Origin of the sequence: Amycolatopsis sp. NPDC051071 (genome assembly GCF_040682875.1) — a bacterium.
Taxonomy (GTDB): Bacteria; Actinomycetota; Actinomycetes; order Mycobacteriales; family Pseudonocardiaceae; genus Amycolatopsis.
Genome location: NZ_JBFBBY010000042.1, coordinates 1 through 55,607 on the forward strand (window position 1 = coordinate 1; position 55,607 = coordinate 55,607).

Consider the following 55,607-nt stretch of genomic DNA (forward strand, 5'->3'; position numbering starts at 1 on the left):
TGTGAAGGTCGAGTTTCCTCGGCTGAGCCGCGTGAAGGCCCCCTTCCCTCGGCTCAGCCGAGGGAAGGGGGCCTTCACGCGCTGTCGTCGTGACTGGTGGGGCGGCAAGCCGGAGAGCTTGCCGGTGGGCACACAACGTGAAACGCCACGGGCACGACGAACGACTTACTCGGTACGCAAGTACGGAAAGTTGTGGTCGATGAGCGCTGATCGCGCGGTCCAGCTGCACTGGGAGTCCCGGCATGTCACCGGCGACGGTCGCTGCGCGCTGTCCTATCCGGGCATCGCCGTGGTCCGCCACCATGACGGCGAGGTCGTCGGCCAGGCCTGGGTGCCGATCGGCGACGAACCCACCTTCGACGACGACGAAGCCCTCATCGCCGCCTTGCACGCCGCGTGGCGGTGGAGCAAGAGCGCCGCCTGACCGCGCGGCTACTCGCCGCCCTTGTACTTGCGCTGATGTTCCTCGGCTTGCTCGCGCGGCGACTTGTCCACGTAGCGCCCGTGGACCAGGTCGTTCTCCGTGTAGTCCGCCCGCCGCGACGACCAGCCCGGCAGCATGAACTTGCGGGTCCCGCCCCGTCCCCGATCACGCAGATCGGTGATTATGGCGATGCCGATGACCAGGACGAGAACGCCCAGCCCGATCCAGATTCCGACCATGTCTGCTCCCCCCACAGATGAAGTCCCAAGGCGAGGGTAGCGCGGGGAAAGTCCTCGGACGTTGCTCTTTTCGGGCGCGGGCATGACGGTGCCCCGGTCTCCGCGAGGGTTCGCGGACACCGGGGACCGGGAGCGGTCAGCCCCGGGTGTTCGGGTCGATCACGCCACCCGCGAGGCCGGTGGCGGCGTCTCCGATGGCGCCGGTGGAGTCGACGACACCCTGACCGGCGGCGGTGGCCGAGTCGACGGCGCCCTGACCCGCCGCGGTGGCGTTCTCGGCGAGGCCCTGTCCCGTCTCGGCCAAGCCACCGGCGGCCTGACTCGCCTGGTCAGCGGCACCGGACAGATCGACACCGGTCAGCTCGCCGACCTTGTCGCCGGCACCGCCCAGCAGTTCGGCGGCCTTCTCCTTGAGCGAGTCGAACAGGCTCATCTGGGGTACTCCTCGGATCGGTCGGGCGGGTGCGGCTGCAAGTTCACCGTACAGGACAAATCGGGCACGGTGCGCGACGACCGCACCGCGTCCACAATGGACGGTTCACTCCGAGGTACCCGGGACCGGCGATGAGCGTGCGCTCAGCGACAGGGCGGCTGATAGCGATCGATGGCGAGGCCGCGGAAGTCGAGCTTGTTCGGGGTCTTGCCGACGAAGACCAGGCCGCGTGCCTCGGCCAGCGCCGAAACGAACGAGTATGTGGGTTTACCCAACTCCGGCAGCGTCGTCCACGCGTCGGGCGCGAAGCTGAAGAACTTCTTCACGAGCTTCCCGCCGGTCGACGGCACCTTCGTGAGCCATTTGTCGCCGCCGCTCCAGTGCGACGCCGGGCGCAGCTGGACGTAGAGATCGTCGGTCGCGCTGTAGGTCATCCAGAAACCGGCGGATTTCGTGAGATCGGCCTGCGCTTCGAACTGATTCCCGAGCCAGACGACGACCACGTGCCACTCGGCTTTGAGGAACGCCACCTTGGCCGCGTACCCGCCGCCTTCGCGGACCAGCAGGCTGCCGGTCGGCGGAACGGTCGTACCCTCGCCGGACGCGATCCAGTGCTGCAATCGGTCGATCGACGGGGTCGCGCATTCGCATTCGCGCCGTGGCGGATGCCAGCCGGACGCGTCGGCGATCGCCCCGGGGCCGATCAGCGGGACGAGGAGCATGGACGCGAGTACCGCGAGCGTCCTGCAGAAGCGAACCCTGGATCCTCCGCGCATTCCGGGAAACTAGCACGGAATTCCCTCCCACAGCGGGAAAGCCGGTGAAGTGCCCCACTGAGCGGAACTGTCCTTTGTGGACATCAGTCCGCGAGGAGGCCGTCCAGCTCGGCTGCGAAGAGCAGGGAAGGGTCGAAGCCCATCCCGGCGAAGTGTCCGGCGACCTCCAGCGACAGGACGCCGTGGATCCGGGTCCAGAAGGTCAGGGCGCGGCGAAGGGTCGCGGACGGCGCGCGATGGCCGCCGTCCCAGTGGCGATGGTCGTCGAGATGGGCATCGAACGGCGTCGCGTGGTCATCCGCGGGACGCGTGGCGTGGACGTCGAGCAGGACCGCCATGATCTCATTGGAGATCTCGGTGGTGTCGTCCGGCGCGTGGTAGCCGGGAATGGGCGTGCCATAGATCAGCAGGTACCGCTGCGGGTCCTTCAGGGCCCATTCCCTTATCGCGTAGGCGACTTCGGCCACTCCGCCACCCGACTCGGCGGACGCCTTGACGGCGTCGGCGAGGCTTCGGTATGCGTCGCGAATGAGGTCCGTGAGCAGCTCGTCGCGACTGGCGAAGTACCGATACAGCGCGGGACCGCTCATGCCGACGTGTTTGGCGATCGCGTTGAGGGAAAGCGCCGAGACCCCCGTCGTGGCCAGCTGCTCCCACGCGTACTGCTTGATCTCCGCGCGCACTTGCGCCCGGTAGCGCTCCCGCGAGCTCTTGCCGCCTGCGTCCATCGGTCACCTCCAGCGTCTAGTTAGAGGCTATCACTTTCCCTATTGACACTCAGCCTGGCGTGGTTATAGCTTCTAACTATCGCGAGTGCAGCTAACCAAACAGGGAGAAACCCGATGCCGAAGACCCTCACCCGTACCGGAGCACGCGCCGCACTGCTCGCCCTCCCGCTGGCCATCGGCCTGCTGGGCGCAACCGTGACGCCCGCACAGGCCGCCACCACCGCTGCCCCGGCTCCGCTGACCTGCCAAGGGAAGACCATCGACACGCAGGCCCCGATCCACTACCGGACCGAGACCCTCATCAAGGCTCCGCTGAGCAAGATCTGGCGGCTGCAGACCGACGTCGAGAACTGGCCGTCCTGGCAGGAGCCGGTCCTCAGCACCCAACGCCTCGACTGGGGTCCGCTGCGGAAGAACTCGCGGTTCCGCTGGACCACCCCGACGCCGGCCACCGCGACGACCCCCGCCACCACGCTGTCGATCACCTCGACCGTGCACCAGCTCCAGCGCGGCAAATGCCTCCGCTGGAGCGGACCCGCCGTCGGCGAGGGACTCGGCATCGACAATGGCGTCCACGTCTGGAACTTCACCGAGGTCAAGGGCGGCGTACTCGTCCGCACCGAAGAGAACTGGGCCGGCGCCCAGGTGGAAGCCGACGTGCCCACCTCGACCCAGTTCCTCGGCATGGGTCTCGAAGCCTGGCTGAAGGACCTCAAGGCCACCGCCGAAGCCCACTGCTGACCCGCTCACCGCGGCCTACGCCACACCTCGTGCTCTCCAGAAGTACAGGAAGGCCCCCTTCCTTGCGTCTAGGTACAGGAAGGGGGCCTTCATGTACTTGGAGAAGGAGACGTACGCACTCACGACCCCTGGACCGACCCGCCGTCCGTGAAAGACGGAATGGCGCCGTAGGAGGCCTTTCGCGAAGCCCGCCGCAAAGTCGCCAGCACCGCGGGCCCCAGCGCCAGGATCGCCACCGTATTCGTGATCGCCCGCCCGGTGTCCCATCCGGCCGTCGACGTCAGCAGGGTGAAAACCGCGAACCGGTGCAGGTTTTCCAGCAGCGGAGCACCGGAGGCGTACGAAATGTGGCCGTCGTGGTACGGCACTTCGGCGTCGGTGATGAACGGCCAGAACCACAGGTTCATCAGGAACCCGAACACGTACGCGACGAAGATGCCGTAGCCAACCAGCATCGCGATCTCGGCCTTGCCGGTGACCCGGCGCGGCAGCAGTCCCGCGCCCATCCCGATCCACGCCGAGCACATCATCTGGAACGGCAGCCAAGGTCCCACTCCGGCGGTCAGCAGCGCCGAAGCGAACAGCGACGTACAGCCCAGCACGAAACCAAAGCCGGGCCCGAGCACCCGCCCGGCCAGCACCAGCAGGAAGAACACCGTCTCGATCCCCGCGGTCCCCGCGCCGAGCGGGCGCAACGCCGCGTTCACCGCCGAGAGGACGCCGAGCATCGCGAGTGCCTTGGAATCCATCCCCCCTTCGGACAGCTCGGCCAGCACGATGACGATCAGGATCGGCAGGATCCCGATGAACACGAACGGCGCGTCCGGGCCGTGCTGCATCGACTGCGGTTCGACGCGGACCAGCAGCGGCCAGATGAACATCATCAGGCCCGCCAGCGACGCGAGGCCGAGCACCAGTGCCGAGCGCGGGCCCAGCCGGACCGCGGGCGCCGTGGTCACCGGACCTCCTGCGGCAGCGCCGAACGGACGTCGTCGACGGTGAGCCACGGTTCGCCAAGGATCTTGGCGACCTGCGTGGCGAACGCCGGGGAACCACCCAGCACCTCGCCGGTCGGGCCGTCCGAAACGACCTCCCCTTCCGCCATCACGAGCACGCGATGCGCGATGGTCGCGACGAATTCGACGTCGTGGGTGGCCACGACGACCGCCTTGCCCTCGGCCGTCAGCGACGCGATCATCTGCGCCAGCGCGGCCTTCGCGGTGTAGTCGAGGCCTCGGGTGGGTTCGTCCAGCAGCATGATCCGGGGCGCGGCCGACAACTGCACCGCGAGTACGAGTGCGAGACGCTGTCCCTCGGACAGGTCACGCGGATGCGACGCCGGATCGATGCCCGGTGCGAGCCTGTCGAGCAAGCCTCGGCAAGATCCCGGCTCCGCACCCGATTCCGCGTCGGCCGCGTCGCATTCGGCGGCGACGGTCTGCAGGTACAGCAGATCGCTCGCGGTCTGCGGCACCATCCCGACCAGTTCGCGTGCCTCGGCGCTGCTCAGCGTTTTCGGATCCTTGCCGCCGACGGTGACCTTCCCGCCCTGCCGGGGACCGGAGCCCTGCACCGCCCACAGCAGGGAGGACTTGCCGGAACCGTTGCGGCCCATCATCGCCAGGACCTCACCGGCACGCAGGGCGAGATCGACCTCCCGCACCGCGACCTTCGGCCCGTACCGCACGACGACACCGGACGCGGTCAGCAACTCCTCGCCCGCGGTCGTGGTCCGGACCGGCGGCGCTCCCAGCGTCAGCGAAGAAGCGCGGCGGCGGGCGTCGCGTACGGACATCGGCAACGGATCCCACGACGCCAGCCGTCCTAAATGGACGATGGGCGGCGCGATGGGCATATCCTTCAGCACCTCGGGTGGCGTGCCGTCCACCACCGCACCGGTACCCGGCACGTAGATCATCCGGTCCGCGAACGGGATCACGCGTTCCATGCGGTGCTCGGCCATCAGCACCGTCGTACCGAGGTCTTCCACCAGCCTCGCCAGCGTCGCCAGCACCTCTTCGGCCGCCGTCGGGTCCAGCGCCGACGTCGGTTCGTCCAGCACGAGCACCTTCGGATGCGTGGTCAGCACCGAGCCGATCGCCACCCGTTGCTGCTGCCCGCCGGACAACGTCCGCAGTGCGCGGCGACGCAGTTCCGCGATGCCGAGGAGATCCAGAGTTTCCTCGACGCGGCGGCGCATCACCTGCGGGTTGAGGCCGAGTTGTTCCATGCCGTAGGCGAGTTCGTCCTCGACGGTGTCCGTGACGAAACCCGCCAGCGGGTCCTGGCCGACGACGCCGACCAGATGCGCGAACTCACGCGGCGGCCGGGACCTCGTCGTGATGCCGTCGACCGACACCGTCCCTTCGAGGTGGCCGCCGGTGAAATGCGGGACGAGACCGTTGATCGTGCCGAGCAGCGTCGACTTGCCCGCACCCGTCTGGCCCGCGAACAGCACGAGTTCGCCTTCGCCGATGGACAACGTCACGTCGGACAGCACCGGCTCGGTGCGGCCGTGGTAGGTGAAGGAAACCTGATTCAGTTCGATCATGCGTGCGCTTCTTTTTCGTGCGCTTCTTTTTCGTGCGCGGCGTACGGGGGTTCGGGAACCGGGGTCAGGAAGGCGGGCAGCACGCCGATCAGCACGCCGAGCAACGGCCCCCACGACAGCAACGGCCAGGACAGGTTGATCAGCGACGGGTTCATGTTCATCGGGTTCACGTTGGATGTCGTGAACAGGATCGCCGCGACGCCGATGCCGCTCGCGGCGGCGACGACCTCCGCCAGATGCCAGCGATCCGGCCGGTAGCGGGTGCGCTGGACCCGCTTGCCAGCGGACCAGAACCCGGCGAGCCCGACCAGCACACCCGCGGAAAGCACCGGCGCGGCGAGATACCGGGGCGTCGAACCGTCCAATGTGGCGTAAACGCCGACGCAGACGCCGATCAGGCCGATGATCATCAGTGTTCCGGTGATCAGCCGGGCGCGGGCCGCGACCATCCCCGCGCGGCCGTAACCCCGGGAGTCCATGGACGCCGCGAGTTGCAGTGACCGCGAAAGCGCGTCCTCCAGCACCGGGATGAGGATGGCGTGCAGCGCCTTCACCTTCTTGCCCGAGCCACCCCGCAGCTTGCGGGCCCGCCGCACCCGCAGCACGCTTTCGGCGAGCTGCGGGAACACCGACAGCGCGACGATCACCGCCGTACCCACCTCGTACAACGCGGGCGGCATCGCCTTGAGCAGCCGTTTCGGGTTCGCGAGCGCGTTGGCCGCGCCGAGGCAGATCACCATCGTCGCCAGCCGCATCCCGTCGTAAAGCCCGCCCAGCAACGATTCCGCGGACACGTCGCCGAACAGCCGGATCCCCGCCGCCCATTCGGGCAGCGGGATCTCGGGCAGCCGCAGGATGATCGTGGAGCCTTCGGCACCGCCGAACACCAGCCGGAAGAACACTCGGACCGCGACGATGAACGCGCCGAGGTACAGGTAGAGCCGGAACGCCAGTGCCCATGGCGCCTCACTGCGCCGGGCCACGACGACGTATCCCGCGACGGCCACGATGGTCAGCAGCAGCCACGGGTTCGTCGTGCGGGTCGCCGCGACGGCGAGCCCCAGCGCCCACACCCACCAGGCGGCCGGATGCAGGTCGCGCGGCAGGAAGTACGACGTCATCCGGCTCCCTGCGCGTGTTTACGTCTGCGTGCCACCAGGAATCCGGCCACGCACAAGGCCAGCACCGCGCCACCGGCCACCCACGGCGCCCAGTCGCTCGCGCCGGACTCGCGCTGGATCACCGCGTTGACGTCTTCGGCGTTCTCGCCGCCGGTGAACGCGACGTTCATCGACGGGTCTTTCGCCTGCGGCCGCGCCGAAGCGCTCGGACGCGGTTTGGGTGGCGGCAGCGCACCGGAACCCGGGCCCGCCGCCGGACCTTCTCCTTGGCTCGCGCCGGGTTCCGCTCCCGCCCTCGGCTGCTGCTCGCCGCCCTGCTGCCCGCTGCCCGCCTGAGGCTGTGGCCGCTGCCTCTCGTTGGGATCGTCGGTGACCGGCTTGGCTTCCTCGCGCGGTACACAGGGCAGGCTCTCGGTTCCCGGCCGCACCGCGGACACCCGCGGCACCGGGTTGTTCTCCGCGGTGGCGTTGAGCGAGAACGACCAGCCTTCGAACCCGCCGGGGATGAAGTCGCGGTTCTTCACACCCCATTGGCTGTAGTCCCACGCGCAGTTGTTCGAGGCGTGCCAGTACGACCAGTAGGCCTGCGCCGGTGGCGTGTCGATGCACAGCTCGCGGTACTTCTCACGGCCGGCGATCGGGACGTCCTCCGCCGCCGACGGCCGGTTCTCGACCCGGCAGATGAACGCCTCGCCCCAGCGCTGCGCCCCCGCGATCTGAAACCCCGCGCCCTTGAGCGCGTCCAGCCCGGTACCGCGACCGGCCTGGGGGTCACAGCGCACGATGGTCGTGCCGCCGAGCTGCTGGAAGTCGACGACCACGGTGACACCGGTGGCGTCCTTGCAGAACCCCGGATAGCCCTTGCCCTGATCGACCGCGTGCGCGACAGGTGACGAGGCTGCGATCAGGAAGATCACCGCCAGTACGCCGAAGACCTTCCTCATTGGACGGTCGGCGTGACACCGGGCGGCGGGTTGGTCGTCGCCGACTTGTTCAGCGAGTACGACCAGCCTTCGAAGCCACCGGGGACGACCTTGCGATTGAGCGCGCCATAACTGCTGTAGATCCAGGGAGACCCGGAACCATTGGCGTACCAGTAACCCCAGTACGCGCCGGCGGGCGGGGTGTTGACGCACGCTTCCTTGTAGTTCGGGTTGCCCGACAGCGGAATGGTCTCCGCCGCGGACGGGCGGCCACCCAGACGGCAGACGAATCCGAGGCCCCATCGCGCGGTGCCCGCGACCGGGATCCCGGCGTCCTGCAACGCCTTGATGCCGGTGCGGTCGGTACCCGGGTTCGCATTGGGTGAGCAGCGGGTGATTGTCGGTGCGGCGGTGCCGCCGTTGCCGTCCAGCTCCTGAAAGTCGACGACGACGGTGACCCCGGTCAAGGCGTCGTTGCCGGTACAGACCCCGTTGTAGCCCGCGGCGTTGGCCGGCGCGGCCACCGCGGTGGTCAGTCCGGTCAGTCCGATGAGGACGGACGCGACGGTGAGCAGTTTTCTCATGATGAGACCCCCTTGGTCTTGATGAAGCGGCGAAGCAGGAGAAGAAGGGCGACCGCGGCGGCCAGCAGGATCCCGGCCAGCCCGACGAGCCCCCAGGTCATCCAGGTGGGCTGGGCGGAGGACTGCGACTGAGAACTGGCCACGGCGGCGTTGATGTCGGAAAGCGGCAACCGGATGGCGGGTGACAGCGGCGAATCCGCGGCGGTGAGCCACGACCGGCCCGCGACCCCCTGCGCGGCGGCAAGGCTCGTCGGGAAGTCGGTCTTCCCGTCGCTCGCCGCGACCGATCCCTTCGCGAAGCCGCCGTCGGCGAGCACCAGCTTGCCCAGCGAACGCGAGGTTCCGCTCGCGTCGAGTCCGGCGACCTGCCGTGCGGCGGCGACGGCGGCGCTGAGCGCGACGTCCGGCTCCCCGGCCTCACCGGTCACCATGCCCTCGCCGGTCGGCCGGACGCCGAGCGCGCTCACCGCGGAGACAAACGCGGCCACCCGCCGCTCGGACCAGCCGTCCGGGCGTTTCGTCGCCGGTGCCGCGTCGGTATGCGGACGGGCACCCAGCGCGGTGACCGCCGCGGCCGTCGCGGCGAGATCGCCGGATCCACACTCCGTGGTGTCGAGGTGTCTCGGGAACGTTCCGTCGGCGCACTGGCGCGAGAGCAGCAGTTCGACCGCGGGACCGGGGTCGGCGGTGGTCGCGAGCAGGGCCCACGCGTGCCGTTCGACGGTCTCGTCGGCGTCGGCGAAGGATCCGATGTCGGTGAACTTGCCGTCCTGCCCCCGGAGTTTCACCAGGTCGTCACGCAGCTGATCGACGACGTCCGACTTCGCGAACTCGGCGACGAGCACGAGTTTCGCGAGCGGTTCGGCGTAGGAGGCACCGGTCTGCTCATACGGCGCGCCGTGGGCGTAGGCCTGCACGGCTTCCGGCGTGAGCAGGAACTTCGTCGCGCGCGCGACCGCGTCCGGCTGCTCGTCCAGCGCCCGCAGCGCGAGCACCAGCTCCGCGGTGGCGTCGTAGTCGACGTAGGTCTTGCCGTCCTCGGTGACCTCGACGTGGTCGCCGCCGACCAGCCGGTTCGTCAAGTACGCGCCAAGACGGGACGCCGGGGTCGCCGTGTCCGGGATCGCGACCGGGGCCGCGATCGTCGACGGCGGCGGGACGTGGGCGCCCGTGGACGCCCGTGGCGCGGTGGCCTTCTTGGGTTTCGGCGTGGTGGTCTTCGGCGCGGGCTTGACCGCGGGCGGGCTGGTCGGCGGCCCGGTGCTCTTCGTCAGTGTGGAGAAGGGGATCTGGGAAAGCCCGAGCGAGGCCTGTGCGCCCGCGCGGATCCACGTGTCGAGCCCGCCGATGCCGTTGACCCGAGCCGCCACGTAGGAGTCCGGGTTGTAGGCGATCGCGCCGATGTCACCGGCGAGCCGGTTCCCGGAGTCGGCGGCGGCGCTCGCCTGCGCGGCCTTGAGGAACCGGACGCCGCGGTCCACCGCCACGTCCGCGCCGCCCGCGTCGGCGAGTGCCTGGACGATCATCCCGGTGCTGTTGGTGTTCGGGGCTTCGGTGCCGACACCGCCACCCCAGCCACCGCCCGGGGTCTGGTTCCCGATGAGCCAGGAGACGGTCTTGGCGATCGGCACGTCGAGTCCGGCGGCACCCGCCTTCTTCGCGGCCAGCAACGCCGAAAGTGCGAGGCCGGTGGCGTCGCCGTCCGACGCGGACAGGTCGAACGGCTTGCCTTCGTCACAGGTCGAGACCTTCTCGCCGTTCGGCTTGACGTGGTCGCCGGTCTCGGTCGTCTTGATGTAGCCGAAGAAGATCCGGAAGTAACCCTCGGAACACTGCTGGGTCAGCAACTTGTCGATGGCGAGCCGGTCGTTCTCACCCACCGCGGCGAGCCCGATCACGCCGAGTGCCTGGCCGAACATGTTCGCGTTGTTGATCACCGCATCGGCGAGGGCGGGATCCTTCGAATAGTCGCTGATCCGGCCGATGTCGGGACCTTCGCGCATGATCGCGCCCTTGGTCTCGGCGACCATGTCGTATCCGTCGAAGTTCCGGGGGTTCCGGCCGGAGACCTCGGCGGCGACCAGTGTCTTGGCGACGGCGCCGCCGACGATGAGCTTGTCGTAGCCTGCGCCAGGGACGAGGCCGTCCCAGGTGAAGTAGTCGGTGGCGTGTCCCTGCTCGTCGAGGAACTTCACGATCGGTTCGGCGCTCGCCCCGTTGCCCGAGGCGTACATCGCGAACAGCGCGTCAAGCATCAGGCCGTGATCGGGCAGTTCGCCACCGTTGGGGTTTTCGAAAGTGCCGTCCGGCTTCAGCTTGCTCGCGAGCCAGCGGGAGTTCGCCTGCGCCGCGTCGCGGTCGCTCGCGGCTGCCGCCGTGCCCGTGAGCAGCGCGGCGACCACGCCGGTACTGACGGCGAAGGCCAGGGCTGCCAGGTACCCGCGGCGCATGTACTCCTCCTTGCGGCCGTGAAGGAGACAGGCGCGGGACGCCGTAGTCACCCCTGCTTATCGCGACAGTGGTTCGGACTTCTGGTTCGTGCATCCACTCGTGCGGCACCCGGCTCGCCCTGGTGAGGGCCCACGGTTGCGCGACAGCGCCGGATTTCGACCGGCTTTCCCGTCACGAGCGGCGATGTGAAGTTGTCGAGCCCGCCGAGGTTAACACCCGATAACCCGAGGCAGACACCGCCGAGCAGGTCGGTTGCCAGAATCACACCGTCACTCGGGGCATGGCGGTACCGCGGGGCCGACCGGGATGAGACTCTTCGGTTCGTCCGATTCAACGCGGTCGTGGGGGAAGTCCGGTGAGAGTCCGGCGCTGTCCCGCAACGGTATGCCTTCCAGGCGAGCCCGGTCACCCACGTCGCGCGGTGTCACACCGAGTCCTGTCGAGGAAATGCGGGAAAGGGTTCTCATGAGACGTTGGGTTTTCGCTGTCGCCCTGCTGTGCGGTATCGGGCTGGTCGCCGCTCCGGCGGCGAGCGCGACCACCGCGAACAAAGCGGACGCGGCCGCGGGCTGGCTCGCCAGGCAGATGACCGATGGCGAACGATTCGAGGCCGACTTCGGCGGCCAGAAGTTCCCCGACCAGGGGCTGACGATCGACGCCGTCTTCGCGTTCGCCGCCGCCGGGGTGTCGGACACCAACGCGGGCAAGGCGATCACGTGGCTGGCCAAGCCGGAGATCACCACGGGTTACGTCGGCAGCGGCAACGAGGCCTACGCGGGTGCGCACGCCAAGCTGATGCTGGCCGCGCAGATCCGGGGCAAGAACCCGGCGTCGTTCGGCGGCGTCGACCTGAAGGCGGGACTGCTCTCGCTGCTGACGCCGTCCGGCCGGTTCTCCGACCGCTCCGATTTCGGTGACTACTCCAACGCTCTCACGCAGTCGCTCGCCCTGCTGGCGCTGGACCGCACGTCGTCGGGCGCTCCCGCGTCGGCCGTGACGTTCTTGGCGGGTACCCAGTGCGCGGACGGCGGTTTCCCGCTGAACTTCGGCGAGGCGACGTGCAGTAGCGACGTCGACTCGACCGCGTTCGTCGTACAGGCGCTGCGTGCCACCGGTGACGCGGTGAACGCCGGCGAGGGCACCTCGTGGCTGGTCACCAAGCAGCACGCGAACGGTGGCTTCGGCGTCGGCACGAACGCTCCGAACGCCAACAGCACCGGCCTCGCCGCCGAAGCGCTGGCAGGTCACCGTCCCGCCGCCGCGGTCAAGGCACGCGAATTCCTGCGGTCGCTGCAGACCGGTTGCGCCGGTGCGACGGCGGACCGCGGCGCGATCGCCTACGACGCCACCGGCCTGAACCCGTCGACCGCTCCGCGTGCGACCGCGCAGGCGATCCTCGGCCTGGCAAGGGTTCCGTTGAGCGACCTGCAGGGCGGAGGCCGTCCGCAGGCCCCGGTGCTCGCCTGCCCGTGACGTCACCTCGTGAGTGGTAAGGGTCTCGGGCTTGTCTATGAAGGAATTGGGACACTCAACGTCCCAATTCCTTCATAGACTCCGGCAGCGACCCGCATAACCGTCTTTATCACTCACGAGCGCGAAGGGGCTCGACGACATTGGCCAGCTCGTCGAGGCGTTCCAGGGTCTCGGCCTCGGGCAACGTCGGCAGGATGAGCGAGACTTCGTCGACCCCCGCCTCGGCGAGGCGCTTGAGCAGCTCAGGATCGGCCGGTGCGCCGAACACACTGATCCAGACGTCGGTGCGGCCTTGGTCGGCGAGCCAGGACCGGACCCGGCGCAGTTCCTCCGGCGGGGTCACGGAATGCGGCAGCCAGCCGTCGGCGTGCTCGGCGAGCCGCTTGAGTCCCGCGGGGCCCTGACCGGCGACGTAGATCGGCACGTGCTTCCGCACCGGCTTCGGCCAGGCGTAGACCGGGTCGAAGTCGACGTGCTTCCCGTGGAACTCCGCCTCGTCCTTCGCCCAGATCTCCTTGAGTGCCTGCAACTGCTCGGTCAGCAAGGCACCCCGCGTCCGCGGATCGACGCCGTGGTTGCGCATCTCCTCGATGTTCCAGCCCGCGCCGACGCCGAACACGACCCGGCCGTCCGAGAGCAGGTCCAGACTGGCGATCTCCTTGGCCGTGTAGAGCAGATCACGCTGGATCATCAGCGCGACCGCGGTGCCGAGCCGGAGGTTCGAGGTGGCTGTCGCGGCAGCGGTCAGCGCCACGAACGGGTCGAGGTTGCGCAGGGCGCCCCGTGGCAGCTCACCGCCGGGATACGGCGTTTCCCTGCTCACCGGGATATGCGAATGCTCGGGGAGGTAAAGGGAATCGAATCCCTTCTCCTCCATGGCCGCGCCCAGCACCTGCGGGCGGATTCCTTCGTCGGTCACTGATGCCGCGATACCGAAGTCCATACAGTGCACGACCCCTCGGGACACCCGGGTATTCCCGGCGGGGAGCGCGGGTCGCCTGGACGCGCCCCTCCGGGTCGGCAAGAAGGACTCGTGAGTGATTTGGGTCGTTCTAACGACCCAAATCACTCACAAGCTTTTGCTCAGCCCGCCGAACGCCCCAGGGCGACCGTCAGGTCCGGTTCAAGCGCGCGGACTTCCGGATCAGAGTGCCAACGCCGCACGAGAGTGGCCAGGCGACGCAAATCGATGCGTACCGTGGCGGACCCCAGTTGAGCGACCTGGCCGAGGAGCGGCCGAACGAGCCGGCAGGCCCGCTCCAGCTCGCCGGACGCCGCGTAAGCCAGGCAGAGCCGCACACCGAATCGCGCGCGAGCCCGAACCGCGCTACCGGGAATCCGGGCGAGCTCCCGGCTGAGAACCTCCGCGGCCTCCGCAGGCCGCCCCAGATCGTAGAGACACCAGCCGGTCGCGACCGCTACGGGATTGGAGACGTGCGAAGTACCGATCACCGGTCCTTCAGGCGCCCCGTCAGGCTCCGACAGCAAAGCCTGCGCACGGTCCAAGGCAGCGAGGCATGCGTCACGGTCCCCTTCCAGCGCGTGCCCTTGTGCCTCACGCTGCACCGCGAGCCCGAGAATCCGCGCCGGCAGGTTCTTTTGCTCCTGGGCCCGTCGCGCCAGCGATACCGTCGCGGCGCCGTCACCCTGATACATCGTGATCAGGGCCTGTCGCACCAGTGCGTAGCCGCCCAAGAAGTCGTCGCCCGCCACCTTCGCGACCTGCACCGCCCGTTCCGTCCACCACGCTGCCGCCGTGTCGTCACCGGACTCCTGTGCCATCCAGCCCGCGTACTCCGCCGTACGTGCGGCCAAGGAGGCCACACCGGGCAAGGTACGGCCGTCCACCTGCGTCGCGAGTGTCCGCAAGGCCTGCGCCTGTCCGACCACCATCGGCAGCACGACGTCAGGGGACGAGAACTGCCCCAGCTCCCGCGCCGAGTCGAACAGCCGACGGTGATACAGCAGTTGCGCCTCCGCGTTGGCCGATACAACACCGGTACCGGACACTTTGAGTCCGGCGATCACGGCCATCCCGCCAAGCAGGACGTCCCGTCGCGCCACAGGACTGAACGCAGCACCACCATCAGGCGTCATCGTCATCACCCACACCTCTTCTTCAGCCGATTCGGACACAACGGTGCGCGCGGTCCGCGCCGTCCCACCCGCCAACGCGATCAGCTCGCCCTCGGCGCGCAACGCGGCATCGCACTTGCGCACAAACTCGGGCGACGGGGACTGCGCGCCGGTTTCGATCCGACTCACATGTCCCTTGCTGTAGTAGAGACGACGTGCGAACTCGCTGAGAGAAACCCCTTCGGCCACTCGCAACGCCCGCAACCTCGCCCCGAAAGTCTCCGACAGGGAAGACATCCGCGCACCGCCCTTCTCCGCTGACCATCTTCCGCACTCTTGTGCCGACCGGCATGGGGGTTCGTGTTCTGTCCTGGACCGGAAACAGGAAACAGGAAGTCGAACCTCCCGGGTATTAAACAGTAAGGGTGCCTCGACGCGTCCTGCCTGCGCCCACGTCGACAAACGGACACGAAAGATCCTTGTCAAAAACGTGACAAATTCTGGTCAGCGCCAGAACGGAAACAGGAAACGCTCCCCCTACTCCCAAGTAGGGCTTGTCAAGCGGCCGACCGGATGCCAAGGATTACTCCCTGTCATCCGTCCGGCAAGTACCTGCGATGCCGCCTGCCGAACCGGCGACACCCACCCGGCGAGCACGAAAGGTCCATCGTTGAACCAGATCTTCCTCAACTACCGCACAGCCGACGAACGTTTCGGAGTGGCAATGCTCGACCGTGAGCTGTCCCGGGCGTTCGGCCCGGAGACCGTCTTCTTCGCTTCGAAATCAATCGAACTTGGCGCCGATTGGGAGAAGAGCATGTTCGACGCGGTCGCGGCGTCGTCGGCGCTGCTGGTGGTAATGGGCCGCCATTGGATCGACGCCAAGAACGCCGACGGCCTGCGCCTGATAGACGATCCGGAAGATTTCGTCCGCCGGGAGATCCTGACCGCTTTCGAACTCGGGAAGCGAGTCATTCCCGTCCGAATGGACGTGCCGGAAAGGGTGCCCGCCGAGGAGTTGCCGGAGGTTCTTCGCTCGCTTCCCACGCTCCAGGACATCTCGATCCACTTCCGTAGCGCCGGCCCCGACATAGACAGGCTCGCGGCCAGGCTGCGACAGCTGATTCCCGGATTGCCGACGCCGTCGTCTTCGTCATCATCGGCATCGGCCGGGAAGTTCACGGCCTACGCCCATGAAGGCGGGGTGGTCAATCAGTACGACCAGGTCACCGTCCGGGGCGATCTCCATGCCGGCCCCAGATTCGGCTGACCTGCCCCTTTCCCCGCCCAGAAATCCGAGAAACCCACACGGAGCTGAACCGTGAGCGAGGACAAGCCGGCCGAACCGGCGCCCCAGGAACCGGCGACCCCGCCCAAGGAGGAATCCTCATCACCGCCCAAGGACAATCCGGCACCATCCAGCAGGGAGGAGGCGGTCAAGAGCCTGCGCGGTGAGGCATCGGAACTGTCGAACGTCCGGTTCACCAAGATCATCTCGGAGGCCGGCGGAAGACTGGAGGGCGCTGGGACACTCAACCTTTTCCAAGGCGACATCATCGTGGACGGCGACTTTGTGGCCGGCCCAGGTGGCCGGAGCACCTCTCGCCGGTCGACGAGAGCTCGGACCGAACCGCAGGACGTCGTCAAGGCCACGGAATACTTCGTGGCACCACCGGACTTCACCGATGGCGTCGGCCGGTTGCAGAGCACCAGCCTGCTGATCATGGCCGACGCCGCGGGCACCGGTCGCTTCACCCGGGCCCTGGCGACCCTCCGCGACGCGGCCGGTGAAGACGCGGACATCTATCGCGTCAACAGCGCGATGCTGGGGAACCCCGGCTGGCGAATCCCTCACTCGCGCAGCGGGTACATCGTCGTGGACTCAGCGGGCGGAGACGGCAAGTTCGCGGCGGGGAAACTCACCGACGACTGGCTCGCGAAGATCTCTGATCGGCTTCTGATCGAGGAAAGTCACCTCGTGGTGGTGACCGGTCCGGTCACCGGCCTTCTCGCCACCGCCTCAAGGCGCACAGAGTTCGTCGTCGAGGAGTTCGAACTCCCCGACCCCACCGAGATCGTGCGGCGACGAGTGGCAGGTGAGCTGCCGTGGCTGGACCCTGCCGAACTCGATGCGCAGCTGGCCGCCACGGGCCTCGCCGAACTACTGGAAGAACGCGACGACCCTCGCTTCGCCACCCGGGTGGCGGGCACCATGATCGAAGCCTGGCGTGCGGGAGAGGACGTCGGGAAGGTCGTCGGCAAGCTCAGCAATCCCGAGGACCAGGTCCGCGAATGGCTCAGCCGGGCCCCCGACACCGCCGACATGGCGTTGGTCCTTGCCACCGCGGTGCTCGAAGACGCCGGATACCTTCACGTCGCGGATGCCGCGATCGCGCTCTACCGACAGCTGAGCACGAACTCGGCGACCCTCACCCTGCGATATCTCAGGCGGATCCTCGCGGAACGCGGATGGCTCGAGCTCGTGCCGGCTCCCGAAGGGGACGACGGTGCTCCCCGATTGAGGTTCAAGTCGGCTCGTTTGAGGGTCGCGGTGCTCGGCGTGACATGGTTCGAGCTCGATGGCGCCAGAGCGAAGATCCTGGAATGGCTCAAGAGTCTCGCCGAGCACAACGACGTGGAAGTCCGTGCCCGGACCGCACAGGCGGCGGGCATTCTCGCGAACAACGACTTCGAGCACGGCCTGCACAAGTACCTGCTGCCCTGGGGCGCCTCCAAATCAGCCGCCCTCCGCCAGAGCGCGGCACACGGGCTCAACGTGGCGGGCACGCTCGGGACGAACGCGGAAGCGGCCTGGTCCTACATCGAACAGTGGGCAGAACAGGCACGCACAGCGAGGACCCCGAACCTGCCGATAACCGCGGGCCTTGCCGTCGGCGGCCAGCTCGGCCTCGAGAATCCTCGCCGCGCGCTGCGAGTACTGCGCACACTCGTCCACGACGACGACTGGGATCTACTGGAACCGGTCGCGATCAGCACACAAGCCCTGCTCGAGTCCGGGCGCGCCGCCGAGGTCCTGCAGGCGCTGCTCGACTGGACGGACCGGTCGGACGACGACGAAGCCGTGGTCAAGGCCCTGATGATGTTCGCGTTCGCGGTCCTGCCGGAAGACGGCGCGCGGGAACGCCCGCTGCTCATGCGGGAGGAATCCGAGCATCGGGTCGTACTCCCCGAGTTATGGGGCAGGGCGCTTGGCAATTCGTCGGCCCGAGAGCTCGCTCACGACGCACTGCGCTCCTGGGTCCGGTTCGCCGACCGTGACGAGGAGGTCTCGGGCTCCGTCCTCGATGTTCTCGCCGGCATCGCGGACCGCGGGAAGACCGACCTCGACCGGATCCTCCATCTGCTTCAAGGCTGGGCGGAAGACCGCCACGACCCATCCGACAAGGCCGCCGAGTTTCACGACACCCTCGTCGAGCTCGAGAAAGAGGCGTCATGAACCAAACCTACAACCCCATCATCCATCGCCTCGAACTCCGGCGGATGCGTTTGGGCTCCCCTCTGCGCGCCCCTGAGCTGGGCACCGCGATGGTTCTCGAACGAGCGGTGGGCGAACCGGTGGTGGTCAACCACGGCGATCGCGTTCCCGACGCGCGGTTCGGTAACTACCGCCGGATGTATCTGATCGACGTCGCCAACCGAGGCCTGGCCTTCACCATCAACACGGCCAGTGCCGATCCGGCCTTCCCGTTCAATGTCACCGTGCGGTTCGCGTGCCGGATCACCGACCCGGTCGCCGTGGCCAGGGACAACATCACGGACGTGACCGGCGCGTTGATGTCGTCCATGACGGGGATCGTCCGAGAGACGGCGGCCCGTTTCGACGTGCTCTCCCCTGCCGGTGCGCAGACCGCCATCTCGGCGCGGCTCAACTCCGCCTACATCCCGCCGATCACGCAGATCAGCAGCTTCTCCGTATCGGTCACGATGGTCGACACAGAGGACTTCGTGACCGAGCAACGCAAGATCCGGGTACGCAAACTGACCTTCGATTCGATGCGGCCCATCGCCGGCGGCAGCCGCGAGGACATGCTCGCTCACATCATGTCGATCGACGACGGCGACCCGATGGCACTTCTGGACCGGGAACGGGCCGACCGTGCGTCCGAGACCCAGGCGAAGATCGACGTGCTGCGCGCCCTCACCGGCAGTGACATGGAGGATTTCAGCGCCTCCGATGTACGCGACCAAGTCCTCGGCGAGTTCTTCGATCGAAGCAAGTCCGTGCCCGGTAAGAGGCGCAAGCTCCGCGATGGCCTCGAGTCCCGGGCCAAAGCCGCCATCGAGGAGGGCAAGGTGGTCGAAGGAAACGTCCCCCAGCCCGGCAAGACCGGCGACGAGCAGCCGGCGTCGCCTCCTGTTCCGGAGAACAAGAACGGATCCAGCCGCGTGCGAGGCACCATGCGCCCATCGGAACCGGAAAGCGGAAGCTGAGGCAGGCCGATGGACATTCATCCTGGAACCCGGGGAAGCGCACGCCTCTGGCACCACGTCGAGGACGGTTTCGTCTCGGTCGCGGTCTGGACGGAGAAGGTCGCGGGCGAAGGGGAGGACGCCGACCCTCTCATGCTGTATCACCGCCCGAGCGCGTCGGGGCTGCTCGCCGTGTTCGACGGAGTGGGTGGTGCTGGCCGTCCTCTCGCGGGCCGCACACCGTCGGGACGGGCGCGGACCCACGCATGGCTGGCCTCCCGTCGTGTGCGCGGTCTCGTCGAGGAGTGGTACACAGACCGCTCAACGGGCTTCTCACCGGAGGCGCTTGTGGCGCACATCGACGGCAGGCTGGCGACGGGGGTCCTGCAGCGCCGCAGAACGCGGGGCCGATTACAACGTGAGCTTCCCAGTACCTTTGCCGGCCTTGCCTTCGAACCCAATGCCGGACAGGTCTCGTGGCACGTACTTTGGGCAGGTGACTCTCGTTGCTACGTTGCCGAACCCAGCATCGGGCTTCAGCAGCTGAGCGTCGACGACACCGAGGCCGCCGACGCGCTGGCTCTCTTGCTCCAGGACCCGCCGATGACCAACATGGTCCACGCGAGTGGCGGTTTCGCGGTCAACCGGTGGCGGGGGTCCGCGCACGTCCCGTGTGTCCTCATCACCGCCACCGACGGTTTCTTCGGCTATGTCGACACACCTGCCGAGTTCGAGCATCTCCTGTGGCAGACCTTGCTGGGTTCGCAGGACGCCTTGCACTGGTCCGTCTTGCTCGCGGAACGAGTCGAGTCGTACACGAAGGACGATGCGTCCATCGCGATCGCCGCACTCGGCTTCGATGATTTCTCCGCGCTGCGCGCGAGTTTTCGTTGGCGTTTCGACAACTTGCAGGAGGAACACGCCACACCGATGCGCCGGGCCGCGTCGATGGGAAGGACGGCCTTGGTCGAGACGAGGGAGCGTTCCTGGCTCGCCTATCGCGATGGGTACGAACGACGGCTGCCCCGGTATGAAGGGATCGACTCGTGAAGCTGGGCGAGGTGGTCAAAGGCTACGAGATCATCACGCGTCCTTCGAACGCCAACGCCGGCAAGTGCCTGTGGGCGTTCGCACGCAAGGAAGGCGCGGACTTCTTCGTGAAGGAGTATCTGGATCCCAAACGTCCCCGCCCCGACTCGATGGGCACCGTTTCGGACAAGAAACGCAGACTCGCCGAGTGCCGACGCTTCGAACTCCACCACGAGAAGTTGTCCCGGCTACTGCGCGCGGACCACCTTCACGCCGGAAACATCGTACTGGCAAAGGATTTCTTCGCTCATGGGACTCGATACTACAAAGTGACGGACCGGATCGACGCGGCCGACGCGACCCCGGCGGAGTTGTCACCCGAGGACAGGAACGTCCTTCTGCACACCCTCTGCGAGAGCATCGCCCTGTTACACGAGTGCGGAATGGTCCACGGGGACCTCAAACCGGAGAACGTACTGCTTCACCGTCCCGAGGGAAGCGACCTGCACATCGCGAAACTCATCGACTTCGACGACGCCTACCTGTCCGGAGAGCCACCTGCCGCCGACACCATCGGGGGGAATCCCTACTACGGCGCGCCGGAATGGCTCAGCTATCTCCGTGGCGACAACGGAATCCGGGGTGAACAGCTCACGACGGCCGTCGACCTCTTCGCGCTGGGATTGTTGATCCACAGTTATCTCATCGGCACCGCACCGGGCTTCCCGGTCCGATTCGACTCACCCGCCGCTGCCGTCCTCGCGGGTGAAGCTCTGGAACTCGATCCCAAGCTCACGTCCGACTGGACGGCCCTGCTGGCGTCGTTGATCCAGGTCGATCCCGCCAAGCGACCCCGGATCGGCGAAGTCCTGTCGCTGCTCAACTCGGCGCGTCCCCCTGTCCGACGGGCCGCACGCAGCCGTGTCCGCATCAACCTCACCGGCCGTGTCCCGGTGTAAGGAGACCCATGCCCTCCGATCAGCAGAACCGAACCGATCTCGACTACGCGGTCGACATCGTCTTGTGCGTCGACGCCACCTTGAGCATGAAACCGACGCTCGACAACGTGAAGCACAGTGCACTCTCCTTCCCCGGCAGGCTTGTGCAGGAGATGGCGACCAAGGGCAGGGGGATCCGCAGCCTGCGCCTCAAGGTGATCGCGTTCCGCGATTTCGGAGACCGGGCCGAGGACGCCTTGGTCGAGAGTCAGTTCCTCCGGATACCGGCGCAGGTCGACGAATTCGAGCGCACCGTCAGCGCACTCGGCCCAGACGGTGGTGGTGACGCACCCGAGTCCGGGCTCGAGGCTCTCGCGGTCGCGATGCACTCCGACTGGGAGACCGGACTCGACCGCCGCCGCCATGTGATCGTGATGTTCACCGACGCTCCCGCCCATCGTCTGGGAGACCCTCGCCAGACCCGTGCGCGCACCTACCCGCAATCCGTCCCCGGCTCGCTCGACGAACTCTTCGCCTTGTGGGGGCACGCACAGAACCGTGGGTCACTCATGGAGAACTCGGCCAAACGACTACTGATCTTCGCACCCGAGGAGTACCCGTGGGCGGATATCGCCGACGATTGGAACAACACCCTCTTCTTCCCCTCCACGGCCGGAGAAGGACTCGAGGAGTGGGAGATGGACGAGATCATCGCGACCATCGCGAGCAGTCTTTGAGCCGACGTTTTCGTTTGCGGTTCCGGCGCAAACCCAGCGGGCCCAAGACCGGCGTACTACCCGGGCCGGAACCACCGGCACCCTGCCCTCCGGCGATCTTCGGACTGGACTTGATGCTCGTCCGGGATCGCGCGCTGCTTGTCATCACTGAGCAGAGTCAGCCGGGTGACCTGCCCACGATGCTCCGGATTCCCGTCGCGAGATGCGTCGCGGCCCGGATCACGACCGAGCCTGGGGTTCCCGGCACGGCACTGCTGCGACTCACCTTGACCGTGCGGCTGGGCCCGATCGCCTTGGTCGACCTGCCGCTCTGGTTCCCGGCGCAATGCCGGGTCGCTTTGCAGCGCCTGGTCGATGAAGTGACACCTCCACCCGGCGTCCACGATCGCACGAAGCCCTCCGATCCTCCCAGAGCGAACGCGGCCGCGGTCCCGGTGCTCGAACCGCTGACGGTTCGGCGCACGCCCGACAACCATGATTGGATCGCCTTCCGTGCCGGTGACGACGAGGAAGTGCTGCGAATCCGCCGTGACGAAGAGACGGTGAGCAATGAAGAACAAGGCTGATTGGTCGTGCGATTCGTGCCATACCAACAACTACGCGCAGCAAACGAGTTGCCGGGTATGTCTGCGGGAGCCCGGTAGCGCGACCGCCGTGGTGGTGCTCTCAGCGCACAAGCCGCTCAAGGTCCCCCACGACGAGACCGTCGACTTTGTCGAGTCCCGGCACAAGGAACTTCCTCGGCCGACCATCACCTTGGCACCGGTACCGCCATCACGACCTGCACCGGCCAAACCGTCGGATGTACCCAAGCGACCCGCGCCGGCGATCCCGCGACCGGTCCCGGCTGCTCCCCGGCCGCCGGTTTCCGGCTCCACAGTGTGGCGAGTGGTGCGCTTTCTTCTCATCCCCGTCCTCGCCATCGTCGTGATCACCAATCTCGGCCGCATCGGCGAGTTGCTCGGTTCTTTGGGGACGAACGGCGCAGGCCGCATCACCACGCCTTGTCCGGTCGAAGCGGCACGCTGGCTGCCGGGCAACGGCAGGGACGCCGAGCTGGTAGCCAGGTACGACACGGGCAGGCACACCGTGACGATCTGCCTCGACTCGGCGGGTTCCTACCACTACGACGGGCAGCTCAAAGGAAAACCCACCACCAAGGACAATCACATCTCTCTGCCCGCGGTACGAACTGCCACCGGCTTCACCGCGGTCAACGGTGAGTATCGCTATGAAATATCCGGACAGGATCTGACCGTCAGCAAGAAGGGCAAGATCGAAACCCGACTGCGCCTGGTGCCGTTGCCTTCGTGAATTGCGGCTATCGAAGGGAAGGACCGGTGTAGTGACCCTGTCCGAGACTCGACTGCACAGCGACACGCCGATCGGACATCGCCGGCCGTCCGTCGCCGGCGCTGTCCGCGCCGACGACGAAACCGAACACGATGACGATCGCCACGAGCCAGAACAAGAACTTGGCCAAGCCGGACGCGCTGACTATGAGTTTCACGTGTGTCCGCCTTCAGAGAGTGAGGCCGGGAGGTCCGGCTCATCCAGGATCTCGTCCGAAGGCTGTGCCACGACAGTGGTTTCCTGTTGCGGTCGCGGACCGCAACAGCAACACTGCCGGGGAAGTCCGTCTACCGGGCTCAGCCCGCCGGGAGCACGCGGCCCCGCACCTCGCCGAAGCCGATCCGCTCGCCGCCCGCACCGGGCGCGGAGCCGGTGATCACGACCTCGTCCCCGTCCAGCAGGAAGGTGCGCTCCTCCCCCTTGACCGTGAGCGGTTCCTTGCCGCCCCACGACAATTCGAGGAAGGCGCCGCGCTGATGCTTCTCCGGGCCGGAGATGGTGCCGGAGCCGTAGAGGTCACCGGTGCGCGACGACGCGCCGTTGATCGTCAGATGCGCCAGCATCTGCGCCGGGGACCAGTACATCTCGCGGAACGGCGGGCGGCTGACCTCCTCGCCGTTCCATTCGACGACCAGGTCGATGTCGAGGCCCCACGGCTTGCTCTCCTTGAGATACGGCAGCGGAAGCGGGTTGTCCTGGCCGGGCAGCGGGACCCGCGCGGCCTCCAGTGCCAGGATCGGCACGACCCACGGGGAGATCGACGTCGCGAAGCTCTTGCCGAGGTGCGGTCCCAGCGGAACGTATTCCCACGCCTGGATGTCGCGGGCCGACCAGTCGTTGAGCAGGACAGCGCCGAACACATGGCGGGGGAAGTCGTCCGGGCTGATCGGGGTGTTCAGCGGGGTGCCCGCACCGACGACGAACCCGAGTTCCGCTTCGATGTCGAGCCGCGTACTCGGCCCGAACACCGGCGCGGCGTCGGCCGGGGTCTTGCGCTGGCCGCTCGGGCGCACGATGTCCGTACCGGAGACCAGCACCGTGCCGGACCGGCCGTGGTAGCCCACCGGGAGATGCTTCCAGTTGGGCAGCAACGGTTCCGCGTCCGGACGGAACAGCCTGCCGACATTCGAGGCGTGGTGCTCGGAGGCGTAGAAGTCGACGTAGTCCGCGACCTCGATCGGCAGCTGCGTCCTCACCCGGCCGACGGGATGCACCGCGCCGTCGGGGATCTCGCCGGAGACCAGCTCGCGGATCCGCTCCCTGACCGCCACCCAGCGGTCGTATCCCTGCGCCATGAACGGGTTCAGCGACGGCGCGGCGAATACGGCGTCGCCGAGCGCGGCGGCCAGGTCGAGGACCGAGTCGCCGACGCGGACGCCGACACGCGGCGAGCCGCCGTCGACGGAGAACACGCCGTAGGGCAGGTTTTCAACGCCGAACAACGAACCGGCGGGGATGTCGATCGTGGTCATGCCTCTCCTCGGGGAGCTTCGAGCAGGCCGAGTCCGGCCAGCTCGGTCAGGGGGTCGGTGATGCTGCACGTACCGAACGAGGTGAAGGCCGCCCGTGCGGCGGCGACGCGGTCCGCGTCCAGCGCCCGCAGCCGCCCGGCGACGACGGCGCCGTCCCGTTCGGCCAGGAAGGTTTCGGGGTCACCGTCGGACTGGAGGACGGCGTCGGTGGCGAGCAGCAGGTTCAGGAAGCCGTGCTGTTCGAACCCGGTCGCCGGGTCGGTGTTGCGGAGCGCGTGGTGCAGCCCGGCCGTGGCCTTGAACGGGACACCCGCGCCGGCCGCGGCCCGGACCGCGGCGGCGAGTTCGGCTTCGTCGGGGTACAGATCGGCGCGGACACCACCGGTACGGAACTTCGCGCGATGGCCGGTGCCGGCGAGGGCGTTCAGGAGCGGGACGCGCCGGTCGTCACGCGGGATCTCGACGAATACCGGGGCGGTGGCACCGGAAAGCGCGGCGAGCACTTCGTCCGGGCCCATCCCGTCCGGCACCGCGATCTCGAGCGCGTCGAGTTCCACCGGCAGGGCGGCGACGGCCTCGATGACACCGTCGAGCTGAGCGGGACCGCCCGGCAGCGTCACCGCGATCCGGAGCGGGACTTCCCGCCCCGCCAGCACTTCGGCGAGGTCGTCGAGTGCGGTCGCGGCGACGACCAGCGGTCCGACGAGGTTCGCGTACCAAGCGGAGACGTACTCGTCGTGCGCCACGACGGCGTCCGGCAGTGGCGCCAGACCCGGCGGGAACACCGCGGCGTCGTCACACAGTCCGGCGAAGAGCGAGGGAATGCGATCACCCGCGTGGTCCAGGCCGTCCTCCGCCATGGTCTCCTCCTCGCCGATTTAGTTCACACTTTTACTACCCGTCGAGCAGGGTAGTCCGGTCCTCCGGTGGACGGGAAGGGCTACTTACGGCTGCGGGTGCCGAACTCCGCGCGGCTGGTGATCAGCTTCCCCAGCAGCATCACGAGGATGCGTTGTTCGGTCTCGGTCAGCGCGTTCGTCCAGCCGAATTCACGCTCGTTGTGCTCGCGGAAGACCGAGACCATCTCCTCCTGCCCCGCCTCGGTCAGCGACAGCCGCACCGAGCGGCCGTCACGCTCGTCCGGGGCCCGGTGGAGCAGTCCGTCCGTGACGAGTGTCTTGACCAGGTTCGACACCGCCGCCCGGCTCATCCCGGTCAGCCTTGCCGCGCTCGTCGGTTCGAGCGGGCCGGCGAGCCAGACGACGAACAGCAGCCGGAACGCCGACCACGACCGGCCGCGTGGCCGGTGCACCGCGGTTTCGAGGTCGTAGGTCACCAGGTCGGAGGCCCGGTTGAGGGTCAGCAGCACCTCGGTCGCGAGCTGGTGACGGAAGCCGTACTCCCGCGCGAGCCGCCGGTTGGCCAGCGCCACGAACGACCAGAAGTCGAGCCCGGCCGCGTCCACGTCTTCCATCGCCGCACCCTAACCCCGCATTCCGAAAATGGTCAAAGTCGAAACTAGTTTGCGCTGATGGAGATACATCCAGCTCGCTACTCGGATCATGGAGGTTTCTCCATGGCGAAGCCCCTGCCGGGCACGGTTTGCTTAAGGCATGAAAACGACCAAGACCGAAGTGCCGCCGGGCACCGGCCGCGCCGTGCGGGTCGCGGCCGGGGAACTGGTGCGGGTGATCGACGTCGACGGCGGCCAGGTGGGCGACGTGTTCGCCTTCACCGGGGACTTCACCGAGCAGCACAGTGTCGCGCATACCCGCGCCGCCGTCGACAGGTTGTTCCCCGCCGTCGGCGAGTTCTTCATGACCGACCGACGCCGCCCCATCCTGACCCTGACCGAGGACACCTCCCCCGGTGAGCACGACATGCTCATCCCGGCCTGCGACCCGGCCCGGTACGCGGCCTTGGGCGCGCCGGATCACCGGTCCTGCGCGGTCAACCTGCGTGAGGCACTGGCCGCTCTCGACTTGAGTTTCGCGGGCCCGATCCCGCAGCCGATCAACGTCTTCATGCGCATCCCGGTCGGCCAGGACGGGCGGCTGAGCTGGCTGACCGCGTCGTCGCGGGCCGGTGACGCGATCACCTTCCGGGCCGAACTGGACTGCGTGGTCGTGGTCTCCGCCTGCCCGCAGGACCTCGTGCGGATCAGCGACGTCCGCCTCTCCCCGCTCGCCATCGAAATCGTCCACAATGGAGGAACCACGTCATGACCACCACCATCGAGCACACCCACCCCGCGCTGACGCCGGTCGCACTCGGCGCGCTCGCGTTGCGCAATCGCTACGCCGTCGCGCCCATGACTCGCGTGTCCGCCCAGCCCGACGGCACGCCCACCGGCGAAATGGCCGACTACTACGCCGAATACGCCCGCGGCGGGTTCGGCCTGGTGATCAGCGAGGGCACCTACACCGACACGGCGGCCAGCCAGGGGTATCTCAACCAGCCGGGCCTGGCGCGCGAAGAGCATGTCGCGGGCTGGCGTGTGGTCACCGCCGGGGTCCGCGCGGCGGGCGGCCGGATGATCGCCCAGCTCATGCACGCGGGTGCGATCTCCCAGGGCAATCCGCACCAAAGCCACAACGTGGGTCCTTCGGCTGTCCAGCCGCGCCGGGAGATGATGCCCGCGTACGGCGGTTCCGGGCCGTGGCCCGCGCCCAAGGAGCTGACGACCGCCGAAATCGACGACGTCGTCGCAGGCTTCGCCGCCGCGGCCGAACGCGCCCGCCAGGCCGGGTTCGACGGCGTCGAGGTGCACGGCGCCAACGGCTACCTTCTCGACCAGTTCCTCACCGACTACACGAACCGGCGCACCGACGAGTACGGCGGATCGGTCGCGGACCGGATCCGGCTGACCGCCCGGGTCGTGACCGCCGTCGCCGAGGCCGTGCCGGATCTGCTGACCGGCGTCCGGTTGTCGCAGACCAAGGTCAACGACTTCACCTACCGCTGGCCGGGTGGCCGCGCCGACGCCGAGGTGATCTTCGCGGCGGTCGCCGACGCGGGTGCGGACTTCCTGCACATCGCGAGCGAAGGCCGTAACTGGCTGGAGACGGCGAAGCTGGACGACGGCAGCACCATCACCGCTCTCGCCAGGGAGGTCACCGGCCTTCCGGTGATCGCCAACGGCGGGATGCACGACCTCGCCCAGGCTCGTGAAGTCCTGTCCGGCGGGCACGCCGACGTGCTCTCGCTCGGGCACGGCGCGCTGGCCAACCCGGACCTGCCTGCCCGGGTCGCCGCCGAAGAGCCACTCGCCGAATTCGACCGGGCGATGGTCAGTCCGATGGTCACGGTGGCGAACGCGCGCCGGTGGCGTGAGAGCCTGCGGTCGTGACGGAAACAAGCTGGCACGGCGGCGCGGCCGCGGTCGCGACCCTGACCTTCGACGTGGACGCGGAGTCGCCGATCCTCGCCCGCGGACGCGGGTACGCCGACCACCTCTCGACCATGTCGCATCAGGCGTACGGGCCGAGGGTCGGCGTGCCGCGCATCCTCGGCCTGCTCGACGAACTGGCCGTGCCCGCGACGTTCTTCGTGCCGGGCTGGGTCGCCGAACAGCGGCCCGGTCTGGCGGCCGCGATCGTCGAACGCGGGCACGAGGTCGCCCACCATTCCTACAGTCACCGCCCGCCGACCTCGATGACCGTGGCCGAACAGCGGGCCGATTTCGAACGCGGCATGGCGGTCTTCGCGAGTCAGGGCATCGAGATCAGCGGGCATCGCGCGGCGGGCTGGGAGTCCACTTGGGACACTCCGGGGCTGGTCGCCGAGTACGGCCTGAGCTACGACTCGTCGCTGATGGCCGACGACCGCCCCTACCTGATCGAGACCTACGCCGGCCGGATCGCCGAACTGCCGGTGCACTGGTCGCTCGACGACTGGGAGCAGTACGCGTTCCTTCCCGCGCCCGAGATCGGCGCGGTGATCAACTCCCCGGCCCGGGTTCTGGAGATGTGGCGCGCCGAACTGGACGCGATGCGCCGCTACCGGTGCCTGTTCAACCTGTGCCTGCACCCGTTCCTGTCGGGCAGGCCGGGGCGGCTGGCCGCGGTGCGTGAGCTCATCGAGTTCGGGCTCGGCCTCGGCGACGTCCGGTTCGCGCGGTGCCGCGACGTCGCGGCCGCGGCACTGACCGATCCGGAACTACCCGCCGAACCGTTGCGGCCACTCGAAGTCGATCCGGCGGTCTATCCGGACTGAGCCGCTTCCAGCGCGAGGAAGAGGTCGACCCGGTCCGCGGTGCGCCCGACATCGCGGCCGGTCAGCTCGGTGACCTTGGCCAGGCGATTCCGCAAGGTGTTGACGTGCACATACAGGGCGGCGGCGGTAGCGGCCCACTGGCCGTCGTGGTCGAGGAATGCCCGCAGGGTCGCCTCCAGTTCGCCGTCGCGGGCGTTGTCGTGCTCGCGCAGCGGGCCGAGCAGGGCGTCGGCGAACGTACGCCGCCACTGCTCGTCGTGCGACTCCAGCAGCAGCCGATAGCTGCCCAGTTCGGCGAAGGTGGCGGCCACCGGCCCGCCGCGCCTGCCGCGGAGCGCGCGGCAGGCCTCACGACTGCGCAGCAACGGGGTGCGCAGTCCGGCCGCGCCGGACACGGGATCGGCGAGCCCGACGACCACCCGCCCGCCGCCGAACCGGTGCGAGACCGCCGCCGCCAGCCGGGGTGCGAGCGACGGTGTCCCCGCGCGCCAGGACAGCACGGCGACCACGTCCCTGCTGCCCGCCGCCACGACCGCGGGCAAGCCTTCCGCCAGCAGGAAATCCGTCACGGCCTCGGCCATTCCCGGCAGGGTCGCCACGTCGTCGTCCCCCGCGAACGCCAGCGCGAACACCGCCAGCGGCCCGTCCGGATCGACCCCGAACGCACGCAGCCTGCCGGGCACCTCGGCGGCACGCTGCGCGCCGGAGAGCACCATGTCCAGCAGCTCGACGGCGAACCGCATCTCGATGGCCTGCACCGCCTGATGCCGCGCCACCTCCAGGCTGAGGTAGCGGGCGGTCTGGTCCAGCGCGTCCCGCTCCTCTTGCGTCAGCTCGGCCGCCGGCCGCAGGCACAGCAGGGCGGCGTCCGCTTCGCCGATCGCGCCGACCGGGAACAGTGCCGCGCGCACCCCCGCGCCCAGCTCCGCCTCCAGCGGCGGTGGATGTCCGGCCAGCGCCTCCGCCGCGGCCCGGAGCTGCCCGGCGTCCAGGTCCGCGCCCGAGGACGCCAGCTCCCGGCCCATCCGGTCGACCACCGCCAGCGGTAGCTCGTGCTCGCCGCGAAGCACCGCCAGCACCCCGGAAGCACCCGCGCCCCTCGACAGCGCCGAGGTCAGCTCGTCTCCCCGGCGCACCAGCGACATCAGCGCGTTCTGCCTGCCCCTGGCCTGGATCGCGGCGGCCGCCCTGGTGACCGCCGTGAACGGCACCGCCACCGAGATCTCCAGCAGCGGCAACCCGGCCTCGCGGCAAGCGTCCGCCAGCGCCGCCGGGGTTTCGCGCTGCTCGACCCGCAAGCCGAAGATGATCCCCGCCGCGCCCGCCCCGAGCACGCGCTCGACGAAATCGGCCGGATCGGTGCGATCGAGCCACAGGCCGTTGGTCAGCACGACTTCACGCTCACGCACGTACGGCGCGGGGTCGGGCAGCTCGGTGTTGTGCACCCACAGGACCTGTCCGGCCAGCGCCCCGTCGCGGCCGGGCACGACGACCCGCAGTTCGAGATCCGGGTCCGCGAGCAGCGTTTCCAAGCTGAGCATGGCTGTGAATATATCCAGCTGTCGAATGCCTGCCTGGAGGATCGGCCAGCCAGGTCGCGTCATCGCTTTGTCATAGTCCCAGCTCTAGCGTGACCGCCAACGTTCCTGATGGTGCTGCTGCTGTCCCTTTCCGACGACGAACACGAGTACCTCGGCCGCGCACCGCAGCCGGGGCTCACCCTCGATCTCCTCGCCCTGGTGTTCACGATCGTCGTGGCGGGGGTCGTCTGGTTCATCCCGGTCCGGCGGCGTACTGCTGTGGGCTGATCTGCTCACAGCAGAGAAACCGGCGGACGGGGCCGGGGCGGCGGCATGGTCGGGGCATGACCGACTACGAGAAGCAACCCCTGTTCGATCAACGGCTCCGGGAACGGTTCTTCAGCCAGCGCGTGCTCGTCCTCGACGGCGCTCTCGACGACGACAACGGCACGGTACTCACCACCCAGCTGCTGTCACTGGCGAGCGAGGATCCCCACAAGGACATCGCGTTGTGGATCCATTCGCCGGGCGGCTCGGTCCCCTCGATGCTGGCCATCCGCGACGTGATGCGGCTCGTGCCCTGTGACGTCGCCACGCTCGCGTTGGGACTCGCGTGCAGTGCCGGGCAGTTCCTGCTCTCCGCCGGGACTCCGGGCAAACGCTTCGCCCTCCCGCACGCGAGGATCCTGATGCACCAGGGCTCGGCCGGCATCGGTGGTTCCGCCGTCGAGGTCGAGGTGCAGGCGGACGACCTGCGCTACACACGGGACACGGTGCTCGGGCTCATCTCCGACGACACCGGCCAGCCGATCGACCGGATCTTCGCCGACTCCCTGCACGACCGCTGGTTCACCACCGAGCAGGCGCGCGAGTACGGCTTCATCGACCACATCGTCGAAACCCTCGACCAGGTCGTCCCCGTACGCACCCACAAACTCGGCCTCGGCTCGGAAAGGAGTGTCGGCGCGTGAGCACCTACACCATCCCCAACGTCATCACCCGCAGTCCCGGCGGCGAGCGGATCATGGACGTCTACTCGCATCTGCTGTCGGAACGGATCATCTACCTCGGGACCGCGATCGACTCCGGCGTGGCGAACGCGCTGATCACCCAGCTGCTGTACCTGGAGGCGGACAACCCGGAGCAGGAGATCAACCTCTACATCAACTCCGAAGGCGGCGACCCGTCCGCGATGCTCGCGTTGTACGACACGATGAAGTTCATCAAGGCGCCGGTGGCGACGACCTGCGTCGGGCAGGCCGTCGCGGCGGGCGCGATCCTGCTGGCCGCGGGCGCGGCCGGGAGCCGGTTCGTGCTGCCCCACACCCGCGTGGTGCTGCACCAGCCCGCCGCGCAGGGCCGCGGCACCATCCCGGACCTGATCCTTCAGGCCGACGAGGTCGTGCGAGTGCGTACGCAGCTGGAGGACATCCTTTCGGCGCACACCGGCCGCGCCGTCACGGATCTACGGCACGACACCGACCGGGACCGCGTGTTCGACGCGGCGGGCGCCGTCGCCTACGGGCTCGCGGACCGCGTCCTCGACGAACGGGGGTGACCCCTCACGCGGCCATGAGCACGGGTCCCGCCGGACGGCGGCCCACCGCGAGACTCGTGCCATGGAGCCGCCGGACCGTGCCCGCGATGCCGACGAGCAGATCCGCCAGGTCGACACCGAGTGCGCCGGTGACCGCGGCGATCATCTCGCTGGACGGTTCCTTGCGGCCGCGTTCGATCTCCGACAGGTACTGCGGCGAGATCCCGGCCCGCTCCGCGACGTCGACGAGCCGGCCGCCCTGTTCCTCCCTCGCCGCGCGCAGGCTCTGACCCAGCACCTCACGCCACAGCGGCTCGGGTTCAGGCTCCGCGTGCTTTCGGCGCTTCTGGTGGAAAGGGAGGATGTCCGCCATACGGTCATCCTGACAGCCGGGCCGGTGCCCGCGTACGGTGTTCCGCTCAAGGCGAAAACACCGCGGGTCGGCTCGGGTCATCCCTGGACCGACAGGCCGCTCTCGGCCGCGATGATCCCCGCGACCGAGACGGCCTGTTCGCTCGTGATCCTCGCGCCGCGCAGGGTCAGCAGGCCTCGGACGCCGGAAAGCCTCGAGGCGCGGAGATCGCAGCCTGCCGCGCCGGTCGCCGCGAATTCGGTGCCGGTGAACTGACAGTCCACAAAGGTCAACCGGGAAAGGTCGCCCGAAAACACCGTCTCCCGGAACGAACAGCCGGAGAACACGACCGCGCCCTTCACCCGTTCGACGACGATCGACGCGTAGTCGAACTGCCCGTTCTCGACGTACAAGTCGGTGGCGGAGGCGATCGCCATGCCCAGCCCGATCGCCCGGCAACGAAGGATTTCGACACGCCGCGCCGTCAGTTCGCGGATCGCCGCGTTGGACAGATCCACACCTTCGACGATCACGTCGGACAGCGCCAGCCTGTCGAGGCGGGCGTTCGCCATGCCCACGTCCGAGACCACGGAGCGCGCGATCTCCCCTCCCCCTCGGGCCTCGCTCTGGTCGCCGCCGTCGAGGTGGACGGAGTCGAAGTCGAAGTCACCCTGGAACGAGGCCGGTTCGCTCGGGAGCCCGTCCCGTTCGACCGAAGGCCGCCGTACCTTGACGTCGCCGAAAACCCGGAACTCCATGGCCGGACCGTACCTCAGGCGAACTGTCATCCAATCCTCATAGCCCCTTCGGCACGCTTGCCTTCGAACCGCACAAGCACGCCATAGGGGGAAGCCGGATGCTGTTCCAGCTCCTCGGACCGCTCGAAGCCCAGGCACCGGGAGGTCCGTCACTCGCCATCAAACCGGGCAAGCCGACGACGGTACTGGCCGCGCTGCTGCTGGACCGCGGCCGCTGGGTCGGTGTCGACAAGTTGATCGACGCGACCTGGCACGATCGTGCCGCCCCGGCGTCGGCCGCGGGCAATCTGAAGTCCTATATCTGCGGGCTGCGCCGGGCGCTGCCCGAGACCCGCATCGAGAGCAGGCCGGGCGCGTACCGGGTGCACGTGGCACGCGGCGAGGTCGACATCGATCACGCCGACGCGGCATCCGCCGAGGCACGCCGGGCACTCCGCGACGGCGAGTTCGAGCGGGCGGCCGAAGTACTCGTGGACGCGCTGGATCTGTGGCGGGGCAGGCCTTTCGAAGGGTTGCGGACACCGGAAGCGAGTGTGGAGATCGCACGTTTGGACCGGCTTCACGCGCAGTTGCGCGAAGATCTCGCCGAGGCCCAGCACCGGGCAGGCCGGGATCTGGAGGCGATCACGCTGCTGCACGGGCTTCTTGACGAAGACCCGCTACGGGAACACGCCTGGGCCAAGCTGATCCAGGTCCTCACCAAAACCGGACGGCGCGGCGAGGCCCTCGCCGCCTATCGCCGCGCCCGGTCGGTCATCGTGCGGGAACTCGGCGTCGAGCCGGGTGCGGCACTGGCGGGCGCCCATCACGACGCTCTTCGCGGGTGCGCCTGACTCCTCCCCGAGGATGCTATGAACGACTCGTTACTCGCGAATTTTGCAAGTAACGGGCCGTTCATAGCATCCCGGAGGGCTACTTCACGCTGACAGTGGCGCTGGACCAGGAAGAGCCGTCGGGGGCCTTCACCGTGACGGTCCTGGACTGGCCGGGTTTGAGCCCAATGCTGTCCACGGAGGCGGGCTTCTTCCCCGGAAGCGGCTTGTTCACTGGAAGAGGCTTGTGCACTGGAAGAGGCTTGTGCACTGGAAGAGGCTTGTGGGTCTTGAGCTTCCGCAGCTCGTCTTTCGCCTTGTCCAGCTCCCCCTTGGCCTTCTTGACCTCTTCCCGCGCCTGCTCGACGAGTTTCTTGGCCTTGTCCAGCGAGCCGTGGGCCTTCCTGACCGAATCGACGATCGGGTTCACCGCGGGCGGAACGGCCGGGGCGGGCTCCTCGACGACGATCACCCGCGGCACGAGCCGGATCTGTTCCTTGGCGACCGCCGTCTTGACCATCGGGGTGCGCGCCTTCTGGTGCTGCGCCTTCTTCTTCACCGGAGCCACGGCGTGGTTGACGTGCGCCACCTTCTTCACCTGGACCGGTTTCGCGGCCGGGACGGCGGCGACCGCGGCAGGTGAGGCGGGCTTCTGGACAGGCGGAGTGACGGCTTGTTTCGGGGCAGCCGCCGCGGCGGGTGCCGGAGTGGCGGCCGCGGTGGGTTCGTCGGCGCTGTCGAAGGCGCCGAAGGTCCACGCGCCGACGGCGGCGGTCGTCAGACCGGCGACACCGATCACGCCCGCACGTTTGAAGTCCATGGGATACCTCGATTTCTCGTTTTTCGCCGTGACGGTCACGGCCGGGTTTCGTCTTCGTAGTGGCGTTCGTAGAACTCTTCGGCCAGCGAGCGCCCCATGAGCCCGCCGAAGATCCCGGCGGCGACACCGACGGCGATCCCGGCGGGGGTGGCGATGAGCAGGCCGGTGGTCACCCCGAAGACCAGCGACGCGGTGCCGCCGCCCATTCCGGTGACCGCGGACCGGCTGGGCACCTTGTCCTCGTGCTCCAGGTAGTAGTCGTACTCGGCCCGCTCGACGACCTCGGCGTCCGAAGTGGACGGTGACTGGCCGGACCAGACCTCCTCCGGGATCACCAGATACCGCGGAAGCGCGGGGACGCGGGACGCGGCGAACTTCCGGAACGCGGACCGCATCGACAGCGCGGGACGTTCGGCGAGAGTGGTGGCCACGGCACTCAGTCCTGGTGCCCGGTCATGATCTTGAACGGCCGGTCGTGGTCCTTCGGCTTCTCGAGGCTCTCGCGGAGTTTCTCCAGCTCGCCCTTGGCCTTCTTGAGGTCGGCCCTGGCCTTCTCCAGCAGTTTGTCCGCCCGCTCCACCTTCTCGACCGCGTCCTGGACCTGCTTCCGGATCCCACGCGGAGACGTCATCGACGCCGGTGCGACAGCGGCCGCCCGGACGATGAACCGCTTCTCCGGCAGGACACCGGAGAGTTTCGGCGTGACGGCCTTCTTCACCACCGGCACGGAAGGGGACACCTTTTTGACCGTCCGCGCGGGTTTCACCGGCTGTTTGACGACCGGTGCCCGGACGGGCAGGACGGCTTTCACCGCCGGAGGCGACGCGATGCGCGCCGGCGCGGCAGGTACGACAGGTGCGGCACGTGCGGCAGGCGCGGCAGGCGCGGCACGTGACGCGGGCGTGGCGGGTGCCGTCGCCTTGGTCCGCGGTGCCGCAACAGGCACCGGTGCCTGTTGCGGTGCCGCCTGCGCGGCGTCCTGGACCGGTTTTTCGTCGGGTTTGTCGTTCACCAGCGCGTTCGCGGTGCTGGCGCCGATGGCCGCGGTCGCGAGCCCGGCGACGCCGTAGACGGCTGCCCGCCGGAAATTGTTCTTCTGCTTCATCCGTCCCACCTCGCTGATCCGTGCCGTCGTACGGTGTTGCCGAGCAGCTTGGGGTGAGCCGGTTCAGTGCCGGTACATCGGCGGTTCATTCGCTTCGGACCGTGTCAGGAAACGGTCACCGGCACCACGATTCCCGGTTCCGGGCCTATTCTGGGACGATGCGACCGGAAGACGGGCAACTGCTCGGCGGTGGATCGGCAGGTGAGGTCTTCGCGGTGCCGTCCGCCGACGGCGACGTCGTGCTGAAGGTGTTCCCCGGCAGGCTGTACCAGCGCACTCGCTCGCGACTGGACCGCGAGCTGGAGCGGCTTTCCGCGCTGGACGGCCAGATCCTGGTGCCGGACGCCGTCGAGGAGCTGTCCGACGGCCGGTGCGCGTTGCGAAGTGAGCTCTGCACGGGATCACTTCAGGATCTGATCGAGGCCATGGGACCGCTCCCGATCGCCGACGTCCTCGTCCTCGGTTCGGCGATCGCGACGACCCTCGCGGCGGCGCACGAAGCCGGGATCGTCCACGGCCGTCTCACTCCCGCCAACGTCTTGTTCCGCGCCACGGGCGAGCCCGTGCTCAACGACTTCGAGCGCACCCTCCGGCCGGTGTTCGTCCGCGATCCTGGCCACGGGAGCCAACTCCTCGCCCCGGAGAAAACCGTTGACGAGCGCTCGGATCTCTACGGGCTCGGCGTCGTGCTTCACCTCGCGCTGACCGGTTCGCCGCCGGATGAGGACCAGCACCGGGAGGACGCGCCGATCGACCTCCTCGCGCTCACCTCGCACCTTCTCGCCGAGGATCCTGCCGCCCGCCCGGCCGATGCCACGCTGGTCGCGGAGATACTGGCCGGGCTCGCCGAGGAGTCCGTTGTGGAGGAGCCGCGGCAGTCCCCGCTCGTGACGATCGCCCCGGAACAGCCTCACCGAAAGCGGTCCCGGTGGCCGGCGCTGACCATCGGCGCGGCCACCGTCCTCGTCGTCGCGGCGTGGTTCGTCCTGCCGGATTCGACGGAGACCGCGGCGCAGGCACTTCCCGGCCCGGCCATTCCGGCGACCTCGTCCGCATCCGCCAAGCCGAAGGTCGAACCGGCGGCACCGGTCGACCACGGTTCGACGGTCGAGTTGTCCTGGCAGGCGCCGGAGGGCTTCGCTTCGGCGATCGTGATCGCGGGCGAGACCGGTGACGCGAAGACCACGATCGTCCGGCAGCAACGCACCGTACGGATCCCGGTCGAGCCGGGACGGAAGTACTGCTTCCGGGTGCAGATCACCGACGGCGGCACGGTCGAAGAAAGCACGCCGATCCCCATCCGGGGCGCGCACTGCCACCCATGATTGTTGTAGCGTGGACGAATGGCCACCGTGATCGCGGGACCCGGCGACACGGTGCTCAAGGTGTATCCGGCGTCGCTGGACCGCGAGACCCGGACGGCGCTGGAGCGCGAACAGGCCGCGCTGTCGGCCCTTGACCACCCCTCGATACTGCCGGTGCGGAAGATCAGCGAACTCGCCGACGGCCGCGTCGCGCTCCGGATGCAGCGCTGCGAACGCACCCTCGCCGGGCCCCTGCCGCTACGGGACGTCCTCGTACTGGGCGAGACCGTCGCCAAGGCGCTGGCCGCCGCACACCGGGCCGGGGTCGTGCATGGTTCGGTGACGCCGGGGAACGTCCTGTTCCTGCGCACGGGCGAACCGGTGGTCGCCGACTTCGGAACGGCGCTCAGACGGCGATTCCCGCATGACCCGATGCACGAACTCGAGTTCATCGCCCCGGAAACCGTGCGTGAGGAGACAATGGACGAACGCACCGATCGGTACGGTCTCGGCGCCCTTCTGTATCTGGCGCTGACCGGCGAGCCTCCACACAGGACGGTGGCAGGTGAAGAACCCGGCACCCGGATCCACCGGGTGCTCACCGGACCCGTCGCCCCGATCACCCGGCCCGATGTCCCGGACGACCTCGTGGCGCTCGTCGACGGCCTCCTCGCCAAGGACCCCGGTAAGCGTCCGGCTCATCCGGAAGAGCTGTTCGCGGCCCGGCGGCCCGGCGAGCCGATCCTCGTACTGGAGCCGTCCCGCCGGGAACAACCGCCGCCGCCCAAGAAGTCCAAACGGGGTTACGTGATCCTCGCCGGGATCTGCGTCCTGTTCGCCGCGCTGTGGTTTGGTTTCGCCGCAGGCAACACACGCCCCGCCCCCGTGCCCACCCCGGTCGGGATCGAACTCGCGCCGCCTGTCGACCGGGGCGATCATGTCGAGCTTTCCTGGACCTCCAACGCCGAACTGGATTACGCGGTCATCCTCGCCGAAGAAGGCAGTCCGGATCCGCAGGTGATCATGGCGCACCGAAGCACCCAGCGGCGGGTCGACGTCCGGCCGGGCCTGCGGTACTGCTTCCAGATCCAGGGCAGGAACCCTCAGGGCACCTACGAAAGCCGGTTCGAGCCGATCCGCGGCGCCACCTGCAAGCGGTGACTCAGGTGCCACGCGGCGGGAACAGGACACGGAGGTCGATCGCCGCCCGCAGCCGCGAGTGCCACGGCCGCCGATTCAGTCCTTTTCGGACTGTCCGCACCGCGGACCAGGCCTCGGTCGCGACGTTCGGCGCGGTTCCGGACCACAAAGCTGCGTCGACCGTTCTCGCCAGTGAATGCAGTCCGTCCACTGTGGTCTGCTCGCCGAAGACGGTGGCGGACGCGGCCAGATCCCGCACGGTCATTCCCGTCGTCACCCGGACGCCGTGTGCCCGGAGCCGGTCCCGCGCCTCGGCCCAGGCGCCGACGACCGCGGCCGGGCCATCCCGGCGTCGACGTCGCCAGGCCCGGACCGCGGTCAGCCCGGGGACGCCGACGCTCCACAACACCAGCAGGGCACCGAGGCCGATCGTGACGGCGAGCGCCGTCGGCCACCAGTTCCACGAACCCGCCGCACCATCCTCTTCGGACTCTTCCGACGGGAGCCGCGGGTTCTCCAGCACCGGCGGAAGCTGGGTGCGCACTTCCACGACCGCGGCGGTGACGCCGACGGCGGCCGCGGTTCCGCTCTGCTTCGCCGCCCCGGCCGGGTCGAGCGGCACCCAGCCCACCTTGTCGACCGCGACCTCCGGCCACGCGATGATGTCGCCGTTGCGGACCACATGGACACCGTCGGCCCTGGCCTCCGGCGCCCGGTAGCCGACGACCAGCCGGGCCGGGATCCCTTTGAGGCGGGCCAGTACGACGTACGCGGCGGCGAATTGCTCGCTGGTACCCCGTTTGTCGTCGAGCAGGAACCGGCGCAGTTGCGGCCAGCCGTGCCCGGTCGGGAGGTCGTCGCCGGTGGCGAGCCGGTAGCCGTCGGCGAAGTACCGTTCGAGTGCGACGGCGGTCTGGAACGACGGCCGCAGGCCGGGCAGAACACGGTCGGCGAGTTCGTCGATCGACGGCGGCACCGCACCCAGCCCGCCGAAACCGCCGGGAAGCCGGTGGTTCGTCCCCGCGCCCACCAAGGCGTCGCGGGCGATCTCGGGTTCCCACCAGCCGAGGGTGTAGCGAGAACCCGGCGACGGCTGCCCGGCGACCAGGGTGCCGCGGGCCTCGTCCACGAGGACGTCGGCGCCGGTCGCCGAGGCGGGCGACGTCTGGCCGGGAAGCCAGGGCCCGGACGAACCGGTCACTTCGACGACGGCCTGGTGCCGGGCGGCCGGGACCTCGATCCCGGCGGCGGGTGCCACCTCCGCGCCCAACCACCGGAAACCCCCGCCGGGTGACCAGTTCGAGCCGTCGAACTGGTCAAGTACGACCAGCGGCCAGCGCCGCGAAGCCGGCGTGTCCCCGGTGTAGCGGAAAACCTCGGGCGACGGATTCCGGCCGCGGTAGGCGATCTCGGCGAGCGGGCTCGCGACGGACGCTTCGGTGACCGGCACCGCTTCGTCGTCCTTCAACGAATACGCGGGCCGGGCGAGCGGATCGGCCGCCATGAGCGCGAGCGCGCCCACGACGCCGAGTACGACCCCGGGCGTGATCAGCTTCAGCAGCCGGGGAAGCGCGGTCCCCCGCCCGGTCGTCAGCAGCAGCCCGGCGATGGCCGCGTACCCGATTCCCGTGGCCACCGCGGCGAACCCGGTGACCGCGACGTAGGCCTGGCTCAGCACCAGGACCAGCAGACCCGGTACCAGCGCGAGCAACGGCCGCCGGAGGCGGTGCGACAGTTCGATCCCCAGCGTCCCGGCGAGCAGGACGGCCAGCGGCACGAACGAGAGCAGCCGCGGTTCCGGGCGGGCGGGCCAGGTCGATCGCAGGGTGAGCCGCCAGCCATTGACCGCCCCGTCGGCCAGCGCCGCCAGCGTTTCCCCGGCCGGGATCCCAGGCAGCACCGTCTCGATCACCGCGAGGAGACCGGCCGCGAGCGCGAGCACCGGCCGCCACGGCACCAGGCCGGGGAACCGCCTGCCGAGTTCGGTCACCCCGAACACCGCCAGTACCGCCACCCCGATCGGCGGGAGCAGCGCGGTGAAACCGAACACCGGCGCGAAAAGCAGCCCGCCGATGGCCGCCGCGGCGAGCACGGCGGCGTCGGCGGCACGCGGGGTCACGACACCAGTTCGTTCCACCGGCTCACCGCCTCGGCCGCGTCCGCCGCGCTGATCCGGCGGGCGTGCGGGACGCCGTCGACGCCGTGCACGCCGAGGCCGTCCATCCCCAGCCCGTGGGTGCCGACGCCGAGGACGAACATCGACGAGAAATACGGCCGGACGACAGAGAGCCCACGCAGATCCGGGCCTGCCCTGCCGGTGACGACGACGAGACAGCCACCGCGGACTCCCTTGCGGGACAACGCCGCCGGGATCATCGGGCGGGCCGCGTCCGGATACTGGCCTGCTTCGCACAGGACGTCCAGCAGGCGCCGGGCCGCCTGCGCCCCGCCGAACGTGGTCAGGTCCTCACCCGACGGCGTGAGCAGGCGGCACCGGTGCCCGGCCACCGCCGCCGCGTTCACCAGCGACGCCGCCAGCTCCACGGCCTCTTCGAATTCGTTCTCCGACAACACTTTCGACCGCGTGTCCAGCAGGAGGGTGAACCGGGGGTGGTCGGGGTCGACGTAGTCACGGACCATCAACTGACCGGTCCGGGCGGTGGCCTTCCAGTGCAGGTGCCGGACTTCGTCCCCGACGACGTACTCGCGCACGTCACGCAGGTCCGCCGAACCGTGCAGTGAATCGTCCGTCGTCGGGCCTTCGTGGTGGTGCCGGGGGTGGCCGGTCGCCGGCGCGCGCACCGGACGCAGTTTCGGATAAACCCACAGCGTGGCGGTGTCCCCGGCCGGGAGCGGCCGCCGGACCAGGCCGAAGGGATCGGCGCGTTCGAGGATGAGCGGGCCGACGGTGAACCGGCCGCGCCGCCGCGTCGGCAGTTCGTAGTGATAGGTCGCCTCGCCGCCCGGCGGCAGCGAACGGACCGTCACGGCCAGTTCGGCCCCGTGTTCACCGTGCTCCCGCGCGGTGAACCCCGGCTCTCGCCTGGTCCCCGGATTCCCCACCAGCAGCCGGGCCAGCGCGGGGTGTCCGCGTTCGACCCGGTCCGGGAAGACGTCGCGGCGCGCCGTGACACGGGGACGCCGGATCGCCAGCGCGACGCCGGCGAGGAGTACGCCCACCGCGGCTCCCGCCAGTACGCGCAGCAGCGGATAGCCTGCCAGTTCGCCCACGCCGTAGAACAGCACGGCGGCGATCAGTACCCCGGTTCCGCGTCTCGTCAGCCGCATCGCTATTTCCAGACCAGCTTCTTCGATTCGACGCCGTCGGCGCGGATCCAGACGTTGCGGCCGGCGGTGCCTTGCGGGAACTCCTCGAAGGTCAGCTTCCCGTCCGGGCCGATCTGCTTCGACTTGCTGCCGTGGACGCCGTCGTCGGTGACGCAGGTGACCGACACCGTCTTGCCGGGGGTGAAACCGGTCATCACGATGTGGATCAGCCCGCAGACGGGTGGGTCGCACTGGTCCGCCTTGGCGTCGGCGCCCCGCGAGATGACGATGCTCCGGTCGGCGGGCTGGTCCCCTCTCGGCTTCGTGACCTGCGCGGGTGCGCCCCGGCCCGCCGCGTTCTCGGCGACGACGGTGACCGTGATCGGCTGCTCGATCCCGATGTCGGTGATGAGGTGCGACCGGCCCGTCACCTTCGCCGAACCGGCACCCGAACCGTCGGCGCGCCGCCAGGACACGTGGTACGCGGTGACCGGGGAACCGTTCGCCGCGGCGGCGTTCCAGGTCACGTTCGCGTCGGTGTCCCCGGTCTTGATGCGGACGGCGAGCCCGGTGGGCGCGCCCGGCGGCTGGACGTTCGTCCGCGGGGTCACCGCGGCCGAGGTGGCGCCGGGACCGGTGCCCGCCCGGTTCGCCGCGGTCACCGTGAAGGCGTACGCGGTGCCGTTCGCCAGTCCGGGGATCGACGTCGTCCGCACTCCGGCGCCGACGCTCTTCTCACCACCAGCCCAGGAGACGCGGTAGCCGGTGATCGTCGCGCCATTGGCCGCGGCCGTGCCCCACTTGACCGTCGCGGCACCGTCTCCGGGGGTCGCGGTCACCGAACGCGGCGCACCCGGCGGACTCGCCGGGACCACCGGCTGCGGCTTCGGCTGTGGTTGTGGCTGCGGCTGTGGCTGTGGCTGTGGCTTCGGAACAGGCTGCGGTTTCGGCTGCACCGGCGCGGCCGGGTCATCGGCGGGCTTCTCCTGCGTCGGCGGGGTCACCGGGTTCGGCTTGTCTGCGGGCTGCGGTGGCCCTGTCACAGGCACCTCGTTGACCGCGCCGTCCTGGTCGACCACGAGGACATGCGAACCGTCGGCACCGTCCACATAGACCCGTGCGTCCGGGCCGCGGACCGGCGGATGCTCCGCGCCACCCGGAATCGGCCTGCTGTCCTTCGCCCGGCCCGCCCCATCGAACGTACGCAGCGTGCGGTTTCCCTTGTCCACCAAGGCGACCACGGAACCGGACGAGGCAAGTCCGGCGTAGTCGCCTGGCGGCAAAGGAACAGTGACCGGTGCCCCGGCGCCGATCAGGTGCAGCCGCGCGCCCGCCCGGTCCAGGATCGCGAGTTTGCCGTCGACGTCGGTGGAAGCCGCGACGGCGGTGTCCGGCACGTCCACCCCGAGTCGCGCGGGCTCGCCGAACCCGGCGGAGGAGACCGCCCGCACCGTGTCGTCGTCGTTGTCCACGAATACCGGGCCACTGCCGGTGACCACCAGGGATCCCTTGTGCCTGCCCGGAATCGCGATCGGGCACGAGACGCGATCGGCGGTGGGCGCGAGTTCGCACAGCAGCCCGTTGTCGATCTGGTGCAGCCACAGCCGTCCGTCGGCGGTCGCCACCGGCTCGCCGAGCCTGCCACCGACCGGGATCCTCACCATACCTTCGCCGAGCCGGACCACGATGCCCGATTCGCGGTACACCGCGTACGGACCGCCCTTGGTCTCGACGGTCGCCGGCCATTCGTTCGCGGGCGACGGCGTCGTGTTCTCGACCGACAGGGTCGACTTCCCGAACTCGATGGTCTTCGACGGCGAGACGGCGTACCCCTGCGTCGGCCCTTGCACAACGCGGCTTCCCGGATCGGCGCCGGGCAGCGCGACCTGTGCGTCGGCCTGCTTGCCGGAGCCGTCGACATGGAACGCCGACCCCAGCGCGGAGTTGTAGATCCAGTGCCCGGTCTGCACCAGATCCAAGCCCACCAGGGGTTTCGCCCCGCCGGTGACCGCGATCCCCACCAGCGCGACGGTGCCGGACACGATCATGGCGATCGGCACCCGCGCGCGGAAACGTCCGGAAGTACCCACGGCTCAGACCGCGTTGACGGCGGGGGCCGGCGTCGCGGCCAGTGCCTCGCCGACGATCTCGGTGGCGGACCGCTGGTTGAGTTCGGCGTCGGACGTGAGCACCAGCCGATGCGCGAGCACCGGTCTCGCGACGGCCTTGATGTCGTCCGGGGTCACGTAGTTCCGGCCGTCGGTGGCCGCGATCCCTTGTGCCGCACGGACGAGCGCGATGCTGCCGCGTGGGCTCGCGCCGTAGCGGACCGACGCGTGGTCACGGGTCGCGGCGGCGAGCCGGACCGCGTACGAGCAGATCGCCGGGTCGAGATAGGCCTCCCGCACCTGATCGATGGCGCGGCGCAAGGTTTCCAGGTCCACCACCGGAGCCAGCTCGTCGGGGTTGACCCGCGCGCAGTCGCTCATGATCACCCGCACCTCGGCGTCGTGATCGGGATAGCCGACCGAGATCCGCATCATGAAGCGATCCAGCTGGGCTTCGGGCAGCCGGTAGGTACCCTCCATCTCGATCGGGTTCTGGGTGGCGATCACCAGGAACGGATGGGGTACCTCGTGCGGCACCGAATCGACCGTCGCGCGCCGCTCCGACATCACTTCGAGCAGTGCCGACTGGGTTTTCGGGGTGCCGCGGTTGATCTCGTCGGCGAGCACGATGTTCGCGAAGATGCCGCCGGGGTGGAATTCGAACTTCTCGTTGTTCTGGTGGTAGACCATCACTCCGGTGACGTCGCCGGGCAGCAGGTCGGGGGTGAACTGGATGCGGTTCCAGCTCCCGCCGACACTGCGCGCCAGGCAGCGGGCGAGCGTCGTCTTCCCCAGCCCCGGCACGTCCTCGATCAGCAGATGCCCCTCGGACAGCAGCGCAGCGATCGCCAGCCGGACGACGTCCGGTTTGCCGCGCAGCACACGCTGCACGTTCTCGGCGACGGCAAGGTAGACCGCGGTCGCTGCCGGCTGGTTCATCGTTTCCCCTCCGAAAGACGCCTTCGGACGGGAAGCATCCCGCGCGGGGGCCGGGACCGGTCCCCGCCGACGTCAGGGGCCGCTGACGGGCAGGGCGAGTTCGAAGATCGCCCCGCCCGCGTCCCGGTTGTAGACCCGCAGGGTGCCGCCGTGGACGTCGGCCACCCATTTGACGACCGCCAGCCCGATGCCGGTGGAGCCGCCGCCGCTGACGAACCGTTCGAACAACGCCGCCGCCCCTTCCGGGTCCACGCCGGGGCCGCGGTCGGCGATGAGCACCCGGCCGTCGAGCACGGTCACCTCGATGTCGGCGACCTCGCCTGGTGCCCGGCCGTGACTCAGCGCGTTGCCGATCAGGTTCGCGATCGCGCGCCGCAGCAACGTCGCGTCACCGTCGACCCGGGTCGGCACGGTGGTGACGGCGATGCGCGCGTCGTCGGCGGGCAGGTCCTCGACGACCGTCTCGACCAGCTGGTCGAGCATGAGCGGGCCGAGGGACAGCTCGTCGACGCCCGCGGTGATCCTGGCCCGTCGCGGCCAGAGGTCGATGATGTCGCCCATCATCGACGCGAGACGGATCGTCCTCGGCAGCAGCTCGGCCTGTTCGGCGGGGTTCCGCGACGCGGTTTCGGCGAGCGCGCGCAACCCGGCCACCGGGGTCTTGAGGTCGTGGACGACGCCGTCGAGGAGCTGGGAAACGCCGTCCAGCAACGACTTCTGCTGCTCCAGCGCGGCGGTGGCCGGTCGCATGGCGCGGCCCGCGATGAAATAGCCCGCGGCGCCGAGGCCGAGCACCAGCAGCACGCAGCCGCCGATCACCAGCGCCACCCACTGGTCGTGGTCCGCCCGCACGCCGTCGGCGTCGGCCACCACGACGACGGCGCCGACGATCTGCCCGTCGCGATCCTGGAGCGGGTCGGCCGCGACGTACACGGACCTGCCCTCGGCCGTGGTCTCGTACCCGGTCTTCGACTTGTTCTGGCCGGTCGCCTCGGTCGCGAGCCGGTTCAGCAGGGCGTCGTCGACGGTCACGCACTCGCGTTTCCCGCGATAGGGCTCGAACCGCGGCGCGCTGCCGGGGAGGACGGCGAACTGCGGGCACTGCTCGTCGACGGTGTCGGTGCCGATGTAGGCGGTGACGATCGTGCCGCCGCCGGCGGTGATCAGCCTGGCCAGCGTGGCCGACGTCTGGCGGACATCGCTGTCGAGCCGCTGCCTGCCCTGGTCCGCGTCGGCCTCGATGACCAGCCAGGCCAGCACCACCAGGCCGAAGGCGTTCATCGCGGTGAACAGCAGCGTGAGCAGACGGCGGAGCCTCCGGAGGCGGCCGGTCGAGGAGTCCGTCACGAGAGCCGGTATCCGATCCCGCGTACCGTCTCCACCGGATCGGGCTCCCCCAGCTTGTGGCGCAGGCGTTTGACCACGGCGTCGACGACGTTCGCCATCGGCTCGTTCCCGAGGTCCCAGCAGTGTTCGATGAGGTCCGCGCGCGAAACCGCCATACCCGGCCGGGTGGCGAGGTATTCGAGAATCGCGAACTCGCGGTTGCTCAGGGAAAGCAGTACGCCACCCCGGCGGACCTCGCAGCGCGCGAAGTCCACTTCGAGGCCGGCGTGGCGCAGCACCGGCGGCCTGCCGCCGCGCCGACGGCACAGGTTCGTCACCCTGGCCAGCAGTTCCGCCATCACGAACGGTTTGACCACGTAGTCGTCCCCGCCGTGTTCGAAGCCCTCGACGCGGGCGGCACCCGAGTCCAGCGCGGTCAGGAACAGCACCGGCACCGCCCAGCCCCGCCGCCTGCGCTCGTCGACGAATCCCGCGGCGTCGCCGTCGGGCAGCATCCGGTCGAAGACCGCGCACGCGTACGTCTCGCCGGTGGCGAGCGCACTCGCAGCGGCGGCCAGTGAGCCGACGGCGTCCACCGTGAACGAAGCGGCCCGCAGCTCGGTGGCGACCGCCAGGCGGATGTCTCCGTCGTCCTCGACGACCAGCACTCGTACGTTCATGGCATCCCTCCGTGACAGGACGCTACCGTGAGCGAGTGCGGATCCTGGTCATCGAGGACGACGAAGCCCTGCGGGCGTCGGTGCACTCGTCGCTGCGCTCCGCCGGGTTCGCCGTCGACGCCGTCGGAGATCTCGGCCCGGCCGACGAGGCGCTGTTCGTCAACGAATACGACTGCGTGGTCTTCGACCGCATGCTGCCCGGCGGCGATTCGCTGGACTACGTCGAGCGGAAACGCACCACGGGCTGGGCGACCCCAGTGCTGTTCCTCACCGCGCTCGGCGATCCCGGCCAACGAGTCGCCGGCCTGCGACGCGGGGGCGACGACTACCTCGAGAAGCCTTTCGCCATCGCGGAAATGGTGGCCCGCGTGCGTAGCCTGTGCCGCCGGGGCCGGGTCGCGCCACCGCCGGTACTACGGGCCGAAGACCTCGAACTGGACACCGGCCGCCACGAGGTCCGGCGCGGCGGCGTCCTGCTGAGCCTTACCCGCACGGAGTTCGCCGTCCTGCGCTGCCTGCTGGAGAACGCGGGGCAGCCGGTTTCGCGGCACGACCTCATCCGGGCGGGCTGGGACGAACAGGCCGACCCGGCGTCCAACGTCCTCGACGTCCTCCTGACCGGACTGCGGCGGAAACTGCTGACGCCACCGTTGATCACCACCGTGCCGAAAGCCGGCTACCGAATCGGCTGACGTACAGGAAGGCCCCCTTACTTGCGCAAGGGGGCCTTCCTGTACTGCTGATCAGTCCTTGACGCCCTTCGCGGCGTCCTTGACCTTTTCACCGGCCTGCTTCAGGTTGGCCTTGCCCTGCTCGGCCTTGCCTTCGGCCTGCCACTGCTCGTTGTCGGTGGCGTTCCCGACCGCTTCCTTGGCCTTGCCCTTGAGTTCGTCGGCCTTGTTCTCGGCTTTGTCGTTCATCGGGGCTCCCTTCGTTGTCCGCTGCTTTCGGGTTACCCGGCCGCGGAGGGCGGAAACCTTCCCGACGGTTCCAGAAGCGTGGGGCCTGACACGTTTGAACCGGCGCTGAGACCAAGCTCCGACGCGACACCGGGGCGCGTGCGTCCATTATGGACAGTGACAGGTGTGGTGACAGGGGTACAGGTGGACTCTTTGAGGGATCCACGGCGGCGCGTGAAGGACCCCTTCCCTCGGCTCAGCCGAAGAAACTCGACCTTCACACCCTCCCCCAGTACAGGAAGGCCCCCTTCCTGTACCTAGGCGCAAGGAAGGGGGCCTTCATGTCCTCCACGCGAGCAACGCCGCAGGTAACGCGAAACAGACCTCAAGACAGAGACCCGGTCACGCCACCTTTGCCTTACGCCTCAATACACCTACCACGGCGACCGCGTCGGACACGCCCCTGGTCACGGTCTGCAAATACCGAACGCGATCAGTGACCGAGTTCCGCCCAGACGGTCTTACCGTCTTCACGCCGGTCCTGCCCCCACGCCGCGGCGCAGGCCTCGATCAGCGGCAGCCCCCGGCCGCCGTTGTCCGACGCCGGACGCGGGGTGGCGAGGTTCTCGCCGGAGTCGTCGACCTCGATGCGCACCCGTCCCGGCAGCCGCAGCAACCGCACCTGCCTCGGCGGCTTCGCGTGCCGCAGGGCGTTGGACACGAGCTCGTCCAGCACCAGGATCGTGTCCATGAGGTCGTCTTCGGCGACGTCGCGGAGTTCCGCGCGTGCCCAGGCCCGGACCCGCGCCAATTCGGTCAGGTCGCTGCCCACGGCCAAAGTCAGCACGGTGGACTGGTAGCCGGTGGGCATGGCCTGCTCGGTGGACACGAGACCTCCCAGGTCACTACGGCCCCTCGGGGCACTCGTGGAGGTCTAGTACCCCAAACGCCGCGATCACTAACGGCCCGGCCGTCATCGTTCGCCGCCGGTGTGTCCGCACGGGTAGACGGTCTTCGCGGCGAGGGCCTCGCACGCCGGGCAGTTGTTCACCGGCCGGTCGCGGCGGCCCCAGAAGGAATGGGTGGCCCCGCACAGCGCGGTGACGCGGTCGCCGTGGCCGGGATCCGGGGTGCATACGGGGCAGTAGGCGTGCGCGGCGCGTTCGACCTCGGACGTCATACGAGTCCCCTCGTCCAGCTCATGGTCACCGTGGTGCCGTCGCCCCGGTACCGGCAGTCGGCGTGGTCGGCGAGCCGGTCGATCAGCAGCAGGCCGCGGCCGCGGATCGGGTCGGCGGGATCCGCCTGCTTCCAGTTCCCGTAGTCGGTGACGACCACCTTGATCCCGTCCCGGCCGGACGTGGCGTGGATTTCGATGACGCCGTCCGAGCCGTCCCGGTAGGCGTGCTCGGCCGCGTTGGCCAGCGCCTCGCTGCTCGCCAGGACGATGTCCTCCCGCCGCTCCCCATCCACGCCGAGGCCGGCGAGCCAACGCGTGAGCTGCTTCCGGAGTTCCACGAGCCGCCCGGCTTCGGCGGGCACCCGATCGCGGAACTCCTGCGGCACCTGGGCGGAGACGTGCTTCATGCTTCGCCGCCCATCACGGCCCCCCGGGTGAGTCCGGGTCGTTTCCGGCCCCCGTTTCCGTCACCTGTTCATCTTGCCGGGCGCGGCGGCAACCCGCCAGGTGACTCCCGGTCGTGACCTCCCGTCCCCCCTTCGTGGATTTCCCGTGGACTGAATGGCCGATATACCGCTACCGCGTCCGGACCTATCGTCGACGCATGTCAAGCGACTTGCAGCGGCGCAAGATCTCGGGTGTCTTCGCGGCGATGGACCTCGACCGTGACGGTTTCCTTGAGGAGCAAGACTTTCAGGCGCTGGCCGACCGCTGGGCGCGACTGCGGGGTCCGGGCGGCGAGCGACAGCTGACCGGCATCCTGCTGAGCTGGTGGACGACGTTGCTGGAGGCGTCGGACCTCGACCGCGACAACAAGGTCACGCTCGACGAGGTCCTGCTGGTGGTCGACAAGCTGCCGGAGACGCCGGAGGCGGTGCTCGCCACGGCCGACGCGATGTTCGAAGCGATCGACGAAAACCGGGACGGCCTGATCTCCGCGGCGGAGTACCGCCGGCTGATCGAGGCCTGGAACGGCCGTCCCACCGACACCGACACCACGTTCCCGGCGCTGGACTCCGATGGCGACGGCAAGCTGTCCCGGGAAGAGTTCGCCGTGCTGTGGCTGGAGTTCTGGGCTGGTGACGACGCCGAAGCGCCGGGAACCCTCGTTTTCGGCCCGCTCGCCGCCTGAATTCGCAACCCGTCACTTTCCTGTCGATCGACCGAAAAGGAATAATCGGCTCACCGCGGCAATTACCCAGCCATTACCAATACTTTTATTTATTGCTCTTTTCGAGTGATCAACACTTATGACCACCTTCGCGGAAAGACAGCACACTTCCGGTACCGCTACCATTACGGCGTTCCCGGACGGACAGAGCAGGTCTTGTTTGTGCTGTCTGCCTCATTTACGACTTTAGTCGGGAGGTCGAGCGCGTGCGCTCGCCGCGAAAAGCCAACGGAAAAAGCCAGGACGCCCACCACACCGAAGGCGCGGCGACATCCGCGTTGCTGCGCATCGGCCGCTACCTGACGCGCGCGGAGAGTTCGCCGGATCTGCATTCGGTACACCTGACCGGGGGCCGCGAAGGCGACGCGTTCTACCGCGATCGCTGGAGCCATGACAAGGTGGTCCCGTCGACGCACGGCGTGAACTGCACCGGTTCCTGCCGCTGGAATGTGTACGTATCGGACGGGATCATCACCTGGGAGAGTCAGGATCCGGACTATCCCTCCGTCGGACCGGACAAACCGGAATACGAGCCACGCGGGTGCCCGCGCGGCGCTTCCTTCTCCTGGTATTCCTATTCGCCGACGCGCGTACGTTTTCCGTATGCGCGGGGCGTTCTCGTCGAAATGTACCGAGACGCGCTGAGAAAACACCACGACCCGGTGACGGCATGGGCGTCGGTGATGGACGATCCGATGAAACGGATGTCCTATCAACGCGCCCGCGGAAAAGGTGGATTGGTCCGAGTGACCTGGGACGAAGCCGCGGAAATCGCGGCGGCCGCCCATGTACACGCCATTTCCCGGTACGGCCCGGACAGGGTCGCCGGCTTTTCGCCGATTCCGGCGATGTCCATGGTCTCGCACGCGATCGGCTCGCGGTTCATGGCGCTGATCGGCGCCCCGATGCTCTCGTTCTACGACTGGTACGCCGACCTGCCGGTGGCCTCGCCGCAGGTGTTCGGCGACCAGACCGACGTGCCGGAATCCGCGGACTGGTGGGACGCCGCGTACCTGATGATGTGGGGCTCGAACGTCCCGGTGACCAGGACGCCGGACGCGCACTGGATGGCCGAAGCGCGGTATCGCGGGCAGAAGGTCGTGGTGGTCTCCCCCGACTACGCCGACAACACCAAGTTCGCCGACGAGTGGCTGGCCCCGCACCCCGGCACCGACGCCGCGCTGGCGATGGCCATGGGGCACGTCATCCTCACCGAGTTCTTCGCCGAGCGGCAGGTCCCGTTCTTCACCGACTACGTCCGCCGGTTCACCGACCTTCCGTTCCTGGTCACGCTGGCCGAGCGGGACGGCGCGTACGTCCCGTCGAAGTTCCTCACCGCGGCCGACCTCGGAGGGTCCGGGACAGCCGAGCCGCAGTGGAAAACCGTGCTGGTCGACGACCGCACCGGGGAACCGGTCGTGCCGAACGGTTCGGTCGGCTTCCGCTGGAACGAGCACGACCAGGGACGCTGGAACCTCGACCTCGGCGACGTCGAGCCGCGGTTGAGCCTGCTGGCGGATCCCGCTCATCAGGGCGTCGAGGTCCTGCTGCCGCGTTTCGACGTCGACGGCGTGCTGCGCCGTGGTGTCCCCGCCGTGGAAGTGGGCGGACGGCTGGTCACCACCGTATTCGACCTGCTGATGGCGCAGTACGGCGTGCGGCGCGGAGATCTGCCGGGGGTCTGGCCGTCCGGCTACGACGATCCGGCGGAGCCGTGCACCCCGGCCTGGCAGCAGGAGATCACCTCGGTCCCGGCTGAGCGGGTCACCCGGATCGCCAGGGAGTTCGCCGAGACCGCCGAAGCCTCCCGCGGCCGCTGCATGATCCTGATGGGCGCCGGCACCAACCACTGGTTCCACTCCGACACCATCTACCGGTCCTTCCTGGCGCTGCTGACGATGACCGGTTGCCAGGGTCGCAACGGCGGCGGCTGGGCGCATTACGTCGGGCAGGAGAAGGTGCGGCCACTGACCGGGCACCAGACCCTTGCCGGCGCGATGGACTGGGTGCGGCCGGCGCGCCAGATGATCGGGACCGCCTATTGGTACCTGCACACCGGCCAATGGCGTTACGACGCACTGCGCAACGACGAGCTCACCTCCCCGCTGGCATCCGGCAAGCTCGCCGGGACCAGCGCCGCCGACACGCTCGCGCAGTCCGCACGGCTGGGCTGGATGCCCTCGTTCCCCACCTTCGACCGCAACCCGCTGGACCTGGTCGACGAGGCCGAGGAAGCGGGCGCCGACCCGGCTCGCCATGTCACCGCGCGGTTGCGCGATGGCACGCTGGGCTTCGCCGCCGAAGATCCGGACGAGCCGAGGAACTGGCCGCGGGTGCTCACGGTGTGGCGGTCGAACCTGCTCGGCTCTTCGGCCAAGGGGCACGAATACTTCCTGCGTCACCTGCTGGGCACCGACGCGAACCTCCGCGGCGAGGAGGCCCCGCCGGAAGCCCGGCCGCGTTCGGTGAAATGGCACGACACCGCGCCGGTCGGCAAGTTGGATCTTATGCTGGCAATCGATTACCGGATGACCAGCACGACGTTGTTCGCCGATCTCGTACTGCCCGCCGCGACCTGGTACGAAAAGCATGACCTGTCCTCGACGGATATGCATCCGTTCGTGCATTCGTTCAACGCCGCCGTCGACCCGCCGTGGCAGACCCGAACCGATTTCGACGCGTTCCACGCGATCGCGAAACGATTCAGCGAGCTGGCGGAACGACATCTCGGAGTGCGCCGGGATCTGGTCGCCACCCCGATGACGCACGACACGCCGGGGGAAACGGCACAACCGGGCGGGGTCGTGCGGGACTGGCGCGACGGTGACGTCGAGCCGATCCCGGGTGTCACGATGCCGCGGTTGACCGTCGTGGAACGTGACTATCCCGCGGTGGCGGCGAAACTGGCCACGCTCGGGCCGCTGCTGGAGAAGCTGGGCGCCACCAGCAAGGGCATCACCTACGACGTCGGCGAGGAGGTGAACTGGCTGCGTGCGAAGAACGGCGTCGCACTGAGCGGCGCCGGACGAGGACAGGCGCTGATCGACACCGACATCAAGGCCGCGGACGCCGTCCTCGCCCTGTCGGGCACCACCAACGGACGGCTGGCCACCCAGGGCTTCCGCGAACTCGAGAAGCGGGTCGGCACCGAATTGGCGCACCTTTCGGCCGAGCACGAAGGAAAACGGATCTCCTTCGCTGACACCAGGTCCCGGCCGGCGCCGGTGATCACCAGTCCGGAGTGGTCCGGCAGCGAGAGCGGCGGACGCCGGTACTCCGCGTTCGTGATCAACGTCGAACACGGCAAACCATGGCATACGCTCACCGGCCGCCAGCACTTCTTCCTCGACCACGACTGGATGCACGAACTCGGTGAGGCGCTGCCGGTCTACCGGCCGCCGCTGGGCCAGCACCAGCTCTCCGGCGAGTCGAACGGGGCGGAGGTGACCGTGCGCTATCTGACCCCGCACAGCAAATGGTCGATCCACTCGACGTACCAGGACAATCTGCACATGCTCACGCTGTCACGCGGCGGGCAGGGGATCTGGATGAGCCCGGCCGACGCCGAGGCCATCGGCGCTCACGACAACGACTGGATCGAGGCGGTCAACCGCAACGGCGTCGTGGTGGCAAGGGCGATCGTCTCCCACCGCATGCCGACGGGCACCGTTTTCCTTTACCACGCGCAGGACCGAGCGGTGAACGTGCCGCGCATCGAGGCCACCGGCAAACGCGGTGGCACGCACAACTCCCTGACCCGGCTGCTGATCAAGCCCACTCATCTCATCGGCGGCTACGCCCAGCTCAGCTTCGGCTTCAACTACCTGGGCCCCACCGGCAACCAACGCGACGAGATCACCGTGATCCGCCGCCGTTCCCAGGAGGTGCGTTACTGATGCGGGTTCTCGCGCAATTGGCGATGGTGATGAACCTGGACAAGTGCATCGGCTGCCATACCTGCTCGGTGACCTGCAAACAGGCATGGACCAACCGGGCAGGCACCGAGTACGCGTGGTTCAACAACGTGGAAACCCGGCCGGGGCAAGGATACCCCCGCCGTTACGAAGACCAGGAACGCTGGAAGGGCGGCTGGGAACGGACCGCGAAGGGCCGGTTGCGGCTGCGCGCGGGCGGTCGGCTGAGCAAACTCGGGAAGCTGTTCGCCAATCCGGACCTGCCGGAGATCTCCGACTACTACGAGCCGTGGACCTACGACTACGCCACCCTGATCGAGGCGCCGCTCGGCGACGACGTGCCCACCGCCGCGCCGCGGTCGGCCATCACCGGCGAGCCCACTCAGCCCACCTGGGGCCCGAACTGGGACGACGACCTCGGCGGATCCACCGAACACGGGATCAAGGACCCGATCGCGGAGAAGCTTCGCGACGAACTCGGGATCCAGATCAAGTTCGAGTTCGAGCAGAGCTTCATGTTCTACCTGCCGCGGATCTGCGAGCACTGCCTCAATCCGTCCTGTGTGGCCAGTTGCCCGTCCGGCGCGATGTACAAACGCGAGGAGGACGGGATCGTGCTGGTCGACCAGGACCAGTGCCGCGGCTGGCGGATGTGCGTCACCGGCTGCCCGTACAAGAAGGTGTACTTCAACCACAAAACCGGCAAGGCCGAGAAGTGCACGTTCTGCTATCCGAGGATCGAGGCCGGCCAGCCCACCGTGTGCGCGGAAACCTGCGTCGGGCGGCTGCGCTACATCGGCGTGCTGCTCTACGACGCCGACAAGGTCACCGAAGCGGCGTCCGTCGCCGACGAACACGACCTGTATCCCGCGCAGCTCGACCTGCTGCTCGATCCGCGCGACCCCGCGGTGATCCGGGCCGCCGAAGCGGCGGGCATCCCGCACGACTGGCTCACCGCCGCCCAGCGATCGCCGGTGTACCAGCTGATCCACGACTTCCGGCTGGCGCTGCCGCTGCATCCGGAATACCGCACGATGCCGATGGTCTGGTACATCCCGCCGCTGTCGCCGGTGGTCGACGCGGTCAGCGGCAGCGGCCACGACGGCGAGCACCGGGACAACCTGTTCGGTGCCATCGACGCCTTGCGCATCCCGGTCGAGTACCTGGCGGAACTGTTCACCGCCGGGGACACCGAGCCCGTCCGGCGGTCCCTGCGCCGGCTGGCCGCCATGCGGTCCTACATGCGGGCGGTGAACCTCGGGCAGGAGACCGACGAGGACATCCCCGCCTCGGTCGGTCTCACCGGCGAGCAGATCTTCGCCATGCACCGGCTGCTGGCGCTGGCCAAGTACGACGAGCGTTACGTCATCCCCACCGCCGGCGTCGGGCAGGCCCACGACCTGGAGGCCGTCGCCACCCGCTGCAGCCTCGACGTCGACGGCGGGCCGGGGATGGGCGGCGGCGAGTCCACGGTCGACCTGGTCAGCTGGGACGACGGTGCCCGGCCGGACGCGTTGTTCCCCACCCTGCGAGGGCAGGACCGGTGAAACTCAGCCGTTCCCGCGCCGTCGCTTCGCGGCACCATGCGGCGCTGCGCCAGGTCGCCGGCTGGTGCCTGCAGTACCCCGACGAAGCCGTCCTCGGCAAACTCGGCCTGTTGCGCGCGTGCCTCGACGAGACCTCCGGGCCCGGTCACGCGGAACTCTGCCGCACCGTGGCCTTCCTCGAACAGGGGGAACCCGGCGCGCTGGCCTCCCACTACATCGAGGTCTTCGACCGCAAGCCCCGGCGGACACTGCATCTGAGCTGGTTCCTCGACGGCGACACCCGCCGGCGAGGGGAGACGCTGGCCGCCGTGCGCCGGTTCTACCGCTCACAGGGGTACGCCCCGGCCGAGAACGAACTGCCGGACTTCCTCCCGGTGATACTGGAGTTCGCGGCCGTCGCCGATCCCGCGGTGGCCGAAGAGGTACTCTCCCGCTTCCACCCGGCACTGGACCTGCTGCACCGCAACATGTCCGCTATGGACACTCCGTATCGTGACGCCGTCGCGGCGGTACTGGCGACGCTTCCGGCGGTG

Annotated in this window: 57 protein-coding genes and 2 riboswitches (1 of these 59 running past the window's edge); of the genes, 25 read left to right on the forward strand and 32 right to left on the reverse strand. The window is 68.8% G+C overall.

Annotation, left to right across the window (positions count from 1 at the left end; translation table 11 throughout):
* Positions 1–199 precede the first annotated feature (199 nt).
* Positions 200–424: a hypothetical protein gene (locus AB0M65_RS16230; protein WP_364027773.1), complete on the forward strand. Its 225-nt coding sequence runs from the start codon at positions 200–202 to the stop codon at positions 422–424.
* Between the two features lie 8 nt (positions 425–432).
* Here the strand turns inward: AB0M65_RS16230 and AB0M65_RS16235 are convergent, their stop codons facing one another.
* The 4 genes from AB0M65_RS16235 to AB0M65_RS16250 all read right to left on the reverse strand — a co-directional run bounded on the left by AB0M65_RS16235 (position 433) and on the right by AB0M65_RS16250 (position 2,600).
* Entirely contained in the window at positions 433–663 is a 231-nt protein-coding gene (locus AB0M65_RS16235; RefSeq protein ID WP_364027776.1) for a hypothetical protein, read from the reverse strand.
* Positions 664–799: 136 nt separating this feature from the next.
* On the reverse strand, positions 800–1,096 hold the full coding sequence (locus AB0M65_RS16240) for a hypothetical protein (RefSeq protein WP_364027779.1): 297 nt from the start codon (positions 1,094–1,096) through the stop codon (positions 800–802).
* A gap of 143 nt (positions 1,097–1,239) precedes the next feature.
* Entirely contained in the window at positions 1,240–1,872 is a 633-nt protein-coding gene (locus AB0M65_RS16245; protein ID WP_364027782.1) for a hypothetical protein, read from the reverse strand.
* Between the two features lie 83 nt (positions 1,873–1,955).
* A complete protein-coding gene (locus AB0M65_RS16250) occupies positions 1,956–2,600 on the reverse strand; it encodes a TetR/AcrR family transcriptional regulator (RefSeq protein WP_364027785.1) in 645 nt (214 codons plus the stop codon).
* A 114-nt stretch (positions 2,601–2,714) separates the two neighbouring features.
* On the opposite strand from AB0M65_RS16250, the gene AB0M65_RS16255 reads away from it, so the two are divergent.
* Positions 2,715–3,341, forward strand: a complete 627-nt coding sequence (locus AB0M65_RS16255; RefSeq protein WP_364027788.1) for an SRPBCC family protein — start codon at positions 2,715–2,717, stop codon at positions 3,339–3,341.
* A 119-nt stretch (positions 3,342–3,460) separates the two neighbouring features.
* Here AB0M65_RS16255 and AB0M65_RS16260 read toward each other — a convergent pair whose 3' ends face one another.
* Genes AB0M65_RS16260 through AB0M65_RS16285 form a run of 6 tightly spaced genes read right to left on the reverse strand, consistent with a single transcriptional unit; the run spans position 3,461 to position 10,970 of the window.
* Positions 3,461–4,300, reverse strand: coding sequence for an ECF transporter S component (locus AB0M65_RS16260; protein ID WP_364027791.1), 840 nt, complete (start codon positions 4,298–4,300; stop codon positions 3,461–3,463).
* The gene (locus AB0M65_RS16265; RefSeq protein WP_364027794.1) at positions 4,297–5,892 is read right to left on the reverse strand and encodes an ATP-binding cassette domain-containing protein; all 1,596 of its coding nucleotides are present in this window, start codon (positions 5,890–5,892) and stop codon (positions 4,297–4,299) included. Before AB0M65_RS16265 ends, AB0M65_RS16260 begins: the two co-directional genes overlap by 4 nt.
* A complete protein-coding gene (locus AB0M65_RS16270; protein WP_364027797.1) occupies positions 5,889–7,013 on the reverse strand; it encodes an energy-coupling factor transporter transmembrane component T in 1,125 nt (374 codons plus the stop codon). The genes AB0M65_RS16265 and AB0M65_RS16270 overlap by 4 nt, the downstream gene beginning before the upstream one ends.
* Positions 7,010–7,957, reverse strand: a complete 948-nt coding sequence (locus AB0M65_RS16275) for an ABC transporter substrate-binding protein (protein WP_364027800.1) — start codon at positions 7,955–7,957, stop codon at positions 7,010–7,012. The genes AB0M65_RS16270 and AB0M65_RS16275 overlap by 4 nt, the downstream gene beginning before the upstream one ends.
* The gene (locus AB0M65_RS16280; protein WP_364027802.1) at positions 7,954–8,520 is read right to left on the reverse strand and encodes a flagellar hook-length control protein FliK; all 567 of its coding nucleotides are present in this window, start codon (positions 8,518–8,520) and stop codon (positions 7,954–7,956) included. Before AB0M65_RS16280 ends, AB0M65_RS16275 begins: the two co-directional genes overlap by 4 nt.
* A complete protein-coding gene (locus tag AB0M65_RS16285; protein ID WP_364027805.1) occupies positions 8,517–10,970 on the reverse strand; it encodes a hypothetical protein in 2,454 nt (817 codons plus the stop codon). Before AB0M65_RS16285 ends, AB0M65_RS16280 begins: the two co-directional genes overlap by 4 nt.
* A gap of 103 nt (positions 10,971–11,073) precedes the next feature.
* Positions 11,074–11,143: riboswitch (cobalamin riboswitch) on the reverse strand.
* A gap of 132 nt (positions 11,144–11,275) precedes the next feature.
* Positions 11,276–11,403, forward strand: a riboswitch (cobalamin riboswitch).
* Positions 11,404–11,436: 33 nt separating this feature from the next.
* Here AB0M65_RS16285 and AB0M65_RS16290 point away from each other — a divergent pair.
* The gene (locus AB0M65_RS16290; RefSeq protein WP_364027808.1) at positions 11,437–12,444 is read left to right on the forward strand and encodes a prenyltransferase/squalene oxidase repeat-containing protein; all 1,008 of its coding nucleotides are present in this window, start codon (positions 11,437–11,439) and stop codon (positions 12,442–12,444) included.
* 109 nt (positions 12,445–12,553) lie between these two features.
* Here AB0M65_RS16290 and AB0M65_RS16295 read toward each other — a convergent pair whose 3' ends face one another.
* Together AB0M65_RS16295 and AB0M65_RS16300 are read right to left on the reverse strand one after the other, a co-directional pair.
* Positions 12,554–13,387 carry an LLM class F420-dependent oxidoreductase gene (locus tag AB0M65_RS16295; RefSeq protein WP_364027811.1) on the reverse strand — a complete coding sequence of 278 codons (834 nt, stop codon included), beginning with the start codon at positions 13,385–13,387 and terminating at the stop codon, positions 12,554–12,556.
* 140 nt (positions 13,388–13,527) lie between these two features.
* On the reverse strand, positions 13,528–14,817 hold the full coding sequence (locus AB0M65_RS16300; RefSeq protein ID WP_364027814.1) for a helix-turn-helix transcriptional regulator: 1,290 nt from the start codon (positions 14,815–14,817) through the stop codon (positions 13,528–13,530).
* A 373-nt stretch (positions 14,818–15,190) separates the two neighbouring features.
* Between AB0M65_RS16300 and AB0M65_RS16305 the strand changes: the two genes are divergently transcribed.
* The 8 genes from AB0M65_RS16305 to AB0M65_RS16340 all read left to right on the forward strand — a co-directional run bounded on the left by AB0M65_RS16305 (position 15,191) and on the right by AB0M65_RS16340 (position 22,969).
* Positions 15,191–15,790 (forward strand): toll/interleukin-1 receptor domain-containing protein, encoded by a 600-nt coding sequence (locus AB0M65_RS16305; RefSeq protein WP_364027817.1) that lies wholly within the window; start codon positions 15,191–15,193, stop codon positions 15,788–15,790.
* Positions 15,791–15,841: 51 nt separating this feature from the next.
* Positions 15,842–17,977, forward strand: a complete 2,136-nt coding sequence (locus AB0M65_RS16310; RefSeq protein WP_364027820.1) for a hypothetical protein — start codon at positions 15,842–15,844, stop codon at positions 17,975–17,977.
* Positions 17,974–18,972, forward strand: a complete 999-nt coding sequence (locus AB0M65_RS16315; RefSeq protein ID WP_364027823.1) for a hypothetical protein — start codon at positions 17,974–17,976, stop codon at positions 18,970–18,972. The genes AB0M65_RS16310 and AB0M65_RS16315 overlap by 4 nt, the downstream gene beginning before the upstream one ends.
* Before the next feature lie 9 nt (positions 18,973–18,981).
* Positions 18,982–20,001: a protein phosphatase 2C domain-containing protein gene (locus tag AB0M65_RS16320; RefSeq protein ID WP_364027826.1), complete on the forward strand. Its 1,020-nt coding sequence runs from the start codon at positions 18,982–18,984 to the stop codon at positions 19,999–20,001.
* Entirely contained in the window at positions 19,998–20,939 is a 942-nt protein-coding gene (locus AB0M65_RS16325) for a protein kinase (RefSeq protein ID WP_364027829.1), read from the forward strand. Before AB0M65_RS16320 ends, AB0M65_RS16325 begins: the two co-directional genes overlap by 4 nt.
* Before the next feature lie 8 nt (positions 20,940–20,947).
* The gene (locus tag AB0M65_RS16330; protein ID WP_364027832.1) at positions 20,948–21,655 is read left to right on the forward strand and encodes a vWA domain-containing protein; all 708 of its coding nucleotides are present in this window, start codon (positions 20,948–20,950) and stop codon (positions 21,653–21,655) included.
* A gap of 113 nt (positions 21,656–21,768) precedes the next feature.
* Complete coding sequence (locus AB0M65_RS16335; RefSeq protein ID WP_364027835.1) at positions 21,769–22,221, forward strand: hypothetical protein; 453 nt, start codon at positions 21,769–21,771, stop codon at positions 22,219–22,221.
* A complete protein-coding gene (locus tag AB0M65_RS16340) occupies positions 22,205–22,969 on the forward strand; it encodes a zinc finger Ran-binding domain-containing protein (protein ID WP_364027838.1) in 765 nt (254 codons plus the stop codon). The genes AB0M65_RS16335 and AB0M65_RS16340 overlap by 17 nt, the downstream gene beginning before the upstream one ends.
* 7 nt (positions 22,970–22,976) lie before the next feature.
* On the opposite strand, the gene AB0M65_RS16345 is transcribed toward AB0M65_RS16340, so the two are convergent.
* The 4 genes from AB0M65_RS16345 to AB0M65_RS16360 all read right to left on the reverse strand — a co-directional run bounded on the left by AB0M65_RS16345 (position 22,977) and on the right by AB0M65_RS16360 (position 25,954).
* Positions 22,977–23,165, reverse strand: a complete 189-nt coding sequence (locus tag AB0M65_RS16345) for a hypothetical protein (protein ID WP_364027841.1) — start codon at positions 23,163–23,165, stop codon at positions 22,977–22,979.
* A 139-nt stretch (positions 23,166–23,304) separates the two neighbouring features.
* Positions 23,305–24,480: a fumarylacetoacetase gene (fahA, locus tag AB0M65_RS16350; protein ID WP_364027844.1), complete on the reverse strand. Its 1,176-nt coding sequence runs from the start codon at positions 24,478–24,480 to the stop codon at positions 23,305–23,307.
* Positions 24,477–25,340 carry a hypothetical protein gene (locus tag AB0M65_RS16355; RefSeq protein ID WP_364027847.1) on the reverse strand — a complete coding sequence of 288 codons (864 nt, stop codon included), beginning with the start codon at positions 25,338–25,340 and terminating at the stop codon, positions 24,477–24,479. The genes fahA and AB0M65_RS16355 overlap by 4 nt, the downstream gene beginning before the upstream one ends.
* Positions 25,341–25,420: 80 nt before the next feature.
* Positions 25,421–25,954, reverse strand: coding sequence for a MarR family transcriptional regulator (locus AB0M65_RS16360; RefSeq protein WP_364027850.1), 534 nt, complete (start codon positions 25,952–25,954; stop codon positions 25,421–25,423).
* Between the two features lie 139 nt (positions 25,955–26,093).
* Here AB0M65_RS16360 and AB0M65_RS16365 point away from each other — a divergent pair, with 139 nt between their 5' ends.
* From AB0M65_RS16365 to AB0M65_RS16375, 3 genes are read left to right on the forward strand one after another with little or no spacing between them, the layout of a single operon-like run.
* Entirely contained in the window at positions 26,094–26,705 is a 612-nt protein-coding gene (locus AB0M65_RS16365) for an urea carboxylase-associated family protein (protein ID WP_364027853.1), read from the forward strand.
* The gene (locus AB0M65_RS16370) at positions 26,702–27,829 is read left to right on the forward strand and encodes an NADH:flavin oxidoreductase (RefSeq protein ID WP_364027856.1); all 1,128 of its coding nucleotides are present in this window, start codon (positions 26,702–26,704) and stop codon (positions 27,827–27,829) included. The genes AB0M65_RS16365 and AB0M65_RS16370 overlap by 4 nt, the downstream gene beginning before the upstream one ends.
* A complete protein-coding gene (locus AB0M65_RS16375; RefSeq protein ID WP_364027859.1) occupies positions 27,826–28,695 on the forward strand; it encodes a polysaccharide deacetylase in 870 nt (289 codons plus the stop codon). The genes AB0M65_RS16370 and AB0M65_RS16375 overlap by 4 nt, the downstream gene beginning before the upstream one ends.
* Here AB0M65_RS16375 and AB0M65_RS16380 read toward each other — a convergent pair.
* Positions 28,683–30,236 (reverse strand): helix-turn-helix domain-containing protein, encoded by a 1,554-nt coding sequence (locus AB0M65_RS16380; RefSeq protein ID WP_364027862.1) that lies wholly within the window; start codon positions 30,234–30,236, stop codon positions 28,683–28,685. The two genes, AB0M65_RS16375 and AB0M65_RS16380, sit on opposite strands and share 13 nt — an antisense overlap.
* 108 nt (positions 30,237–30,344) lie before the next feature.
* Between AB0M65_RS16380 and AB0M65_RS16385 the strand changes: the two genes are divergently transcribed.
* From AB0M65_RS16385 to AB0M65_RS16395, 3 genes are read left to right on the forward strand one after another with little or no spacing between them, the layout of a single operon-like run.
* The gene (locus AB0M65_RS16385) at positions 30,345–30,503 is read left to right on the forward strand and encodes a hypothetical protein (RefSeq protein WP_364027865.1); all 159 of its coding nucleotides are present in this window, start codon (positions 30,345–30,347) and stop codon (positions 30,501–30,503) included.
* Between the two features lie 56 nt (positions 30,504–30,559).
* On the forward strand, positions 30,560–31,186 hold the full coding sequence (locus tag AB0M65_RS16390; protein WP_364027868.1) for an ATP-dependent Clp protease proteolytic subunit: 627 nt from the start codon (positions 30,560–30,562) through the stop codon (positions 31,184–31,186).
* A complete protein-coding gene (locus tag AB0M65_RS16395; RefSeq protein ID WP_364027871.1) occupies positions 31,183–31,773 on the forward strand; it encodes an ATP-dependent Clp protease proteolytic subunit in 591 nt (196 codons plus the stop codon). The genes AB0M65_RS16390 and AB0M65_RS16395 overlap by 4 nt, the downstream gene beginning before the upstream one ends.
* A 4-nt stretch (positions 31,774–31,777) precedes the next feature.
* Here AB0M65_RS16395 and AB0M65_RS16400 read toward each other — a convergent pair whose 3' ends face one another.
* Entirely contained in the window at positions 31,778–32,125 is a 348-nt protein-coding gene (locus AB0M65_RS16400) for a helix-turn-helix transcriptional regulator (protein ID WP_364027874.1), read from the reverse strand.
* A gap of 77 nt (positions 32,126–32,202) precedes the next feature.
* Positions 32,203–32,862, reverse strand: coding sequence for a pentapeptide repeat-containing protein (locus AB0M65_RS16405; protein ID WP_364027877.1), 660 nt, complete (start codon positions 32,860–32,862; stop codon positions 32,203–32,205).
* A gap of 98 nt (positions 32,863–32,960) precedes the next feature.
* Here AB0M65_RS16405 and AB0M65_RS16410 point away from each other — a divergent pair, with 98 nt between their 5' ends.
* Positions 32,961–33,695 carry an AfsR/SARP family transcriptional regulator gene (locus tag AB0M65_RS16410; protein ID WP_364027880.1) on the forward strand — a complete coding sequence of 245 codons (735 nt, stop codon included), beginning with the start codon at positions 32,961–32,963 and terminating at the stop codon, positions 33,693–33,695.
* A gap of 79 nt (positions 33,696–33,774) precedes the next feature.
* Here the strand turns inward: AB0M65_RS16410 and AB0M65_RS16415 are convergent, their stop codons facing one another.
* From AB0M65_RS16415 to AB0M65_RS16425, 3 genes are read right to left on the reverse strand one after another with little or no spacing between them, the layout of a single operon-like run.
* On the reverse strand, positions 33,775–34,494 hold the full coding sequence (locus AB0M65_RS16415; RefSeq protein ID WP_364027883.1) for a hypothetical protein: 720 nt from the start codon (positions 34,492–34,494) through the stop codon (positions 33,775–33,777).
* Between the two features lie 35 nt (positions 34,495–34,529).
* Entirely contained in the window at positions 34,530–34,925 is a 396-nt protein-coding gene (locus AB0M65_RS16420; protein WP_364027886.1) for a hypothetical protein, read from the reverse strand.
* A 5-nt stretch (positions 34,926–34,930) separates the two neighbouring features.
* Complete coding sequence (locus AB0M65_RS16425) at positions 34,931–35,599, reverse strand: hypothetical protein (RefSeq protein ID WP_364027888.1); 669 nt, start codon at positions 35,597–35,599, stop codon at positions 34,931–34,933.
* A 158-nt stretch (positions 35,600–35,757) separates the two neighbouring features.
* On the opposite strand from AB0M65_RS16425, the gene AB0M65_RS16430 reads away from it, so the two are divergent.
* Positions 35,758–36,924: a hypothetical protein gene (locus tag AB0M65_RS16430; RefSeq protein ID WP_364027891.1), complete on the forward strand. Its 1,167-nt coding sequence runs from the start codon at positions 35,758–35,760 to the stop codon at positions 36,922–36,924.
* Positions 36,925–36,942: 18 nt separating this feature from the next.
* Complete coding sequence (locus tag AB0M65_RS16435; RefSeq protein WP_364027893.1) at positions 36,943–38,064, forward strand: protein kinase; 1,122 nt, start codon at positions 36,943–36,945, stop codon at positions 38,062–38,064.
* A gap of 1 nt (position 38,065) precedes the next feature.
* On the opposite strand, the gene AB0M65_RS16440 is transcribed toward AB0M65_RS16435, so the two are convergent.
* From AB0M65_RS16440 to AB0M65_RS16465, 6 genes are all read right to left on the reverse strand, one after another.
* Complete coding sequence (locus AB0M65_RS16440; RefSeq protein WP_364027896.1) at positions 38,066–40,180, reverse strand: transglutaminaseTgpA domain-containing protein; 2,115 nt, start codon at positions 40,178–40,180, stop codon at positions 38,066–38,068.
* Positions 40,159–41,331 carry a DUF58 domain-containing protein gene (locus tag AB0M65_RS16445; protein ID WP_364027899.1) on the reverse strand — a complete coding sequence of 391 codons (1,173 nt, stop codon included), beginning with the start codon at positions 41,329–41,331 and terminating at the stop codon, positions 40,159–40,161. The genes AB0M65_RS16440 and AB0M65_RS16445 overlap by 22 nt, the downstream gene beginning before the upstream one ends.
* Before the next feature lie 2 nt (positions 41,332–41,333).
* Positions 41,334–43,400, reverse strand: coding sequence for a fibronectin type III domain-containing protein (locus AB0M65_RS16450; RefSeq protein WP_364027902.1), 2,067 nt, complete (start codon positions 43,398–43,400; stop codon positions 41,334–41,336).
* Positions 43,401–43,403: 3 nt separating this feature from the next.
* Positions 43,404–44,357, reverse strand: coding sequence for a MoxR family ATPase (locus tag AB0M65_RS16455; RefSeq protein ID WP_364027905.1), 954 nt, complete (start codon positions 44,355–44,357; stop codon positions 43,404–43,406).
* Positions 44,358–44,429: 72 nt separating this feature from the next.
* On the reverse strand, positions 44,430–45,704 hold the full coding sequence (locus tag AB0M65_RS16460) for a HAMP domain-containing sensor histidine kinase (protein ID WP_364027908.1): 1,275 nt from the start codon (positions 45,702–45,704) through the stop codon (positions 44,430–44,432).
* Positions 45,701–46,363, reverse strand: coding sequence for a response regulator transcription factor (locus AB0M65_RS16465; protein ID WP_364027911.1), 663 nt, complete (start codon positions 46,361–46,363; stop codon positions 45,701–45,703). The genes AB0M65_RS16460 and AB0M65_RS16465 overlap by 4 nt, the downstream gene beginning before the upstream one ends.
* 35 nt (positions 46,364–46,398) lie before the next feature.
* On the opposite strand from AB0M65_RS16465, the gene AB0M65_RS16470 reads away from it, so the two are divergent.
* On the forward strand, positions 46,399–47,055 hold the full coding sequence (locus tag AB0M65_RS16470; RefSeq protein ID WP_364027914.1) for a response regulator transcription factor: 657 nt from the start codon (positions 46,399–46,401) through the stop codon (positions 47,053–47,055).
* Positions 47,056–47,106: 51 nt separating this feature from the next.
* Here the strand turns inward: AB0M65_RS16470 and AB0M65_RS16475 are convergent, their stop codons facing one another.
* The 4 genes from AB0M65_RS16475 to AB0M65_RS16490 form a co-directional block, all read right to left on the reverse strand.
* Complete coding sequence (locus AB0M65_RS16475) at positions 47,107–47,283, reverse strand: CsbD family protein (protein WP_364027917.1); 177 nt, start codon at positions 47,281–47,283, stop codon at positions 47,107–47,109.
* A 472-nt stretch (positions 47,284–47,755) separates the two neighbouring features.
* On the reverse strand, positions 47,756–48,151 hold the full coding sequence (locus tag AB0M65_RS16480) for an ATP-binding protein (RefSeq protein ID WP_364027919.1): 396 nt from the start codon (positions 48,149–48,151) through the stop codon (positions 47,756–47,758).
* Positions 48,152–48,235: 84 nt separating this feature from the next.
* On the reverse strand, positions 48,236–48,442 hold the full coding sequence (locus tag AB0M65_RS16485; protein WP_364027922.1) for a hypothetical protein: 207 nt from the start codon (positions 48,440–48,442) through the stop codon (positions 48,236–48,238).
* On the reverse strand, positions 48,439–48,849 hold the full coding sequence (locus tag AB0M65_RS16490) for an ATP-binding protein (RefSeq protein WP_364027925.1): 411 nt from the start codon (positions 48,847–48,849) through the stop codon (positions 48,439–48,441). Before AB0M65_RS16490 ends, AB0M65_RS16485 begins: the two co-directional genes overlap by 4 nt.
* Before the next feature lie 197 nt (positions 48,850–49,046).
* Here AB0M65_RS16490 and AB0M65_RS16495 point away from each other — a divergent pair, with 197 nt between their 5' ends.
* From AB0M65_RS16495 to narJ, 4 genes are all read left to right on the forward strand, one after another.
* Positions 49,047–49,574 (forward strand): EF-hand domain-containing protein, encoded by a 528-nt coding sequence (locus AB0M65_RS16495; RefSeq protein ID WP_364027928.1) that lies wholly within the window; start codon positions 49,047–49,049, stop codon positions 49,572–49,574.
* A gap of 245 nt (positions 49,575–49,819) precedes the next feature.
* Positions 49,820–53,509: a nitrate reductase subunit alpha gene (locus tag AB0M65_RS16500; protein ID WP_364027931.1), complete on the forward strand. Its 3,690-nt coding sequence runs from the start codon at positions 49,820–49,822 to the stop codon at positions 53,507–53,509.
* Complete coding sequence (gene narH, locus AB0M65_RS16505) at positions 53,509–55,074, forward strand: nitrate reductase subunit beta (protein WP_364027934.1); 1,566 nt, start codon at positions 53,509–53,511, stop codon at positions 55,072–55,074. The genes AB0M65_RS16500 and narH overlap by 1 nt, the downstream gene beginning before the upstream one ends.
* Positions 55,071–55,607, forward strand: the 5' portion of a protein-coding gene (gene narJ, locus AB0M65_RS16510) for a nitrate reductase molybdenum cofactor assembly chaperone (protein ID WP_364027937.1). Its footprint extends 75 nt past the window's final position; only the first 537 of its 612 coding nucleotides appear in the window; its start codon is at positions 55,071–55,073; its stop codon lies off the right edge, out of view. The genes narH and narJ overlap by 4 nt, the downstream gene beginning before the upstream one ends.

Coding starts and splice junctions, on each gene's coding strand:
- AB0M65_RS16275 (WP_364027800.1), bottom strand. CDS start 7,957: ATGAGGAAGGTCTTCGGCGTACTGGCGGTGATCTTCCTGATCGCAGCC.
- AB0M65_RS16230 (WP_364027773.1), top strand. CDS start 200: ATGAGCGCTGATCGCGCGGTCCAGCTGCACTGGGAGTCCCGGCATGTC.
- AB0M65_RS16455 (WP_364027905.1), bottom strand. CDS start 44,357: ATGAACCAGCCGGCAGCGACCGCGGTCTACCTTGCCGTCGCCGAGAAC.
- AB0M65_RS16445 (WP_364027899.1), bottom strand. CDS start 41,331: ATGCGGCTGACGAGACGCGGAACCGGGGTACTGATCGCCGCCGTGCTG.
- AB0M65_RS16270 (WP_364027797.1), bottom strand. CDS start 7,013: ATGACGTCGTACTTCCTGCCGCGCGACCTGCATCCGGCCGCCTGGTGG.
- AB0M65_RS16240 (WP_364027779.1), bottom strand. CDS start 1,096: ATGAGCCTGTTCGACTCGCTCAAGGAGAAGGCCGCCGAACTGCTGGGC.
- AB0M65_RS16250 (WP_364027785.1), bottom strand. CDS start 2,600: ATGGACGCAGGCGGCAAGAGCTCGCGGGAGCGCTACCGGGCGCAAGTG.
- AB0M65_RS16330 (WP_364027832.1), top strand. CDS start 20,948: ATGCCCTCCGATCAGCAGAACCGAACCGATCTCGACTACGCGGTCGAC.
- AB0M65_RS16495 (WP_364027928.1), top strand. CDS start 49,047: ATGTCAAGCGACTTGCAGCGGCGCAAGATCTCGGGTGTCTTCGCGGCG.
- AB0M65_RS16490 (WP_364027925.1), bottom strand. CDS start 48,849: ATGAAGCACGTCTCCGCCCAGGTGCCGCAGGAGTTCCGCGATCGGGTG.
- AB0M65_RS16385 (WP_364027865.1), top strand. CDS start 30,345: ATGGTGCTGCTGCTGTCCCTTTCCGACGACGAACACGAGTACCTCGGC.
- AB0M65_RS16245 (WP_364027782.1), bottom strand. CDS start 1,872: ATGCGCGGAGGATCCAGGGTTCGCTTCTGCAGGACGCTCGCGGTACTC.
- AB0M65_RS16435 (WP_364027893.1), top strand. CDS start 36,943: ATGGCCACCGTGATCGCGGGACCCGGCGACACGGTGCTCAAGGTGTAT.
- AB0M65_RS16390 (WP_364027868.1), top strand. CDS start 30,560: ATGACCGACTACGAGAAGCAACCCCTGTTCGATCAACGGCTCCGGGAA.
- AB0M65_RS16320 (WP_364027826.1), top strand. CDS start 18,982: ATGGACATTCATCCTGGAACCCGGGGAAGCGCACGCCTCTGGCACCAC.
- AB0M65_RS16315 (WP_364027823.1), top strand. CDS start 17,974: ATGAACCAAACCTACAACCCCATCATCCATCGCCTCGAACTCCGGCGG.
- AB0M65_RS16300 (WP_364027814.1), bottom strand. CDS start 14,817: ATGTCTTCCCTGTCGGAGACTTTCGGGGCGAGGTTGCGGGCGTTGCGA.
- AB0M65_RS16290 (WP_364027808.1), top strand. CDS start 11,437: ATGAGACGTTGGGTTTTCGCTGTCGCCCTGCTGTGCGGTATCGGGCTG.
- narH (WP_364027934.1), top strand. CDS start 53,509: ATGCGGGTTCTCGCGCAATTGGCGATGGTGATGAACCTGGACAAGTGC.
- AB0M65_RS16255 (WP_364027788.1), top strand. CDS start 2,715: ATGCCGAAGACCCTCACCCGTACCGGAGCACGCGCCGCACTGCTCGCC.
- AB0M65_RS16365 (WP_364027853.1), top strand. CDS start 26,094: ATGAAAACGACCAAGACCGAAGTGCCGCCGGGCACCGGCCGCGCCGTG.
- fahA (WP_364027844.1), bottom strand. CDS start 24,480: ATGACCACGATCGACATCCCCGCCGGTTCGTTGTTCGGCGTTGAAAAC.
- AB0M65_RS16370 (WP_364027856.1), top strand. CDS start 26,702: ATGACCACCACCATCGAGCACACCCACCCCGCGCTGACGCCGGTCGCA.
- AB0M65_RS16430 (WP_364027891.1), top strand. CDS start 35,758: ATGCGACCGGAAGACGGGCAACTGCTCGGCGGTGGATCGGCAGGTGAG.
- AB0M65_RS16355 (WP_364027847.1), bottom strand. CDS start 25,340: ATGGCGGAGGACGGCCTGGACCACGCGGGTGATCGCATTCCCTCGCTC.
- AB0M65_RS16425 (WP_364027888.1), bottom strand. CDS start 35,599: ATGAAGCAGAAGAACAATTTCCGGCGGGCAGCCGTCTACGGCGTCGCC.
- AB0M65_RS16295 (WP_364027811.1), bottom strand. CDS start 13,387: ATGGACTTCGGTATCGCGGCATCAGTGACCGACGAAGGAATCCGCCCG.
- AB0M65_RS16405 (WP_364027877.1), bottom strand. CDS start 32,862: ATGGAGTTCCGGGTTTTCGGCGACGTCAAGGTACGGCGGCCTTCGGTC.
- AB0M65_RS16285 (WP_364027805.1), bottom strand. CDS start 10,970: ATGCGCCGCGGGTACCTGGCAGCCCTGGCCTTCGCCGTCAGTACCGGC.
- AB0M65_RS16280 (WP_364027802.1), bottom strand. CDS start 8,520: ATGAGAAAACTGCTCACCGTCGCGTCCGTCCTCATCGGACTGACCGGA.
- AB0M65_RS16465 (WP_364027911.1), bottom strand. CDS start 46,363: ATGAACGTACGAGTGCTGGTCGTCGAGGACGACGGAGACATCCGCCTG.
- AB0M65_RS16475 (WP_364027917.1), bottom strand. CDS start 47,283: ATGAACGACAAAGCCGAGAACAAGGCCGACGAACTCAAGGGCAAGGCC.
- AB0M65_RS16400 (WP_364027874.1), bottom strand. CDS start 32,125: ATGGCGGACATCCTCCCTTTCCACCAGAAGCGCCGAAAGCACGCGGAG.
- AB0M65_RS16340 (WP_364027838.1), top strand. CDS start 22,205: ATGAAGAACAAGGCTGATTGGTCGTGCGATTCGTGCCATACCAACAAC.
- AB0M65_RS16360 (WP_364027850.1), bottom strand. CDS start 25,954: ATGGAAGACGTGGACGCGGCCGGGCTCGACTTCTGGTCGTTCGTGGCG.
- AB0M65_RS16265 (WP_364027794.1), bottom strand. CDS start 5,892: ATGATCGAACTGAATCAGGTTTCCTTCACCTACCACGGCCGCACCGAG.
- AB0M65_RS16415 (WP_364027883.1), bottom strand. CDS start 34,494: ATGGACTTCAAACGTGCGGGCGTGATCGGTGTCGCCGGTCTGACGACC.
- AB0M65_RS16235 (WP_364027776.1), bottom strand. CDS start 663: ATGGTCGGAATCTGGATCGGGCTGGGCGTTCTCGTCCTGGTCATCGGC.
- AB0M65_RS16380 (WP_364027862.1), bottom strand. CDS start 30,236: ATGCTCAGCTTGGAAACGCTGCTCGCGGACCCGGATCTCGAACTGCGG.
- AB0M65_RS16335 (WP_364027835.1), top strand. CDS start 21,769: ATGCTCGTCCGGGATCGCGCGCTGCTTGTCATCACTGAGCAGAGTCAG.
- AB0M65_RS16410 (WP_364027880.1), top strand. CDS start 32,961: ATGCTGTTCCAGCTCCTCGGACCGCTCGAAGCCCAGGCACCGGGAGGT.
- AB0M65_RS16485 (WP_364027922.1), bottom strand. CDS start 48,442: ATGACGTCCGAGGTCGAACGCGCCGCGCACGCCTACTGCCCCGTATGC.